51 protein-coding genes and 1 riboswitch (2 of these 52 cut by a window edge) are annotated in these 55804 nt (G+C 70.0%); of the genes, 31 read left to right on the top strand and 20 right to left on the bottom strand.

Annotated features, from left to right (window positions below; all coding sequences use genetic code 11):
- Both ACG04R_RS11630 and ACG04R_RS11635 read left to right on the top strand, forming a co-directional pair.
- A protein-coding gene (locus ACG04R_RS11630) for a DUF3460 family protein (protein WP_394409951.1) crosses the window boundary here: on the top strand, positions 1–42 show its 3' end. Its footprint begins 159 nt before the window's first position; only the last 42 of its 201 coding nucleotides appear in the window; its start codon lies beyond the left edge, outside the window; its stop codon occupies positions 40–42.
- 43 nt (positions 43–85) lie between these two features.
- Positions 86–928 (top strand): segregation and condensation protein A, encoded by an 843-nt coding sequence (locus ACG04R_RS11635; protein WP_394409954.1) that lies wholly within the window; start codon positions 86–88, stop codon positions 926–928.
- A gap of 4 nt (positions 929–932) precedes the next feature.
- On the opposite strand, the gene ACG04R_RS11640 is transcribed toward ACG04R_RS11635, so the two are convergent.
- Together ACG04R_RS11640 and ACG04R_RS11645 are read right to left on the bottom strand one after the other, a co-directional pair.
- Entirely contained in the window at positions 933–1838 is a 906-nt protein-coding gene (locus ACG04R_RS11640; RefSeq protein WP_394409957.1) for a DUF808 domain-containing protein, read from the bottom strand.
- 49 nt (positions 1839–1887) lie between these two features.
- Positions 1888–2343: a MaoC family dehydratase gene (locus tag ACG04R_RS11645; RefSeq protein WP_394409960.1), complete on the bottom strand. Its 456-nt coding sequence runs from the start codon at positions 2341–2343 to the stop codon at positions 1888–1890.
- A 91-nt stretch (positions 2344–2434) separates the two neighbouring features.
- Between ACG04R_RS11645 and ACG04R_RS11650 the strand changes: the two genes are divergently transcribed.
- From ACG04R_RS11650 to ACG04R_RS11690, 9 genes are all read left to right on the top strand, one after another.
- Entirely contained in the window at positions 2435–3094 is a 660-nt protein-coding gene (locus tag ACG04R_RS11650) for a response regulator (RefSeq protein WP_394409963.1), read from the top strand.
- Complete coding sequence (locus ACG04R_RS11655; protein WP_394409966.1) at positions 3091–4479, top strand: sensor histidine kinase; 1389 nt, start codon at positions 3091–3093, stop codon at positions 4477–4479. Before ACG04R_RS11650 ends, ACG04R_RS11655 begins: the two co-directional genes overlap by 4 nt.
- 54 nt (positions 4480–4533) lie before the next feature.
- On the top strand, positions 4534–5094 hold the full coding sequence (locus tag ACG04R_RS11660; protein WP_394409969.1) for an outer membrane beta-barrel protein: 561 nt from the start codon (positions 4534–4536) through the stop codon (positions 5092–5094).
- 54 nt (positions 5095–5148) lie between these two features.
- Entirely contained in the window at positions 5149–5802 is a 654-nt protein-coding gene (gene kefF, locus ACG04R_RS11665) for a glutathione-regulated potassium-efflux system oxidoreductase KefF (RefSeq protein ID WP_394409972.1), read from the top strand.
- Positions 5799–7652, top strand: a complete 1854-nt coding sequence (kefC, locus tag ACG04R_RS11670; RefSeq protein ID WP_394409975.1) for a glutathione-regulated potassium-efflux system protein KefC — start codon at positions 5799–5801, stop codon at positions 7650–7652. The genes kefF and kefC overlap by 4 nt, the downstream gene beginning before the upstream one ends.
- A complete protein-coding gene (locus tag ACG04R_RS11675; RefSeq protein ID WP_394409978.1) occupies positions 7649–8476 on the top strand; it encodes an SIR2 family NAD-dependent protein deacylase in 828 nt (275 codons plus the stop codon). The genes kefC and ACG04R_RS11675 overlap by 4 nt, the downstream gene beginning before the upstream one ends.
- A gap of 22 nt (positions 8477–8498) precedes the next feature.
- Positions 8499–8930, top strand: coding sequence for a DUF1841 family protein (locus ACG04R_RS11680; protein WP_394409981.1), 432 nt, complete (start codon positions 8499–8501; stop codon positions 8928–8930).
- Between the two features lie 202 nt (positions 8931–9132).
- Positions 9133–12084: a di-heme oxidoredictase family protein gene (locus ACG04R_RS11685; RefSeq protein ID WP_394409984.1), complete on the top strand. Its 2952-nt coding sequence runs from the start codon at positions 9133–9135 to the stop codon at positions 12082–12084.
- A 5-nt stretch (positions 12085–12089) separates the two neighbouring features.
- On the top strand, positions 12090–13028 hold the full coding sequence (locus tag ACG04R_RS11690; RefSeq protein ID WP_394409988.1) for a glycosyl hydrolase: 939 nt from the start codon (positions 12090–12092) through the stop codon (positions 13026–13028).
- Between the two features lie 66 nt (positions 13029–13094).
- Here the strand turns inward: ACG04R_RS11690 and ACG04R_RS11695 are convergent, their stop codons facing one another.
- The 3 genes from ACG04R_RS11695 to flgA all read right to left on the bottom strand — a co-directional run bounded on the left by ACG04R_RS11695 (position 13095) and on the right by flgA (position 14675).
- The gene (locus ACG04R_RS11695) at positions 13095–13484 is read right to left on the bottom strand and encodes a hypothetical protein (RefSeq protein WP_394409991.1); all 390 of its coding nucleotides are present in this window, start codon (positions 13482–13484) and stop codon (positions 13095–13097) included.
- A 5-nt stretch (positions 13485–13489) separates the two neighbouring features.
- On the bottom strand, positions 13490–13825 hold the full coding sequence (gene flgM / locus ACG04R_RS11700; protein ID WP_394409994.1) for a flagellar biosynthesis anti-sigma factor FlgM: 336 nt from the start codon (positions 13823–13825) through the stop codon (positions 13490–13492).
- 151 nt (positions 13826–13976) lie between these two features.
- Entirely contained in the window at positions 13977–14675 is a 699-nt protein-coding gene (gene flgA, locus ACG04R_RS11705; RefSeq protein ID WP_394409997.1) for a flagellar basal body P-ring formation chaperone FlgA, read from the bottom strand.
- A gap of 145 nt (positions 14676–14820) precedes the next feature.
- Here flgA and flgB point away from each other — a divergent pair, with 145 nt between their 5' ends.
- The 8 genes from flgB (at position 14821) to ACG04R_RS11745 (ending at position 20814) form a co-directional block, all read left to right on the top strand.
- Complete coding sequence (flgB, locus tag ACG04R_RS11710; protein ID WP_394410000.1) at positions 14821–15234, top strand: flagellar basal body rod protein FlgB; 414 nt, start codon at positions 14821–14823, stop codon at positions 15232–15234.
- A gap of 20 nt (positions 15235–15254) precedes the next feature.
- Positions 15255–15668 carry a flagellar basal body rod protein FlgC gene (gene flgC / locus ACG04R_RS11715; RefSeq protein ID WP_394410003.1) on the top strand — a complete coding sequence of 138 codons (414 nt, stop codon included), beginning with the start codon at positions 15255–15257 and terminating at the stop codon, positions 15666–15668.
- Between the two features lie 23 nt (positions 15669–15691).
- A complete protein-coding gene (locus ACG04R_RS11720) occupies positions 15692–16369 on the top strand; it encodes a flagellar hook assembly protein FlgD (protein ID WP_394410005.1) in 678 nt (225 codons plus the stop codon).
- Between the two features lie 31 nt (positions 16370–16400).
- Positions 16401–17717, top strand: coding sequence for a flagellar hook protein FlgE (gene flgE / locus ACG04R_RS11725; protein ID WP_394410008.1), 1317 nt, complete (start codon positions 16401–16403; stop codon positions 17715–17717).
- Positions 17718–17742: 25 nt separating this feature from the next.
- The gene (gene flgF / locus ACG04R_RS11730; protein WP_394410011.1) at positions 17743–18474 is read left to right on the top strand and encodes a flagellar basal-body rod protein FlgF; all 732 of its coding nucleotides are present in this window, start codon (positions 17743–17745) and stop codon (positions 18472–18474) included.
- Between the two features lie 12 nt (positions 18475–18486).
- Positions 18487–19269, top strand: coding sequence for a flagellar basal-body rod protein FlgG (flgG, locus tag ACG04R_RS11735; protein ID WP_394410013.1), 783 nt, complete (start codon positions 18487–18489; stop codon positions 19267–19269).
- Between the two features lie 52 nt (positions 19270–19321).
- Positions 19322–19990, top strand: a complete 669-nt coding sequence (locus ACG04R_RS11740; RefSeq protein ID WP_394410015.1) for a flagellar basal body L-ring protein FlgH — start codon at positions 19322–19324, stop codon at positions 19988–19990.
- Between the two features lie 98 nt (positions 19991–20088).
- Entirely contained in the window at positions 20089–20814 is a 726-nt protein-coding gene (locus tag ACG04R_RS11745; protein ID WP_394410017.1) for a substrate-binding periplasmic protein, read from the top strand.
- Positions 20815–20817: 3 nt separating this feature from the next.
- On the opposite strand, the gene ACG04R_RS11750 is transcribed toward ACG04R_RS11745, so the two are convergent.
- Genes ACG04R_RS11750 through ACG04R_RS11780 form a run of 7 tightly spaced genes read right to left on the bottom strand, consistent with a single transcriptional unit; the run spans position 20818 to position 28184 of the window.
- Positions 20818–22077, bottom strand: a complete 1260-nt coding sequence (locus ACG04R_RS11750) for an amidohydrolase (RefSeq protein WP_394410019.1) — start codon at positions 22075–22077, stop codon at positions 20818–20820.
- A gap of 45 nt (positions 22078–22122) precedes the next feature.
- Complete coding sequence (locus ACG04R_RS11755; protein WP_394410021.1) at positions 22123–23475, bottom strand: hypothetical protein; 1353 nt, start codon at positions 23473–23475, stop codon at positions 22123–22125.
- Positions 23472–24872 (bottom strand): hypothetical protein, encoded by a 1401-nt coding sequence (locus tag ACG04R_RS11760; RefSeq protein WP_394410024.1) that lies wholly within the window; start codon positions 24870–24872, stop codon positions 23472–23474. The genes ACG04R_RS11755 and ACG04R_RS11760 overlap by 4 nt, the downstream gene beginning before the upstream one ends.
- Entirely contained in the window at positions 24869–25723 is an 855-nt protein-coding gene (locus tag ACG04R_RS11765) for an ABC transporter ATP-binding protein (RefSeq protein ID WP_394410027.1), read from the bottom strand. Before ACG04R_RS11765 ends, ACG04R_RS11760 begins: the two co-directional genes overlap by 4 nt.
- On the bottom strand, positions 25723–26127 hold the full coding sequence (locus ACG04R_RS11770) for a GntR family transcriptional regulator (RefSeq protein WP_394410030.1): 405 nt from the start codon (positions 26125–26127) through the stop codon (positions 25723–25725). The genes ACG04R_RS11765 and ACG04R_RS11770 overlap by 1 nt, the downstream gene beginning before the upstream one ends.
- Before the next feature lie 51 nt (positions 26128–26178).
- On the bottom strand, positions 26179–27102 hold the full coding sequence (locus tag ACG04R_RS11775) for a glucosamine inositolphosphorylceramide transferase family protein (RefSeq protein ID WP_394410033.1): 924 nt from the start codon (positions 27100–27102) through the stop codon (positions 26179–26181).
- Complete coding sequence (locus tag ACG04R_RS11780) at positions 27102–28184, bottom strand: glycosyltransferase (RefSeq protein ID WP_394410036.1); 1083 nt, start codon at positions 28182–28184, stop codon at positions 27102–27104. The genes ACG04R_RS11775 and ACG04R_RS11780 overlap by 1 nt, the downstream gene beginning before the upstream one ends.
- A 430-nt stretch (positions 28185–28614) precedes the next feature.
- Between ACG04R_RS11780 and ACG04R_RS11785 the strand changes: the two genes are divergently transcribed.
- From ACG04R_RS11785 to ACG04R_RS11815, 7 genes are all read left to right on the top strand, one after another.
- Positions 28615–29721 (top strand): flagellar basal body P-ring protein FlgI, encoded by a 1107-nt coding sequence (locus ACG04R_RS11785; protein ID WP_394410039.1) that lies wholly within the window; start codon positions 28615–28617, stop codon positions 29719–29721.
- Positions 29721–30602: a flagellar assembly peptidoglycan hydrolase FlgJ gene (flgJ, locus tag ACG04R_RS11790; protein WP_394410042.1), complete on the top strand. Its 882-nt coding sequence runs from the start codon at positions 29721–29723 to the stop codon at positions 30600–30602. The genes ACG04R_RS11785 and flgJ overlap by 1 nt, the downstream gene beginning before the upstream one ends.
- A 19-nt stretch (positions 30603–30621) precedes the next feature.
- On the top strand, positions 30622–32604 hold the full coding sequence (gene flgK, locus ACG04R_RS11795; RefSeq protein WP_394410045.1) for a flagellar hook-associated protein FlgK: 1983 nt from the start codon (positions 30622–30624) through the stop codon (positions 32602–32604).
- Positions 32605–32619: 15 nt separating this feature from the next.
- The gene (gene flgL, locus ACG04R_RS11800; protein ID WP_394410048.1) at positions 32620–33924 is read left to right on the top strand and encodes a flagellar hook-associated protein FlgL; all 1305 of its coding nucleotides are present in this window, start codon (positions 32620–32622) and stop codon (positions 33922–33924) included.
- A gap of 137 nt (positions 33925–34061) precedes the next feature.
- Positions 34062–35243 carry an EAL and HDOD domain-containing protein gene (locus ACG04R_RS11805; RefSeq protein ID WP_394410051.1) on the top strand — a complete coding sequence of 394 codons (1182 nt, stop codon included), beginning with the start codon at positions 34062–34064 and terminating at the stop codon, positions 35241–35243.
- Between the two features lie 44 nt (positions 35244–35287).
- Positions 35288–37738, top strand: coding sequence for a PAS domain-containing sensor histidine kinase (locus tag ACG04R_RS11810; protein WP_394410054.1), 2451 nt, complete (start codon positions 35288–35290; stop codon positions 37736–37738).
- Between the two features lie 20 nt (positions 37739–37758).
- A complete protein-coding gene (locus tag ACG04R_RS11815) occupies positions 37759–38379 on the top strand; it encodes a response regulator (protein WP_394410057.1) in 621 nt (206 codons plus the stop codon).
- Positions 38380–38420: 41 nt separating this feature from the next.
- Here ACG04R_RS11815 and ACG04R_RS11820 read toward each other — a convergent pair whose 3' ends face one another.
- A complete protein-coding gene (locus ACG04R_RS11820) occupies positions 38421–39794 on the bottom strand; it encodes a hypothetical protein (protein ID WP_394410060.1) in 1374 nt (457 codons plus the stop codon).
- Positions 39795–40002: 208 nt separating this feature from the next.
- Positions 40003–40098, bottom strand: a riboswitch (cyclic di-GMP riboswitch).
- Between the two features lie 52 nt (positions 40099–40150).
- Complete coding sequence (locus tag ACG04R_RS11825; RefSeq protein WP_394410063.1) at positions 40151–41485, bottom strand: sensor histidine kinase; 1335 nt, start codon at positions 41483–41485, stop codon at positions 40151–40153.
- A gap of 142 nt (positions 41486–41627) precedes the next feature.
- Here ACG04R_RS11825 and ACG04R_RS11830 point away from each other — a divergent pair, with 142 nt between their 5' ends.
- From ACG04R_RS11830 to ACG04R_RS11845, 4 genes are all read left to right on the top strand, one after another.
- The gene (locus tag ACG04R_RS11830) at positions 41628–41996 is read left to right on the top strand and encodes an Hpt domain-containing protein (RefSeq protein WP_394410066.1); all 369 of its coding nucleotides are present in this window, start codon (positions 41628–41630) and stop codon (positions 41994–41996) included.
- An 11-nt stretch (positions 41997–42007) separates the two neighbouring features.
- The gene (locus tag ACG04R_RS11835) at positions 42008–44230 is read left to right on the top strand and encodes a putative bifunctional diguanylate cyclase/phosphodiesterase (protein ID WP_394410070.1); all 2223 of its coding nucleotides are present in this window, start codon (positions 42008–42010) and stop codon (positions 44228–44230) included.
- Between the two features lie 83 nt (positions 44231–44313).
- Positions 44314–46167: a GGDEF domain-containing protein gene (locus ACG04R_RS11840; protein WP_394410073.1), complete on the top strand. Its 1854-nt coding sequence runs from the start codon at positions 44314–44316 to the stop codon at positions 46165–46167.
- An 89-nt stretch (positions 46168–46256) separates the two neighbouring features.
- Positions 46257–46946 carry a substrate-binding periplasmic protein gene (locus tag ACG04R_RS11845; protein ID WP_394410076.1) on the top strand — a complete coding sequence of 230 codons (690 nt, stop codon included), beginning with the start codon at positions 46257–46259 and terminating at the stop codon, positions 46944–46946.
- On the opposite strand, the gene ACG04R_RS11850 is transcribed toward ACG04R_RS11845, so the two are convergent.
- From ACG04R_RS11850 to flhB, 6 genes are all read right to left on the bottom strand, one after another.
- The gene (locus ACG04R_RS11850) at positions 46936–48285 is read right to left on the bottom strand and encodes a methyl-accepting chemotaxis protein (RefSeq protein ID WP_394410079.1); all 1350 of its coding nucleotides are present in this window, start codon (positions 48283–48285) and stop codon (positions 46936–46938) included. The genes ACG04R_RS11845 and ACG04R_RS11850 overlap by 11 nt on opposite strands.
- A 50-nt stretch (positions 48286–48335) precedes the next feature.
- Entirely contained in the window at positions 48336–49049 is a 714-nt protein-coding gene (locus ACG04R_RS11855) for an RNA polymerase sigma factor FliA (RefSeq protein ID WP_394410082.1), read from the bottom strand.
- Between the two features lie 96 nt (positions 49050–49145).
- A complete protein-coding gene (locus tag ACG04R_RS11860; RefSeq protein ID WP_394410085.1) occupies positions 49146–49925 on the bottom strand; it encodes a flagellar biosynthesis protein in 780 nt (259 codons plus the stop codon).
- An 11-nt stretch (positions 49926–49936) separates the two neighbouring features.
- On the bottom strand, positions 49937–51583 hold the full coding sequence (gene flhF, locus ACG04R_RS11865) for a flagellar biosynthesis GTPase FlhF (RefSeq protein ID WP_394410088.1): 1647 nt from the start codon (positions 51581–51583) through the stop codon (positions 49937–49939).
- Positions 51580–53670 carry a flagellar biosynthesis protein FlhA gene (gene flhA / locus ACG04R_RS11870; RefSeq protein ID WP_394410091.1) on the bottom strand — a complete coding sequence of 697 codons (2091 nt, stop codon included), beginning with the start codon at positions 53668–53670 and terminating at the stop codon, positions 51580–51582. The genes flhF and flhA overlap by 4 nt, the downstream gene beginning before the upstream one ends.
- Before the next feature lie 206 nt (positions 53671–53876).
- Complete coding sequence (gene flhB, locus ACG04R_RS11875) at positions 53877–55046, bottom strand: flagellar biosynthesis protein FlhB (RefSeq protein WP_394410094.1); 1170 nt, start codon at positions 55044–55046, stop codon at positions 53877–53879.
- 183 nt (positions 55047–55229) lie between these two features.
- Between flhB and ACG04R_RS11880 the strand changes: the two genes are divergently transcribed.
- Positions 55230–55804, top strand: the 5' portion of a protein-coding gene (locus ACG04R_RS11880; protein ID WP_394410097.1) for a substrate-binding periplasmic protein. It continues 169 nt past the right edge of the window; 575 of the gene's 744 nt are visible here — the first part of the coding sequence; its start codon is at positions 55230–55232; its stop codon lies beyond the right edge, outside the window.

Consider the following 55804-nt stretch of genomic DNA (forward strand, 5'->3'; position numbering starts at 1 on the left):
CGAGTGGCTCAGCAGCCCTACGTCTACCAGACGAAGGCCTGACGTTCGTCCCTTGAGTGCCCGCAGGGCACCACACGACCTGCCGATGTCGACGGTCACCACGGACGAAAACACCGAGATTTCATCGGATCTACCGGAAGCCGTAGATACCGTGGCTGTCGCTCGCCTGTACGGCGAGCCGCTGTTCCAGATGCCGCTGGACCTCTACATCCCGCCGGATGCACTGGAAGTCTTCCTGGAAGCGTTCCAGGGCCCGCTGGACCTGCTGCTGTACCTGATCCGCAAGCAGAACTTCAACATCCTCGACATCCCGCTGGCCGACGTCACGCGCCAGTACCTGAGCTACGTCGACCAGATCCGCCGGCACAACCTCGAGCTGGCCAGCGAGTACCTGCTGATGGCGGCGATGCTCATCGAGATCAAGTCGCGCATGCTGCTGCCGCCCAAGAAAAGCGAGGACGGCAAGGAAGTGGAAGACCCGCGCGCCGAGCTCGTGCGGCGCCTCCTGGAGTACGAGCAGATGAAGCTGGCCGCCGCGCGGCTGGACCGCCTGCCCGTGCTGGGCCGCGACTTCCTGCGTGCCCAGGTCCACATCGAGCAGTCGCTGACGCCGACCTTCCCGGACGTCAATGCCAACGACCTGCGCGAGGCCTGGCTGGACATCCTCAAGCGCGCCAAGCTCAACCAGCATCACAAGATCAGCCGCGAGCAACTGTCGGTGCGCGAGCACATGAGCATCGTGCTGCGCCGGCTGCAGGGACAGCGCTTCGTCGAGTTCGAGAACCTCTTCGACGTGACACGCGGCCAGGCCGTGCTGGTCGTCACCTTCATCGCGATGCTGGAGCTGGCGCGAGAGCGCCTGCTGGAGATCACGCAGGCCGAGGCGTTCGCACCGATCTACGTGCGGCTGGCGTACAAGCCCACCTGACTGCTTACTTGCCACGCAGCCTCTGCACGGCCGTCACACCGGCCAGCACCAGCGCACCGGCCACCACGCCCGCCAGCGCGTTGGCACCGTTCTCCAATACCGCTGCGACGAGCCAGGCCTGGCCCTCGGCCAGATGCGCGATGGCATGGTGCAACGGCGCGATGCCGTGCACGAGGATGCCGCCGCCGACGAGGAACATCGCCGCCGTGCCCAGCACGGTCAGCAGTTTCATCAGCCGCGGCGCAGCCGCCAGCAGGAAGCGACCGACCGCCTGTTTCGCCGCGCCCGACTTGCGCGACAGCCACAGCCCCACGTCGTCCATCTTCACGATGCCGGCCACGAAGCCGTAGACGCCCAGCGTCATCGCGATCGACACGGCCACCAGCACGGCCAGTTGGTTCAGCAGCGAGGTGCCCGCCACCGTGCCCAGCGCGATGACGATGATCTCGGCGGACAGGATGAAGTCGGTGCGGATCGCGCCCTTCACCTTGTCCTTTTCGTAAGCTGCCATGTCCACCGCCGGGTCGGCGATGGCCTTGATCAGCTCTTCGTGGTGGACCTCGTCCTCCTCGGCGCTGTGCAGGAACTTGTGCGCCAACTTCTCGAAGCCCTCGAAACACAGGTAGGCGCCGCCCACCATCAGCAGCGGCGTGATCGCCCAGGGCAGCAACGCGGCGATAGCCAGCGCGCCGGGCACGAGGATGGCCTTGTTGATCAGCGATCCCTTCGCAACGGCCCAGACGACCGGCAACTCGCGGTCGGCATTCACGCCGGTGACCTGCTGCGCGTTCAGCGCCAGGTCGTCGCCCAGCACGCCGGCGGTCTTCTTCGCAGCGACCTTGGTCATGGTCGCCACGTCGTCAAGCACGGTGGTGATGTCGTCGAGAAGAACTAGCAGGCTGGAGGCCATGGCGGCAGGAGCAGCGGTCGTTGAAAGGCCGCGATGCTAGCCGGCTATTTCAGCGGTAATGACGCGCCAGGCTCTGCGCCATGCAGACCGGCTTGGTCATACCTTCGGCCTCCACGGCCACCTCCACCGTCAGCTGCACCGCGCCGCCGGCCACGTCGTCCATGGCCAGCAGCGTGAACGCCGCGCGCAGCCGGCTGCCCACCGGCACCGGCGCCGTGAAGCGCACCTTGTTGAGGCCGTAGTTGACGACCATGCGCGTCTCGCGCACCGCGAAGCCGGTCTCGAAGAAGTACGGGATCAGCGACAGCGTCAGGAAGCCGTGCGCGATCGGCCCGCCGAAAGGCCCGGCCTTGGCGCGCTCGGGGTCGACGTGAATCCACTGCCGGTCCTCGGTGGCCTCGGCGAAGGCGTTCACGCGGGACTGGTCGACGCTGATCCAGTCGCTGTGGCCCAGCGGTTGGCCGATCAGGGGCTCAAGGTCGGCGAGGGAGTCGAAATGGCGCATGCGGCGTGACGAAACGAAGGACGGTGCGGCTACGTTACCCTCGCGCGCCCTGCCCGGCCGTTCCCCAGGCGACACCGCCCCTCACCACCCCATGCACATTCTTTTGATTGAGGACGATCTCGACCTGGGCCGCGCGCTGCAGGCGGCGCTGCGCACCGAGGGCCACAGCAGCACGTGGCTGCGCCGCGTCCACGATGCACCGCCGCAGCTGGACCCCGCCGCCCAGGACGCCGTGCTGCTGGACCAGACGCTGCCTGACGGGGACGGCCGCCAGCTGTTGACGCGCTGGCGCCGCCAGGGCAGCACGGTGCCGGTCATCGTCATCACCGCGCGCTCGGCGCTGGAGGATCGTCTGGCCGGCTTCGACGGTGGCGCAGACGACTACGTCATCAAGCCCTTCGAGATGCCCGAACTGATCGCGCGGCTGCGCTCGGTGCTCCGGCGCAGCGCCCAGCAGGCCAGCGACCAGTGGGTGCTGGGACGCCTGACCATGGAGCCGCGCCGCCAGCGCGCCTTGCTGGACGGCACGGAGCTGGCGCTTTCGCCGCGCGAATACCAGCTGCTGCTGGAACTGGCGCGCGAGCGGGGTGGCGTGGTGCCCAAGCACCAACTCGCCCAGCGCCTCGCGCCGCTGGGCGAGCCGCTGGAGTTCGGCACGCTGGAAGTGCACCTGGCCAACCTGCGCCGCAAGATCGGCGCAGACCGCATCGGCACGCTGCGCGGCGTGGGCTACTGGCTGGAATGCGCATGAGCGGCACGCCGGGATGGCTGCGGCCCACGCTGACACGCCGGCTGATCGGTGCGCTTCTGCTGGCCTTCACCCTGTGCGCCGTGCTGCTGTTGGTGGAAGACCAGCTCGACATCCAGGACACGCTGGCCACCGATCCAGGCATTCGCCAGTACGGCCGCGAGCTCGCGGCGGGGCTGGAGGAGATCGGCGACGACACGCTGGCCGCCCGCGTGCTTGACGGCCACCTGCGCCACGTCAACCGCCTGCGCGAGTCGCAGCGCATGACGCAGGGCCCGCTGCTGGCACGCCTCATCGGGCCCGACGGCCGCCCGGCCTACGCGTCCGCGACGGCGTTCGACCTCGACAAACCCGGCGTCGGCGAACACCAGATCGCGGGCAGGACCTACTGGACCTACCGGCAAGACGGCCCGCACTGGTCGCTGAGGCTGGCCGAGCCGGCACTGTCGCGGGCCAGCCTGTTGAGTTTCGCGAGCTGGGAGCTGGGCAAGCAACTGCTGCTGGGATTCCCGCTGATGCTGTTGCCACTGTGGATCGCCGTGTACACGGGCCTAGCGCCGCTGCGCCACTTCGCACGGCGGCTGCACGGGCTGGACCTGAGGCAGGACCTCGCGCCCCTGGGCGTCGACCTGCGCTACGGCGAGCTGCGCCCGCTGGGGCAGGCCTTCGATGCGCTGCTCCAGCGCCTGCGCCTGCGCCGGGAGCGCGAACGCGCATTCGTTCACGAGGCCGCTCACGAGCTGCGCACGCCGCTGGCCGTCGTCGCCACGCAGGCCCATGCCCTCGTGCAAGCGAACGACCCTGCCTCCCGGGACGCGGCGGCCGCCGCGCTGCAGCGGGCCATCGCGCGCAGCGCCCACCTGTCGCGGCAATTGCTGGACCTGGCCAGCCTCGACAACGAACAGCCCACCGCGCCAATCACCCTCGACCTCGCCCACTTCTGCGCAGCCCGGCTGGCCGAGCAGGCCCCGCTCGCGCGCGATCGCGGCATCGCGCTGGCGCTGCATGCGCCGGAGCGGATGCCCGTTCGCATCGACGCCACGGCGCTGCACTCGATCCTGCAGAACCTGCTAGACAACGCGCTGCGCTACGTGGGTCGGGGCGGGCGCATCGAGGTGTGCCTTCAAGACTCGCCCGACGGGCCGCGGCTCGCCGTGGCCGACGACGGCCCGGGCATTGCCCCGGCGGACCGATCGCTGGTGTTCGAGCGCTTCTGGCGTGGCACAGGGCACGACATGCCGGGCAGCGGCCTGGGCCTGGCCATCGTGGCGCGGGCAGCCGAGCGGCTCGGCGGCGACGTCTCACTCGGCGACGGCCTGGCGCGGCCCGGCGGCCATGGCGTGCGCTTCGAGCTGCGGCTGCCGGCCTCTGTCTTGGGTGTTCCTTAAGGCGAGGCTTTCAACAATGACCCGGTCACTTGCTTCACCCGACCGGGAGCCGTTTTGAAAGCCTTGTTCCTCGCAACCACCACACTTCTCCTCGCAGCTTCCGCGCACGCCGCCGACCCGTACGTCGGCATCAACCTTGCCACGCCGGGCGAGGCGAACTTCAGCATCAACGGCCGCAACGTCGGCAACGACAACCACCCGCGCGCGGTCAAGCTCTACGCCGGGCTGCAGTTCACGCCCGATTGGGCTGCCGAACTGGGCTACGGTGCCTTCGGCAGCTGGCACGCCACCGACCCGGTGCCTGGCTCGTCTGCGCAGGCCAGGCTCGCATCCAGCGTCGTCTACCTGGCGGCGCGGGGCAGCACGCCGCTCGGCGAGTCTTTCGCACTCTTCGGCAGGCTCGGCGTCGCCGTGAACCGGTTGAAGGCCAGCGACTCGCTGGGCCATTCCGATCGCGAGTCCTTCGTGCGCCCGCTGTTCGGCGGCGGCCTGGAATGGAAGCTCGCGCCCCAGCTGTCGGCCACTGTCGAATACAACCACTACGGCTCGCGCAGTGGCGATGGCGGCCGCTTCACGCAGCAGAAGGCCGAGGTGGGGCTGGCCTTCAAGTTCTGAGAACCGCCACCGGCGGTGGGGCAGGGCCATGCCGGCAAGGTACCCTCTCGGGCCATGTCCCAAGCCGCCGTCCGCGACATCCTCGTCCTCGCCGCCCACCCCGACCTGGGCCGCTCCTTCGCCACGCGCACGCTCATCGACACACTGCGCGCATCGCCCGTAGCAGGCCGCGTGGAGTTGCGCGACCTCTACCGCCTCTACCCCGACTTCCACATCCACATCGACGCCGAGCAGCGTGCGCTGCAGGCGGCCCAGCTGGTCGTCATGCTGCACCCCATCTACTGGTACAGCATGCCGGCGCTGCAGAAGCTGTGGCTGGACGAAGTGGCCCACCTCGGGTGGGCCTATGGCCCCGGCGGCACGGCGCTGCACGGCAAGGACTTCTGGCTGGTCGCCTCCACGGGCGGCAGCGCCGAGGCCTATGCGCCAGGGGGGCACAACCACCACCCCATCGACGACTTCCTGCTGCCCTACCGGCAGTCGGCCCGCACCTGCGGCATGAACTGGCTGCCGCCGCAGATCCTGCACGCCGCCCACCGCGCGACGCCGGCCGAGGTCCAGGCCCATGCCGAACTCTTCGTGAAACGGCTGGCGCATTACCCCGAGTGGTGCCACCACCTCGTCGAGCCCGCCGTGGGCGACGAGGAGGCCGTGGCGCTGGATGAGCGGCCGGCGATGTTCTCCGCGCTGGACGGGAGCGCCGCATGAGCCATGGCCACTGGTTGCAGCTCCCGCTGGTCTTCCTTGCCGCGGCGGTCGTCGCCGTGCCGCTGGCGCGCTGGGCACGGCTGGGTTCCATCCTGGGCTACCTCGTCGCCGGCCTAGCCGTAGGCCCGGCGGCGCTGAACCTGGTGCCCGACTCCACCGCCATTCCCGAGGTCGCCGAGCTGGGCGTCGTGCTGATGCTGTTCCTCGTCGGCCTGGAGCTGGAGCCCAAGCGGCTGTGGGCCATGCGCCGGCCCATCTTCGGCTGGGGCAGCGTGCAGCTGCTGGGCTGCGCGGCCGTGCTGACGGCCGTCGGCATCGCGCTGGGTACGCCGTGGCGGCTGTCGGTCGTCGTCAGCCTGGGCCTGGCGATGTCGTCCACGGCCGTCGCGCTGGCCGTGCTGGCCGAGCGCAACCTGGGCCGCACGACGGCGGGAGAGAGCATCCTGTCGGTCGCGCTGCTGCAGGACATCGCGGCCATCCCCGTGCTGGCGCTGGTGCCGGTGCTGGCGCTGAGCGGCGCGCACGACGACGGCGACGGCAAGACCTGGCTGGCGGCGGCCAAGGCCGTGGGCGCCATCGTCACCATCGTGTTCGGCGGCCGGCTGCTGCTGCGCCCGGCGCTGCGCTGGATCGCGCAGAGCAAGACGCCCGAGATCTTCACCGCCGCCGCGCTGCTGCTGGTGCTGGGCACGGCCGCGCTGATGCAGGCGGTGGGCCTGTCGATGGCGCTGGGCGCCTTCCTCGCCGGCGTGCTGCTGGCCGAAAGCGAGTACCGCCGCGAACTGGAGACCGACCTGGAGCCGTTCAAGGGCCTGCTGCTGGGCCTGTTCTTCATCGCCGTCGGCATGGGGCTGGACCTGAAGGCCGTGGCCAGCCAGCCGGGCCTGGTGCTGGCCGTGCTGGCGACGCTGCTGGTCTGCAAGATCTTCGTGCTGGTGCTGATGGCCAAGGCGATGAAGATCCCGCTCGTCGAGCGGCCCGCCTTCATCATCCTGCTGGCCCAGGGCGGCGAGTTCGGCTTCGTCGTGTTCCAGCTCGCACAAGGCGAAGGCATGATCACCGCGGCGCAGAACTCCGCGCTGGTGGCGGCCGTGGCCTTGTCGCTGGCGCTGACGCCGCTGCTGCTGACCGGCGGCGACCGCCTCATGTCGCAGAAGCTGGCCCGCATCGGCGCGAAGAAGAAGCGCGACGAAGCACCACCGCCGCCCGCGCCCATCATCATTGCCGGCAGCGGCCGCTACGGCCAGGTCGTGGGCCGCATGCTGCGCGCCAACGGCATCGAGGCCACCGTGCTGGACCAGGACGCCGAAGCCATCGAAGGCCTGCGCAAGTTCGGCTGGACGGTGCACTACGGCGACGCGACGCGGCTGGACCTGCTCAAGAGCGCCGGCGCCGAGACCGCCCGCGTGCTGGTCATCGCCATCGACGACATCGACCAGAGCGTCGAGATCGCGCAGCTGGCGCACGCGCATTTCCCGCGGCTCACCGTCGTCGCCCGCGCGCGCAACGTGCAGCACTACTACCAGCTTCACGCGGCCGGCGTGCGCCACATCGAGCGCGAGACCTTCGACTCGGCGCTGATGAGCGCCCGCAGCGTGCTGGAGCTGACCGGCATGGAACCCCACGCCGCGCGCCGCCAGGCGATGCGCTTCCGGCGCCACAACATCGACGTGCTGAACCAGATGGTGCCGCTGCAGGGCGATGAGAACGCGCTGATCGCCGCCGCCAAGCTCGGTCGCCAGCAGTTCGAGCAGCAGATGGCCGCCGAGCGCGAGGCCGATGAGGCGCACCGTCGCGCCCAGCGCGGCGGCTGGGACAGCCATCAGGCCAGCACCGGGCCGGACGCATGAACGACGCGGCCCTGATTGAGGCCGCCGGGCTGATCGCGCAGGCCGATGCCCTCATCGTCGCCGCCGGCGCCGGCATGGGCGTGGACTCCGGCCTGCCGGACTTCCGCGGCCGCGATGGCTTCTGGCGCGCCTACCCGGCGCTGGGCCGCGCCGGGCTGGACTTCACGAGCGTCGCGTCGCCACGCACCTTCGAGCGCGACCCACACCTCGCCTGGGGCTTCTACGGCCACCGGCTGGCACTGTACCGCCGCACCGTGCCACATGCCGGCTTTGCGCTGCTGAAGCAATGGGGCGAGCGAGCACCGCAGGGCCTCGCCGTGTTCACGAGCAACGTCGACGGCCAGTTCCAGCGCGCGGGCTTCGGCGACGCGCTGCTGCACGAGTGCCACGGCTCGCTGAACTGGCTGCAGTGCCTGGACGGCTGCGGACAGGCGCCGTGGCCGGCCGACGGCCTCGAGCCTGACATCGACGAAGCCAAGTGCCGCTGGCGCGGCGCGCTACCTGCCTGCCCCGGCTGCGGCGGGCTGGCGCGGCCCAACCTGCTGATGTTCGGTGACTGGGGCTGGGTGTCGGACCGCCACGACGCGCAGTCGCACCGGCTGCAGCGCTGGCTGGCGCAAGTCGAGCGCTGCGTCGTCATCGAGATCGGTGCCGGTACCGCCGTGCCGTCGGTGCGCCACTTCGGTCAGCTGATGGTCGCGGCGCACGGCGGGCGCATCGTGCGCATCAATGTGCGTGAGCCCGACGTGGCACCGGCGTTCGGCGTCGGCCTGGCCTGCGGCGCGCTGGAGGCGCTGCAAGCCCTCGATAGCCGCCTGGGATGAGGTGGGCGGCGACAATCGCGCCATGTTCGCCCCGTCCCAGCTCGAAGTCCGGCGCTTCTTCTGCGCCACCTACCGCAAATGGCGCGATGGCGCGCCGCTGATCCCGATGGAGGCCCTGGCGGCGGACTGGATCGCGGAGCACCCGGAGTACCACGCCGACCTGGCCGACGAGGCCGGCGCTCTGGAGAAGGTCTACACGGTCGAGGAAGGCCGCACCAACCCCTTCCTGCACCTGTCCATGCACCTGACGATCACGGAGCAGCACGCCATCGACCAGCCCTCCGGCATCCGCCAGGCCGTCGACCTCCTGTCCGCCAAGCGCAACTCGCGCCACGAGGCGCATCACGTCGCGATGGACGCTTTGGGCGAAATGATCTGGGCCTCGCAGCGCAGCGGCCTGCCCCCGGACGGCCATGCCTACCTGGACAAGGTGCGCCAGGCCGCCACGCGCTGAGCAGCGTTACAGCGATCCGACAGTTGCCAGAGTTGCAGATCTGTAACTCAGACACAACGTAACGTTCACGGCGCACAAGGCGGGCACACCCGGCCTGCCGACACCATCCCTAAGCTGCCAACGCTCTCCGGTGCCACAAGCACCGGAGACGTTTTGCTGTGCCGTACCCAGGAGGGCGTGGTGACCGACCCCTGAGCGGAACATGAACAAGACTCCTGACATGCCCGGCGCGCGCGGGCGACTGGCGGCACCCACCCTGGCGATCGCCCTGCTGGCCGCGGCCATCAGCACCGCGTGCGGCGGCGGGTCGGGAGGCGTCTCCACGCCCACAGACGCCACGCCAGCGTCTCCGGCTGCACCCGCATCCACACCGGCGTCGTCCCCGGTGGCCACCGAGCCCGTGCTGGAGCTGCCGCCGGCGAGCACGCCGGTCGATCTGCCGGGCGGCTCGACGACGGCCACGCCGCACCTGCCGCCCTCACTGCAGCTGCCCGCGGGCACCGACATCAGCAAGCCCGGCATCACCGTGAAGGTGGCGGCGGCGACTTCTTCCGCCGTCGAGGGCGCCAACACGGCCAGCCTGGCCATCGACGGCAACGCCACCACGCGCTGGTCCAGCGCGCAGGACGACGCGGCCTGGGTCCAGTTCGACTTCGGCGCCAAGACCGCGCTGGGCTACCTGAGCCTCACGTGGGAGAACGCCTACGGCAAGGAGTACGCGCTGCAGGGCTCCGACGACGGCCAGACCTGGTACCAGATCCGCTACGTGACCGGCGGCAAGGGCGGCACCGAGGAGTTCTACAACCTCAACGCCAACGTGCGCTATGTGCGGCTGCAAGGCGTTGCGCGGGCCACGCAGTACGGCTACTCGCTGTTCGAGGTGACGTTCAAGTCCCCCGGCAGCGACAACTCGCTGCCGACGCTGAGCACCACGGCGCTGGCGTTCCCGGCCGATGGCTCCGCGCTGGCGCCGGCGGCCGCCGTGCAGCCGCCGCTGGAGACGGTGCAGTTCTCGCTGCCGGACGGCACGCTGGTGACGCGCTTCGGCATGATGGGCCGCTCCCGCCACGGCCGCGAGCGCGGCGAGGACTGGAACGAGATCGGCTTCGGCGTCAACGACACGGTGGACACCGCGGGGAACCCGCGCGACAAGGGCCCGGGCGCCTACCTGAACTTCGTCGCCAACTACTTCAAGAACCGCACCTGGGGCGTCGAGTTCATCGACAACAGCCGCGTGGCCGGCGTCACCAAGCCGACGATCATCGTCAACCAGTACTACCAGCAGGCCCAGAAGGGCGGCGGGCAGTCGTTCTTCCGCCGCTTCGACGATCCGAAGGTGACGGGTTATGGGTGGATGTCGCCGGGCAAGCTGCTGGACGACACGACCTACACCGCCGGCTTCAACGACGTGGCCGCCTGCCCGGTGGTGCCCAAGCCGCCGCAGGATGCGCTGACGAACCCGACCAGCGGCTACGGCGGCGTCAAGGGCGCCAACGATGGTTGCAGCGTCGTGCTGGACAACATGCCGGGCTACAGCGCGCTGTCGGCGAACGCCGATGGCGTGATGGTGCCCAACGGCACCACCGTGCCGTCGCGCGCGCTCAAGCTCGGCGATGCGATCGAGTTCACGGGCTCGTTCTTCTCCACCCGCGCGGCGATGGACGCCATCGGCGACAGCGGCGCCGTGCGTTACTACACCAACGAGGTGACCTACGTCGTCGGCACCGGCCTGCGCCCCTGGTATGGCGTGCAGCCTCGCCTGATGAACGCGCCGCTGCCCGAGGAGACGCTGCAGGGCGGCACCGGCTCGGTGTCCTACGACTACGCCGACAACGGCGCCTTCATCTTCCAGCAGCCGAACAGCCAGATCGGCATGCAGAACATGCAGCGCTTCGTCGAGGGCCGGCGCTGGGTCCACACGAACCTGTGGACCGGCGACCACAACGAGCCCGGCAACGACAGGAACACGGCCGCCGTGCAGTTGCAGGGGGCACGCTTCAACCAGTCGAGCTGCTTCGCATGCCACATCGGCAACGGCCGCAGCCTGGCCCCGAGCGCCATCAACCAGCGCCTGGACACCATGGGCGTGCGCACCGCCGCGCTGGATGCCAACGGCCGGCAGGTTCCCCACCCGGTCTACGGCGTGGCCGCGCAGATGAATGCCCGTTCGACGAGCACCGGCGCGCTGCAGGACTGGGGCACCAGCGTCCGCGTGGCCGGCTTCGACGTGCGCACGGTGAAGCTGGCGGACGGCACCACCGTCGAGCTCAGCAAGCCGCGCGTCGCCTTCGACGGCCCGATGCCGGCGGCCTACTCGCTGCGCAGCGCGCAACCGATGATCGGCGTGGGGCTGCTGGAGGCCGTGCCGGACGCCGACATCCTGGCCCGCGTGCGCACCACGCCCGATGCCGATGGCGTGAAGGGCGTCGCGAACTTCGCCTTCGACCCGGAAACCGGCGCCGTGCGCCTGGGCCGCTACGGCTGGAAGGCCTCCAAGGTCAGCCTGCGCCACCAGGCCGCCGCGGCGGCGCTGCAGGACATGTCCGTCACCAGCCCGGTCTACCCGAACCGCGACTGCCTGTCCGGCAAGTGCACGCCGGCCAAGACGGAGAAAGGCCTGACCGAGGACGAGCTGACGCTGATCAGCCGCTACCTCGCGCTGCTCGCGGTGCCGGCCCAGCGCAGCGTCGCCAGCGGCTTTCCCAAGGGCGTGACGCCGCTGCCGGACCTGGACGTCAACCCAGCCCAGGTGGCCGCCGGCGCCCAGGTCTTCCAGGCCAACCGCTGCACCGCCTGTCACGTGGCCTCCATGAAGACCGGCAACGGCTCCGAGTTCGCCGAGCTGCGCAACCAGCTCATCAAGCCCTACACCGACCTGCTGCTGCACGACATGGGCAGCGACCTGGCCGATGGCTTCGCCGAAGGCCAGGCCAGCGGGAGCATGTGGCGCACCTCGGCGCTGTGGGGCATCGGGTACACGCAGCGCGTGGCCGGCAGCGCGGGCCCGGTGGGCTACCTGCACGACGGCCGGGCCCGCACGCTGACCGAGGCCATCCTCTGGCACGGCGGCGAGGCCACCACCAGCCGGCAGCGCTTCGAGGCGCTGTCCAAGGCCGACCGCGAGGCCCTGCTGGCCTTCCTCAAGTCGCTGTGAACGCGATGACCGACGCCTCCGATCACCTGCGCCGCCGCCAGCTCCTGGCCGGCGCCCTCTCCACGCTCGCCGCCGCAGGCCTGTCCGCCTGCGGTGGTGGCGGCGGTGGCGACACCGCCTCGGCGCCCGCCACGCCGTCGACGCCTTCAACACCCGCCACGCCAGTGAAGAGCGCCAAGCGCGGCATCGCCTACGACCTGGCCACCGCGGAAGACCTGCAGGCGCTCGCGCCAGGTGTCAGCTGGTGGTACGACTGGGGCCAGAAGCCCAACACCGGCGTGCCCACGGACTACGCCCGGCGCTACGGCATGGATTTCGTGCCGATGCTCTGGCGTGACTTCGCAGCAACCGACATCGAGGCCTTCCTCGCCGCCAACCCCGGCCTCCAGCACCTGTTGCTGCTGAACGAGCCCAACCTGGTGGACCAGGCCAACCTGACCCCGCAGGCGGCCGCCCAGCTGTGGCCGCAGTACGAGGCGGTGGCCAGGAAGACCGGCGTGAAGCTGGTCGGCCCGGCCATCACCTGGGGCACGATGGCAGGTTTTTCGGACCCGGTGATCTGGCTCGACGCGTTCATCGCCGCCTATGCGGCGGCCAATGCGGGCCGTGCGCCGCATATCGACGCCCTCGCCTTCCACTGGTACGACTACGGCCTCAAGGACCAGCTCGACCGCCTGACGAAGTACGGCAAGCCCTTCTGGGTGACCGAGATGGCGAACTGGCACACCGGCGACGGCGCCGCGCAGATCGACTCGGTGGACAAGCAGAAGGGCCAGATGGCGGACATGGTGAAGGTCTGCGAGGACCGCGCCGACGTGTTCCGCTACGCCTGGTTCACCGGCCGCTGGAACAACGACACGCATTTCACGAGCCTGCTGGGCGCCAACGGCCAGTTGACCGACCTGGGGCGCTACTACCTGAGCCTGCCCTTCCAGGCCGCATGAGCGCCAAGCCGTCAGGCGGGCAACAAAAAGCCACCTCGCGAGGTGGCTTTTTCGGAGCGATCTGACTCAGGCCGTGTAGCTGCCGCCGCCAAGGCTGCGGCGCTCGGCCTTGCCGCCGGCGCCGTAAAGGCCGGTCGGTTCGCTGGGGATCAGCACGTCCAGCGCGCGGTCCAGCGAGGCATTGCCGCGGGCCAGCGCCTCGCGCTGCGCGGCCAGCAGGCCGCCGGCGCGCACGAGGCGGTTGCGCAGCGCAGCCGGCACGCCGCCGGTGCGGGCGGCTTCGCTGAAGCTCTGCACGGCGCGGGCCAGGTGCTGGTGCAGCTCGGCCGAGTGCTGTTCGATGGCAGCGGCGTCCCGACGGGCCAGGGCGTCGCCCAGCTGGTTCAGCGCAGCCTCGACGGCCAGCAGCGGCGCTTCGAGCTCGGCGCTGAGAGGGGTGGACGGGACGGTGGTCATGGGAATCAGTGTTTGTTGCCGCGGGCGCTCACCAATTCTTGCGCATTCGCGACCAACTTGTCAGCGATGGCATTGGCATTGACCGTGAACTTGCCCTCGGAGATGGCCTTGGAGATGCGGTCGACCTTGGCGGCGTCGAAGCTGCCGTCGTCCGTACCGGTAGCGGCAGCGATCTGGGCGGCGTTGGAAATGGCGACCTGGGCGCTGGCCGCCGGGGCGGACGCGGTCGAGCGGGCGACTTCGCTTGCGGAGGTGGCATCGGCCTTGCGCGCCACGGGGCGCTGCTCGGCCTTGGCCGTACTGGCACTGCCGTCAGGGCTGGGGCTGTTACCGATCTTCATGAGCTTCTCCAGGGTGCGGGGGCGGACCCCGCCGGGGGCATTACAGGGGAGTTTCCCCTTGTATCGGCTCCAGGCCTAGAAACTTGAACGGGAACTGGCGGGTTTTTCCGGCCAATTCCGGCTTTCGGGCACGCGAACTGTGGCGCATTGCTCACAACAGCAGCTCCACGCGCCGCTCGCCCACGGCCCGGCCGCTGGCGACCCGGCCGCTCTCGAAACGCACCCTGACCTCCTGGCCTTCGATGCCCGCGCTCATGGCCTGGGCCTCGGAGGACACCGCAAAACCCTCGCCGACCGCGCTCACCTGCACCGTCTCGCCGGCGGTGAACCACAGGCGGGACTTCAGGGCCGGCGCACGCACGGCCTCGGCCGCACCGACCGGCCGGGCAAGCGTGCGCCCGATCAGCTGGCTGGCGTCGGTGAAGACGGCACCGGGTTCGGCCGCGATGTCGATATCGGCCATCGCCAGCTGCTCTTGAGACAAATTCACGCCGGCGGGCAGCGGACCGCTGGCCACGACGACGCGGCCGTAGACAGACACCCGCACCGGCAGCGTCACGTTCCAGCGCGCCGCGCCGACGGTGCAGCGCAGGCCGATGCGGCTGCGGCCCCAGACGGCGATGCCGGGCGGGAGGTAGGGCTGGATCTGCTGGCAGGGCGCGAGCCTGAGCCGCGCGTCCAGCTGGCCGATCTCGACGGCAACGCGGGTGCCAGGCGGCGCGGTGGCGCGAGCGGCGGTTTCGGCAAGCTGGCGCACGCGCTCGACAAGCGCGGGGTCGAGCGCGGTCTGGGCGCGGGCGCCCACACCGGCCAGGGCCAGGCACATCAGGAACGCGATTCGACGCAGCATGGCCGCCACTTTAGGGAGCGGCCCGGCGCCACGAGGTCGGAATTGAGCGGCGAAGACCCCGCTAATCCCGCTCATGTTTTCGGGCCTGGTTCAGACAATTTGCGCAAGGAGCCCTACCGGCTCGCCCCCTCGCAAGAGGCCAAAGATGTTGAACCGACTCACCGACACGCTGAACTTCCAGACCCAGGCGCTCACGCTGCGGGCGGAGCGCCAGCGCCTGCTCGCCAGCAACATCGCCAACGCCGACACGCCCGGCTACCAGGCCCGCGACATCAACTTCGCCGAGGCGCTGCGCGAAGCCACCGGCGAGGTCGGCACGCCGGGCGCCCTCGCCACCACCCAGAGCGGCCACATCGCACCGCTGGCCGGCGCTCGCGGCGAGAGCGGCAAGGAATACGCGCTGCAGTCCCAGACCAGCCTGGACAGCAACGGCGTGGACATGGACCGCGAGCGCGCGAGCTTCGCCGACAACTCGGTGAAGTACGAGGCCACGCTGCGCTTCATCAACAGTTCGGTGCGCAACGCGCTGGACGCGATGAAGTCGCCCAACCAGGCCTGACGAGGCAGGAGGACTGAGCCATGTCGATGTTCCAGATCTTCAGCGTCTCCGGCAGCGCGGTCAGCGCGCAGAGCCAGCGCCTGAACGTGGTGGCCAGCAACCTGGCCAACGCCGACACGGTGGCCGGCCCCGACGGCCAGGCCTACAAGGCGCGCCAGGTGGTGTTCCAGACCACGCTGATGGGCGCGGGCGACGACAGCGGCAACGCCGGCGTGCGCGTGACCAACATCACCGAGGACCAGACACCCGGCCGCCGCGTGCACGACCCCAATCATCCGCAGGCCGACGCCGACGGCTACGTGACCTATTCCAACGTGAACCCGGTGGAAGAGATGGTCAACATGATCTCGGCGTCGCGCTCCTACCAGAACAACATCGAAGTCATGGGCACGGCCAAGAGCCTGCTGCTCAAGACCCTGCAACTCGGCCAGTGATGGTCGCCCGTTGAAAGCACGCCATGGACTTCTCCGTACTCAACGGCACCAGCTCCAGCAGCTCGACCAGCTCGACCACCTCCAGCACGAGCAGCAGCTCCTCGACGTCGTCGACCAACGCCGCCGACACGCAGGACCGTTTCCTGAAGCTGCTCGTCGCGCAGATGAACAACCAGGACCCGCTCAACCCGATGGACAACGCCCAGGTGACGAGCCAGATGGCGCAGATCCAGCAGGTGACGAGCCTGTCCACGCTGAACACCAGCATCACCAGCCTGGGCAGCCAGCTGGGCCAGATGCAGGCCCTGCAGTCGGTCTCGCTGGTGGGCCGCGAGGTCAGCGTGCCCAGCAACAGCCTGCAGGTGACCAACGGCGTCGCCGAAGGCAGCTTTGACCTGGCCGGTGCCGCCAGCGCGGTCAAGCTGGAGATCCTCGGCCCGGCCGGCAACGTCATCGACACGCAGCAGCTCGGCGCCCAGGCCCAGGGCCGCCAGACCTTCAGCTGGAACGCCGGCACGCTGGCGTCCGAAGGCAGCGAGGTCAAGTACCGCATCACGGCCACCAATGGCACCGCTCCCGTCACGTCGACCACCTACGCCAACGACAAGGTCACCGCGGTCTACAGCGAGAACGGCAGCCTGAAGCTGGACCTCGCCCGCCTGGGCTCCGTCGACTACACGGCCGTCCAGGCCGTCAACTGATCCATCCCCGCACGACCGCAAGGACTTCCCCATGGCATTCCAGCAAGGCCTCTCCGGGCTCGCCGCAGCGTCCAAGAATCTCGACGTCATCGGCAACAACATCGCCAACTCCGGCACCTACGGGGCCAAGGCGTCGCGGGCCGAATTTGCGGACGTCTACGCCGCCGCGCTGAACGGCGCCGGCTCGAACGAGATCGGCATCGGCACCTCGCTGCAGTCGGTGGCCCAGCAGTTCACGCAGGGCAACATCACGACGACCGAGAACCCGATGGACCTCGCCATCAACGGCGGCGGCTTCTTCCAGGTCAGCGACGGCATCAACCCCACGCTCTACAGCCGCAACGGCCAGTTCAAGGTCAGCAAGGACGGCTTCATCGTCAACAACGACGGCCTCAAGCTGATGGGCTACCCCGCCAACGGCGCCGGCGTCATCCAGCCGGGCACGGCCACGCCGCTGCAGCTGCCCACCGGCGGCATCCCGCCCGCGGTGACGTCCAAGGTGCAGATGGAGTTCAACCTCGACTCGCGCCTGAAGGTCACCGCCCCCGGCAGCGGCACCGGCACCGGCATCGACCTGACGGACAGCACGACGTACAACAACGCCACGTCCATGACCGTCTACGACGCCAAGGGCCAGGACGTGGCCGTGACCTTCTACTTCCAGAAGGCCGCGACCGCCGCCGACGGCAGCGACACCTGGAACGTCTACGCCACCGCCAACGGCACGCCCTTCGATACCGATTCCTCCGGCGCCGCCATCGCGCTGGACGCCAACGGCAACCCGACGACGCCCTACACGACGATCACCTTCCCGCCCACCGGCGGCTCGCCCACCGTGCCCACCGCGGCCATCAACATGAGCGTCCCCGCCGGGACCAGCACGCGCGGCAACTCGACGCTGGCCATCGCCAACATCCAGCTGGACTTGACCGGCGCGACCGAGAACGGCAGCAGCTTCGCCGTGACCAACCTGACCCAGGACGGCTACGCGCCGGGCCAGCTGACCGGCATCACGGTGGCCAACAACGGCATCGTCCAGGCCCGCTACTCCAACGGCCAGAGCAAGCCGGCCGGCCAGGTCGAGCTGGCGAACTTCCGCAACCCGCAAGGCCTGCAGCCCACGGGCCACAACGTCTGGGTCCGCACGGTCGCGTCCGGCGACGCGGTCGTCGGCGTGCCGGGTGACGGCAACATGGGCGCGCTGCAGTCCGGTGCGCTGGAGGAAAGCAACGTCGACCTGACCGCGGAACTGGTCAATATGGTGACGGCCCAACGCGCCTACCAGGCCAACGCGCAGACGATCAAGACGCAGGACCAGGTCCTGCAGACCATCGTCAATCTGCGCTGACCCCGACGACGGCTGAGGACGCGCCATGGACCGCATGATCTACCTCTCGATGGCCGGCGCCAAGGCGGCCATGCAGCGGCAGGACGTGCTCTCGCACAACCTCGCCAACGTCACGACCAATGGCTTTCGCGCCGAGCTGCAGGCCTTCCGGGCCGTGCCGGTGCGCGGCGACGGCGCGTCCACCCGCGCCTACGCGCTGGAAACCACCATCGGTTACAACGACGCTCCCGGCACGCTCACGCCCACCGGCCGCAACCTCGACGTCGCCATGCAGGGCAGCGCCTGGCTGGCCGTGCAGAGCAACGACGGCACCGAGGCTTACACCCGCGCCGGCTCGCTGGACGTCAACGCCGAGGGCATCCTCGTCATGCGCAACGGCATGCCCGTGCTGGGCGATGGCGGCCCGATCAACATCCCGCAGAACAGCGAGGTGTCCATCGGCAGCGATGGCACCGTCAGCGCCAAGCAGCCCAACCAGAAGCCGACGACGGTCGGCCGGCTCAAGCTGGTCACGCCCGAGACGTCCCGCCAGCTCACACGCGGCGACGACGGCCTGTTCCGTGCCGCCGACGGCGACCTGCCGGCCGACCAGACCGCCCGGCTGCAGGACGGTGCGCTGGAAGGCTCCAACGTCAGCCCCGTCGAGACCATGGTCGCCATGATCGCCGCCGGCCGCCAGTTCGAGCAGCAGATGAAGCTGCTGCAGATTGCCCAGACCCAGGGACAGCAGTCCGCCAAGCTGCTGAGCTCGACTTAAGGACACAACGCCATGATGCGCTCGCTCTGGATCGCCAAGACCGGCATGGAAGCCCAGCAGACCCAGCTGGACAACATCTCGAACAACCTCGCCAACGTCGGCACCAACGGCTACAAGCGTTCGCACGCGGTCTTCGAGGACCTGATCTACCAGAACATGCGGCAGGCCGGCGCCAACAGCACGGAGCAGACCACGCTGCCCACCGGCCTGCAGGTCGGCCTGGGTGTGCGCCCCGTCGCCACCGCCCGCATCTACACGCAGGGCAACCTGCAGCAGACCAGCAACAACCTGGACCTGGCGATCAAGGGCGACGGCTTCTTCCAGATCCAGATGCCCGACGGCACGACGGCGTACACCCGCGACGGCTCGTTCCAGCTCAATGCCAACGGCCAGATGGTGACGAACAACGGCTACACGGTGCTGCCCGGCATCACCATCCCGACCAACGCACAGACGCTGACCATCGGCAACGACGGCACCGTCAGCGTCACGCTGCCCGGCCAGACCGCCGCGCAGACCGTCGGCCAGATCCAGATGGCCAATTTCGTCAATCCGGCCGGCCTGGACCCCAAGGGCCAGAACCTCTTCACCGAGACCGCCGCCAGCGGCACGCCCAACACCGGCGCCCCGAGCAACAACGGCATGGGCTCGATCCAGCAGGGCTTCGTCGAGACGTCGAACGTCAACGTCGTCGAGGAACTGGTGCAGATGATCCAGACCCAGCGCGCCTACGAGCTGAACTCGAAGGCCGTCCAGACCTCGGACCAGATGCTGCAGAAGCTCGCCCAGATCTAGCCTCCGCTCAAGGCACGGCCCGCCGCGCGGCCTGAACCCAGGAGAAGTGCTCATGAAACTCATCGCCGCCCTCTCGCTCGCCGCCCTGCTCGCCGGCTGCGCCACGCCCTACCCCGAGCCCCACGTCGAGATGGCGCCGCTGCCGGTCGTCAACCTGCCGCCCGTGCAGCCCATGGCGGCAACCAACGGCTCCATCTACCAGGGCGCCAGCTACCGGCCGCTGTTCGAGGACCACCGCGCCCGCCTTGTCGGCGACACGCTGACGATCAACATCACCGAGAAGGTCTCGGCCACCCAGACCAGCACCAGCGAGCTGAGCAAGAGCGGCAGCCTGTCCGCCGGCGTCACCGCGCTGCCGCTGATCTCCAGCAACTCCTTCGGCAGGGCCAGCGCCGCCGCGACGTCCGCCAACGACAACAAGGGCAAGGGCAGCAACCAGAACACCAACGAGTTCACCGGCGCCATCACCGCCGTCGTCACCAGCGTGCTGCCCAACGGCCACCTGATGATCAGCGGCGAGAAGCAGATCGGCGTCAACCACAACGTCGACGTGCTGCGCTTCTCCGGCCAGGTGGACCCGCGCATGATCGGCCAGGGCAACGCCGTGCTGTCGACGGCCGTCGCCAACGTGCGCATCGAGCAGCGCGGCCGTGGCGCCACCGCCGATGCCCACGCGGTGGGCTGGCTGTCGCGCTTCTTCCTGAATCTGGCACCGAGCTGACCCCCTGACTGCGGCGGGTCGACCCGCACCTCGCACCGGCGTCCGCGCCCTACCATCAACCACAGGGGGCAGTCGGCACGGAACTGAGGGTTGCAGCCATGGCGGGTTGGCGACGTCGGAAAGCCGGTGCAGCGCTGTTGGCGCTGCTGGCGCCCGGGCTCGGGTGGGCCGCGCCGCTGCGCTTCGCCACCGACATCAACGACCAGACGGGCCTCGCGCCCATCGGCCGCGCACTGCTGCGCCGCGCTTTCGAGCGCCTCGGGCTGGAGCTGCAGTTCGAGCCGCTGCCGTTGCGCCGCTCGCTGACGATGACGCTGCAGGGCCTGCTGGACGGCGAGTCACTGCGCATCCGCGAGCTGGCATTGAAAAACCCCGAACTGCTGCTGGTGCCCGTGCCGCTGGCCACCGTGCAGGTACTGGGCTATGTACGCCAGGCCGGCCCGCGGCCACGAGACGAGGCCGCGCTGATGACCCTGCGCGTAGGCTACCCGCGCGGCGTCGTGCTGCTTGAAACCTGGCTGGCAGACGCACCACGCAGGGTGGAGGCCAGCACGCGCAACGACCTGTTGCGGCTGCTGCGCGCCGAGGTCATCGACGTCGCGCTGCTGACCTCCGCCGCCGGCATGCCCGAGCTGGAGCCGAACGACATGACCGGCCTGGCACGGCTGCCGGCCCCCCTGCACCAGACGCCTCTGTACGCGCTGCTGCACCAGCGCCACCGCGAGCTGCTGCCGCGCCTGACGGCGGTGCTGCGCGAGATGGAAGACAGCGGCGAATCCGCCCGGCTGCGCAGCGCCGCCTGGGGCGCGCTGCTCATGCCGTGACCGTCAGGCCCTGACGGTCGACGCCAGGTAGTCCACCGCCAGATGGGCCAGCGCCCGCACGCCCACCTCCAGCCCGCGCTCGTCGACGACGAAGCGCGGCGAGTGGTTGGAGTAGGCCTTGCTGGGCTCGATGTCCGGCGGCGTCACGCCGACGAAGAAGAACAGGCCCGGGATGAGCCGCTGGAAGAATGAGAAGTCTTCGGCGCCCGTCGCCTTGGGCACCACTTCAATGCCCATCGGCCGCGGGCCGGTGCTGGCCACACGCGTCAGCGTGGGCACCATCTGCTCGGTCAGCACCGGATCGTTGCGCGTGACCGGGTAGTTCTTCGTGATGCAGACCTTGCAGGTCGCGCGCGATGCGGTGGAGATACCCTCGGCCAACGTCGTGATGCGCTCGTGGATGGCGTCGCGCATGCCCTCGTCGAAGCTGCGGATCGTGCCGCGCATCTCGACCGAGTCCGGGATGATGTTCTCGCGCACGCCGCCCTTGATGGCGCCGATGGTGACGACGGCCGGCTCGCGGTTCAGGTCCAGCGTGCGGCTGACGATGGTCTGCAGGCCCAGCACGATCTGCGCAGACGTAACGATGGGGTCCACGCCCAGCCACGGCGCGGCGCCGTGCGTCTGCTTGCCGTGCACGGTGATCTTGAGCTTGTCGGAACTCGCCATCGTCGGCCCCGGCCGGTAGCCGATGACGCCGGCCGGCTGACGCGACGTGACGTGCAGGCCGAAGATGGCCTGCGGCGTCGGGTTCTCCAGCACGCCCTCCTTGATCATCAGCGCCGCCCCTCCCTCCTCGCCCTCGGGCGGCATCTCCTCGGCGGGCTGGAAGATGAACTTCACCGTGCCGGGGATCTGGTCCCGCAGCCCGGCCAGGATGCTGGCCACGCCCATCAGGATGGCAACGTGGCAGTCGTGCCCGCAGGCGTGCATGACGCCCACCTCCTCGCCGTTCCACACCGCGCGCGCCTTGGAGGCGAACGGCAGCTCGACCTCCTCGGTGACGGGCAGGCCATCCATGTCGGCGCGCAGCGCGACGACACCGCCTGGCTTGCCACCCTTGAGCAACCCGACGACGCCGGTATGCGCCACGCCGGTCTTCACATCGTCGAAGCCCAGCGAGCGCAGGTGCTCGGCGACGATGGAGGCGGTGCGGAACTCGCGGTTGCCCAGCTCGGGATGGGCGTGCAGGTCGCGGCGCCAGGCAATGATCTGGGGCTCCAGCGCGGCGCTGGCCGCGTCGATGTCCTGCTGCAATGACATGGGCGAAACCTCGACTGCGAGATGGCGCCAAGTATGCACGCGAGGTCAGGCCATGAGGTTCAGATCACGCCGGCTCCAGGCCTGGATGGCCGCCCGAATCAGCGGTAGGACAAGGGCCAGTTGCAGCAGCAGCCAAACGGCACCGCGCTGCGGCACCACGCCCAGCCATGGCAGCCCGACAAGCAGGGCGGCAGCCGCGAGGCCGAAGGCGACGATCAGCACCCAGCCGACGCCCCCTCGCTCATAGCGGCCGCGCAACCAGGTGCCGAAGCTCATCGCCAGCAAAAAATCACCCATCGCCGGCAGCCAGGCGTCGCCATGCGGGGAACGTGACACCAACCCGTTGACCCCCATCGCCAAGCCCACCCCGACGCTGAACACGACGGCCCCCGCCAGCATGGAACCCAGCACCAGGCTGCGCGCCCAGCGCTGCGCCGTGAGACTCCGCGGCGCGAGCCGCCGGCGCCAATGCAGGCGCGGCGCAATGAGCCCGCCGAAGGCGAACGCAGCCAGGCACATCATCCACAGCCCATAGGCCGGCGCGGCGTACTCGTGGGTGTACGGCTGGCCCCAGGCCAGCAGGCGCAGCCATTGCGCCTGGGCGAGGAACTGCGGCATGAAGACGACGAGTACCACCCAGGCCTGACTCTTGCGCGTCTCGCCGCTCATCGTCTTCCAAGGTTGCTGGTAGTGAACCGCCCGCCAGCCACCCATCGCGCTGGCGCGTCGCCACCACAGCCGCAGGTCCGGGTGCGGCAACGGCGGTGCGCGGCCTGCCAACGCGTGACGCGACAGCATGCAGCGCCACGACATGCCGGCAGCCAGAGCGATGACGAGCAAGGCCAGCCCGCCGTCGACGCAGAGCAACGCGATGGCACCAGGCAGTGCCAGCAGCGCGAGCAGTGACGCGAACCCGGGCAGCAGCAGCCAGCGCGGCGCCCGCCCCTGCCAGGCGCTGGCGATACAGAAGCTGGCGCTGAAGGCGGCGGCGAGCACTGCCAGCACGCCAACCAGCGGCCGCAGGTTGCCCGCCTGCCAGCTCACCACGGCTGCCACCAGCAAAGGGCCCGCAAGACCGAGTGCGGCCGTGACCGCCAAGGTCCGCAACAGCTCGGCGCGAACCCGTTCGCGCGAGCGCCGGGGTGCCAGGCGAGCCTCCCAGTGGCTGAGCCTGTCGTTCGTTGCCACGGCCAGCCCGAAGGCCACCAGCGCCAGCAGCGTGGCCTGCACGTGAAGCAGCCCGACCAGGGCGCCGGCCCCGCGCAATTGGTGCTCGAGATGCACGACGGCCAGCAGTGCGCCGATGGCGCTCGTCATGCCGGACAGCAGCCGTGCGGCCAACGGCAGGTCGACGCCGGGTGGCGCCACGTCCGGCGATGCCGACAGCGCGGCTCTCATGGGTTACCCGCCATGGTGTTCACGTCCTGCCGCGACCAGGCTCGCACCGCCGCCCAGGCCATGGGCACCGACAAGCCCAGCTCCAGCGCGAGCCAGGCCCCGCCTCTCACCAGCGGCAGGCCCCGCGCCTCCAGCAGGGCAGCAACGGCGACCACCACCGAGCCCAGCACAAGCGCACAGAACACCGTCCACACATGCCGGTTGCACAGGCCGCGCATCCAGGCGACGAAGGTGCTGACGAAGACGGCGTCGCCCATCACGCTCGGCCAGGTCGTGAGCTGTGCGTCGCGCGCGCCGGCCGGTGCACCGGCCAAGCACAGCAGCTCCCACAGGCTCAGCCAGCCGACGAAGGCGGTGACGGACGCCGCCAGCATCCGCAACGCCCAGCCGGTGGGGCGCCATCCCGGCGCGAGCCGGCGGCGCCAATGCAGGCCGGGTTGCAGCTGCGCCAGGCCGGCATACATCGCCAGCACCGCCATCCAGCCGCCGTAGCCCAGCACCTCCTGGCCCTGCACGGCGTGGCCCCAGCCGCTCAGCAGTCCCAGTCGGGGTTGGCCGATGAACTGCGGCGTCATCACGCAAAGCAGCACCATGATCATTTCCCCGCCTTTGGTCAGGCCGACGCCACGGCGCAGCAGCCAGCGGCGCCGATCGTCCGCGGGCAGATCGGAAAAGCGCAGGCGCTGCCAGCCAGAAGGCATGCGCAGCCGGGCGGATGCACCGACCGGCTGCCAGCGCGGCACGCCATGCCAGCTCAGCCGCCCCTGCGACATGCGCATCTGCAGCGCCAGGCGCCACCAGCCCCAGGCCACGGCGGCCAGCGTCAGCGCGGCCACGGCGGGCCAGGCTGACAGCACACCCCAGACGACACGGACATTCGCCACCGCCAGGCCCAGCAGCAGCCAGCCCAGCATCACCCAGCGCGGCGCGCGGCCACGCCAGGCCATGCCGCACCAGGCACCCAGCAGTTGCGCGGCGCCCAGCAGGCCCAGGCAGGCCAGCAGTCCCGCAACCAGCCCGGCCACGCCACCCGGGTGCACCGACTGCCACACCGCCACCAGCACCAGCGGCCCGGCCAGGCCGAGCGCACCCGTGAGCCGCAACTGCCGCCACATCCGCACGCAGGCGAGCTGCCCGGCCCGGGACGGCGCGACCCGCTGCACCCATTGGGTCAGACGCGTGCCGCCGCCCGCCGTCGCCGAGGCCGCGCTGATGGCGAGCATGGCCGCCTGGGCGCCATGCGCGACCCACAACACCAGCGCGTCGGCACCCGCGCCCACGGACCATGACAACAACAGCGCGAATGCCGAGCACAGCAGCGGGCCGATCAGAGCGATGTCCGCGATGCCGTCCTCGAAGTCGAGGCCGCGCCACCTCGGCAGGCTTGAAGCGGTCATGTGTTCAACACCTCCAGCAGATCCTCCATGCCCAGCACCGCGGCCGTGCCCGCCTGCGGCCAGGCGCGGGCATCCACCAGCAGCCGCCCTCCCCCGGCGGGGGACCAGTGGACCTGCCCGGCCTGCAGCGCCGCTGGCGGCTGCGGGCAGGGAATGCAGCGCAGGTGCTCGACGGCTTCGTCCCACTCGATGAACAGTTGCAGCCGGCCCTCGCGCAGGAACATCACGTGGCTGACCACGCGCTCCAGGTCGCTCAGCAGGTGGCTGGACACCAGTACCGTGCGCGGCGTGGGCTTGTGGCGCAGCGCGAACAGCGCACGCATGAAGTCGCGGCGCGAGATCGGATCGAGGCTGGCCACCGGCTCGTCCAGCAACAGCAGGTCGGGGTCATGGGCAAGCGCCAGCACGACGGCGAGCTTCTGCTGGTCGCCCAGCGACAGCGATGAGGCCCGCTGGCCCAGGCTCAGGTCCAGCCGCGCCGCCAGCGCGGCAGCGTCGCGCAGGTTGACGCCGGGGTAGACGGCGGCCATCTCGTCCAGGTGTTCAAGGCCCGTCAGGCGCGGGAACAGGTCCGGCGTCTGGGCCGCGTAGCCCAGGCGCTCGCGAACGGCATCGGGCAGGTCGAGGCTGGGCTCACCGAGCAACCGGGACTCGCCGGAACTGGGCGTCGTCAACCCCAGCAGGCAGCGCATCAACGTGCTCTTGCCCGCGCCGTTGCGCCCGACCAGACCGACCACCGCCCCCTCCGGAATGGCGAAGTCGACACGGTCCAGCAAGCGCGGCCGCGCTGCGCTCCAGTGCCGCTCGTCCAAGTCCAGACAAAGCTGGCGGGCTTCCAGTGCAGGGCTCATCATTCCTCCTTGGGAGTCTTTTGCAGAACACGCGAGAAGGCGGCCAGCGCCGCGTCGGCTGCGATGCCCAGCTGCGCCGCCTGGCGCGCCGCGGTTTCCAGCGCCGGCGCCAGCAGCGTCAGCCGATCCTCGTCAGCGGAGGCGGGCTGCACGCGTGCGGCCACCACCATGCCCACGCCACGGCGCCGTTCCAGCAGCCCTTCGGCTTCGAGCAGGCTGTAGGCCTTGCTGACGGTCATCGGGTTGATCGCGTGCCGCTCGGCCACGACGCGCACGCTGGGTAGTTCGTCGCCTGGCCCCAGTTGGCCGCCGGCCACCAGCCGCTGCACCTGCTCCACCACCTGGCGGTAGATGGGCGTGGACAGCTGCGGCTGGATGTCGAACAAGGCCTGGGGGCTGGGCATGCGTATTAGTGTATTACTTACACAATACACACCACAAGCCCTACCCTGCCGTCAGCCCTTCACAAGTCGCCTCAGCCGGCGCTTGAAGTCCAGCCACTGCTTGCCGCGCGAGCGGTCGATGCGCTTCACGTCGATCAGCGCGAAGGCCTCGCCGCAGCCGTTCAGCGTGTGCAGGCCGGCGGTGTGGGTGGGGCTGGCGAGGTCGCCGGTCAGCCGTTCGGCGGCGGCCTCGATCTCGACGCGCTCCGGCGTCAGCACCGGGAAGCGCAGCAGTCGCGTGGCGCCGCCATAGCCGGTGGAGCTGTCCTGCACCGGCAGCGTCAGCACGCCGTCGCGGCCGACGAAGGGGCGGCCAGCCGGCCGGGCACCGTCGCGGCTGACGCGCACCGGGTTGCCGGCCAGCGGCGTCCATGGCCCGGCCAGCCGGGGCGCGTGGGCCACGTGCAGTTCGCGCTGGTCGCGCGCGTTGGGGCCGACCAGCGTGTAGAACATCCACCAGCGCCCGCCATGCTCGGCGAGCGACGCGTCGGCAACGGGCAGGTCGGCCAGCAGCGCGCATTCGCGCTCCCAGTGGTCCAGCGATGCGTCGGTCGCGCGGTAGAGGGCCGCCTCGCCGGCCTGGAAGCTCTCCGGCACCATCCAAGTCTCGCCGCCGTGCTCGAAGACCTGCGGGTAGGACAGGTGGAAGGGCCTGTCCAGCACCGTCGTCCGGCCGCGCCAGCTCAGGTCGGCCCGCGAGAACTCATGGCGCTCGATGTTGGCGCGCTTGATGCGGTAGTCGAAGGCCTCGACGAAGACATGCAGCGCATCGCCGCGCACGAGGCCGAACGGATCGGCGAGGTAGCGCCAGCGGCCAGCCTCGGGCAGCCAGGTGATGCGCTCGCGCGCCGCACTCAGCGTGCGGGCATCAAGGTCTTGAACGGGAACAGGGACGATGCCGACCTGCCAGAAGTCGGTGCGGGGCCGCTTGAACATCAGGCGATGATCGCCTCTTCCTCGTCCTCGAAGCTCGGGGCCAGCGCGGCCCGGTGGTTGATCACGTCGCGGTAGAAGCCCAGTGTGCGCGCCACGGCGTTGCCGCGGTCGTAGGCGGCCGTCGCGTAGCTCACGGCACGGCCGTCAGCCGGCAGCGCGCGCAGGCGGGCCAGTTCCTCGGCGATGGCGCGGCCGAGCCGGTCGGCGTCGCCCACCGACACCAGGCGGGCCGGCTGGCCGGCCAGCATTTCCTGCGGGCCTTGGGTGGCCGTCGACAACACCGGACGGCCGGCGCGCATGGCCTCCAGGATGGCCAGCGGGAAGGCTTCCTCGCGGGAGGGCGACACGAACAGGTCAAAGGCCTTCAGCGCCTGGTCGACGTCGGTGCGATAGCCCAGCAGGCGGATGCGCGCATCGCCGGCGGCCAGCGCCTTGAGCTGGGCCTCGTCCGGGCCTTCGCCCAGGATGGCCAGCACGGCGTCGGCCGGTGCGTGGGCGCGGAAACCACGGATCAGCAGGTCCATGCCCTTGCTGACGTGCAGGCGGCCGACGCTGCCGACCAGCAGTTGGCCGGGCGCCAGGCCCAGCTCGGCGCGCAGGTCGGTGGTGCGGGCGGCGGCGGCGGCGTCGCGCTCCGGCGCCCAGTTGTAGATCACGCTGGCCAGCGCCTCGCCCTTGGGCAGGGCTTCGTGCTGGGCGCGGTTCACGCAGACGAGACCGTCCAGCCGCGCATGGTGATGGGCCTTGTAGCCCACGTGCAGCGTACCGACACGCGTGGCGCTGCTGGCGCGCGCGGCGGCCTTGCAGGCGGGGCCCAGGTGGCCGTGGCAGATGTCGGCGCCCAGCCGGCGGGCCAGCGCGGCAACGCGCCAGCCGCGCAGCAGCGGCAGCTTGAGGCCGTGGAAGGTCACGCCTTCCGCCAGCGCGCCGGCGACGGCCGAACCGGCGGAGCCGATGACATGGACACGGTGGCCAAGCGCCGCCTGGGCGTTAGCGAGGTCGATGCAGTGCCGCTCACCGCCCGCGATACGGGACGAAAACACGACGTGAACCAGGGTCAACGGCTCGAAGGGCGGAGGCATGGCAGATCTTGCAAACGGATGCAGCTCGGGGCGGTACCAAAAACTTTACCCAGCTACACATTCAGAAACCTGTCGCATCCCCCCGGATCAGGGGCCTACACCGCGCGAATTTCGCTCAAAAAGCGCTCAATTTCGCGCAATCCGCGGGGAAACCCGCGCCCGAGCCAGCAACTCGAACAACCTCGCAGAGGTTCGCTCGCACCTGAATGGTGCAGCTCCAAGCGCTGCCATTGACCTCTTTACAGAATGTCACAAGGGCGGCTCGCCAACCTGAGAGCCAGCTTGCGCGACGGCGCCCGGGGGCTGGCGGCCCAGGCGTGAAAGAAAGGCGCGCCGCAACCGAAGGCAGCCACTCCCGGGCCAGAAAAGCGGGGCGGTCCACGTCCTTTTCTGCGGCTTCGCGGACTCAAGCGTCAGCAGAATTTGCCGAGTGAAGTACCTGCAAGCCCTCCTCCTCAGTCTGGCCGTCGTGCTGGCGCCCATCGCGCCCGCCCAGGCCGCCCGCATCAAGGAAGTCGCGTCCGTCGCCGGCGTGCGCTCCAACCCGTTGACGGGCTACGGCCTCGTCGTGGGCCTGGACGGCACGGGCGACCAGACGACGCAGGCGCCGTTCACGGGCCAGAGCCTGACAGCGATGCTGCAGCAGTTCGGCGTGCTGCTGCCCCAGGGCGTGACCATGCAGCCACGCAACATCGCGGCCGTCATGGTGACGGCCTCGCTCCCCGCCTTCGCGCAGCCGGGCCAGGAGCTGGACATCAACGTCTCGTCCATCGGCAACGCCAAGAGCCTGCGCGGCGGCACGCTGATCGCGACGCCGCTGCGCGGCGCGGACGGCCAGATCTACGCCATCGCCCAAGGCAACCTGATCGTCGGCGGCGCGGGGGCTTCCGCCGGTGGCTCCAAGGTGCAGATCAACCACCTGAGTGCCGGCCGCATCCCGTCCGGTGCACTGGTGGAACGCTCCGTGCCGACGCCCATCGCCCAGGGCGACACCCTGCAGCTGGACCTGAACAGCAGCGATTTCGCGACCGCGCGCGCCGTGGCCCAGGCCATCAACAAGGCCAAGGGCGCCGGTACCGCGCAGGCCCTGGACGGCCGCGTCGTGCGCGTGCGCGCACCCAACACGCCGGACGATCGCGTCGCTTTCCTGGCCGATGTCGAGAATCTCGCCGTCGACGTGGCCCCTGCGGCCGCCCGCGTCGTCATCAACGCACGCACCGGCTCCATCGTCATGAACCAGGCCGTCACGCTGTCGCCCTGCGCCGTCGCGCACGGCAGCCTGTCGGTGACGATCAACTCCACGCCGATCATCAGCCAGCCCAGCGCGTTGTCGGGCGGCCAGACGACGGTGGCCGAGAAGGCCGACATCTCCATCCGCCAGGACCCCGGCAGTCTCATCCAGCTGCCGGCCGGTGCACGGCTGTCGGACGTCGTCAAGGCGTTGAATTCGCTTGGCGCCACGCCCCAGGACTTGCTCGCCATCCTGCAGGCCATGAAGAGCGCGGGCGCCCTGAACGCAGAGCTCGAGGTGATCTGATGGCCTCGTCATCCTTCCAGTCCATCTCCGGCCAGAGTCTGGGGAGCCTCGACAGCCTGAACGGGCTGAAAGCCCAGGCCACGCGCGATCCGAAGGGGACGATCCGCGAAACCGCCAAGCAGTTCGAGACGCTCTTCATGCAGGAAGTCATGAAGAGCATGCGCGCTTCCACGCTGTCCAGCGGCATGCTGGACAACAACGCGACGCAGCTCGGCACGGAGATGCTGGACCAGCAGTTCGCCGGCAAGATGAGCGGCCTACCGGGCGGGCTGTCGGACGCCATCCAGAAGCAGCTGTCGCGCCAGATGGGCGTGGCGGACCTGTCGCCCGAGAACATCAGGAAGAACAGCCAGACGACGCTGGCCCAGGCGCTGCCGGCGCTGGCCACCAAGGGCATTCCCAGCCACGTGCAGAGCTTCATCCAGAAGCACGACGCCTCGGCCCGTGCTGCGTCGGCCGCCACCGGCATCCCGGCCAGCTTCATGGTCGCGCAGGCCGCGCACGAGAGCGGCTGGGGCAAGCGCGAGATCACCGGCGCCGACGGCACCAAGAGCTACAACGTCTTCGGCATCAAGGCCACGCCGGGCTGGACGGGCAAGACGGTGGACGTGCAGACCACCGAGGTCATCAATGGCCAGGCGCACAAGGTGACTGCCAAGTTCCGCGCCTACGGCAGCTACGACGAGGCGTTCAAGGACTACGCCAGGCTCATCAGCAGCAACGACCGCTACGCCAAGGTCGTCGCCCAGGCCCAGAACGGCAACGCCGCCGGCTTCGCCCGCGGCCTGCAGCAGGCCGGCTACGCCACCGACCCGGCCTACGCCGAGAAGCTGGCCAAGACCATCCAGACCACCCAACGTGTGCAGAGCACACTGGCCTGAGCACGAGAGGACCTAGATCATGGCAGGCCTGCTCACCCTCGGCGCCCGCGCGATGTTCGCCAACCAGGCGGCATTGCAGACCATCGGCCAGAACATCGCCAACGCGAACACGCCAGGCTACTCGCGCCAGTCCGTCGTGCTGACGACGTCGCCGGGCCAGTTCACCGGCGCCGGCTTCTTCGGCAAGGGCGTGGACGTGCAGACCGTCGTGCGCTCGCACAACGAGTTCCTGACCAAGGAGGCCGTCAGCGCCAAGTCCACCGCGTCGGCCGACTCCACCCGTGCCGAGCAGCTCAGCCGCATGGAGAAGATCTTCGCGACCGGCACCGACGGCCTGGGCTACGCGGCCAGCCAGTTCCTGAACTCGATGGTCGACGTGACCAGCCGCCCCAGCGACCCGTCGGCCCGCCAGGTGGCCCTGGGCCGCGCCAGCGAGCTGGCGACGCGCTTCGCCAACGCCGGCCAGCAGGTCACCGACCTGCAGTCCGGCATCGTCAGCGACCTCAAGGCGTCGGCCACTGTCGTCAACCAGCTCTCCCAGCAGATCGCCAACGTCAACGATCAGATCTCCAAGACGAAGGGCAGTGGCCACGATCCCAACGACCTGCTGGACCAGCGCGACAAGCTGATCTCCCAGCTCGGCGAATACGTCTCCGTGACGACGCTGCCTGCCGACGACGGCTCCATGGGCGTCTTCATCGGCGGCGGTCAGCGCCTCGTGCTGGGCAACCAGGCCACGACGCTGCAGGTCACGGCCGACCCCTACGACTCCCAGCGCGCCGTACTGTCGATGCAGGAAGGCGGCGTCAGCCGCGCGCTGGATGAGAGCGTGCTGACCGGCGGCTCCATGAGCGCGCTGCTGAGCTTCCAGAACAGCGACCTGCAGGACGCCAAGAACATGCTGGGCCAACTGGCCGCGGCCATCGGCACCCGCGTCAACCAGCAGAACGCGCTGGGCCTGGACCTGTCCAACCCGCCGGGCACCGGCAGCAACATCTTCAACGTTGCGTCGCCACGCGTGATGCCCGCCGCCAGCAACGCGCGCGACGCCAGCGGCGCCTTCGTCAGCGGCGTGCAGGCGAGCATCGTCAACGCGAGCCAGCTGCAGGCCAGCAGCTACAAGCTCAGCTCCAGCGCATCGGGCAGCTACCAGCTCACGCGGCTGTCCGACGGGCTGGTACGCAACGTGGCCGACGGCGACACCATCGACGGCTTCAAGCTCAGCTTCACGCCGGCCGCGCCCGCCGCCGGCGAGAGCTTCCTCATCGAACCCGTCGGTGCCGCTGCGACCGAGATGCGCCGCGTGCTCGACAGCCCCAACGGCATCGCCGCCGCATCGCCGCTGACGGCTGCCACGGCCGTCGACAACAACGGCACGCTGACCGTCGACAGCATCTACGCCGTCAACGGCAACCTCGACACGACCAAGGCGCCCATCACCGTCCAGTTCGGCGACCCCGACCCGACCAACAGCGCCAACGTGCAGTACACGCTGACGCTCGCCGACGGCAGCGTGCTCAACGGCGTGTGGAGCTCGGGCCAGCCCATCGGCAACCAGCCGGCGTCCGGCATCGACCTCGGGTTCGAGCTGCGCACCAACGGCGTGCCGCGCAAGGGCGACAAGATCACGCTGGACAAGACCACCTACACGGCGACCAACAACGGCAACGCCAAGGCCTTCCTGAACATCCAGACCGAGACCTTCATCGGCCGTCAGCTGCAGCCCGACGGCAGCATCACGGCCGGCTCCACGATCAACGACGCCTATGCCGCGTCGATGAGCGACGTCGGTGCCCGCGTGCAGAGCGCCACCTACCTGTCCGGCGTGTCCACCACCGCCGCCACCACCGCCGAGGCCAGCCGCTCCGGCGAGTCCGGCGTCAACCTCGACGAGGAGGCCTCGCGGCTGATGCAGTTCCAGCAGGGCTACCAGGCTGCCGCCAAGGTGCTGCAGACGGCCCAGACCCTGTTCAACGAGCTGATGCGCATCGCCTCCAGCTAGGCCAAGAGGTAACCCATGAGACTGTCCACCGCGAACCTCTACGACGCGTCCATCGCCAACCTGCAGCGCCGCCAGACCGCGCTGCAGAACCAGCAGGAGCAGCTCACGTCCGGCAAACGCGTCCTGCAGGCCAGCGACGACCCGACGGGTGCCGCGCGCGCCGAACGGGCGCTGGCCACCATCGGCCGCGTCGACGCCAACCAGCGCGCGCTGGAAGCCAGCCGCAACAGCATGACGCTGGCCGAGTCGGCGCTGGGCGATGCCAACGACCTGCTGCAGCAGGCCCGCGAGACCGTGGCCGCTGCCGGCAACGGCAGCTACTCCGACGCCGAGCGCAAGGGCCTGGCCAACAAGCTGCAGGGCATCCGCGACCAGTTGCTGACCATCGCCAACCGCACCGACGGCGCCGGCGGCTACATCTTCTCGGGCCAGGGCTCGTCCAGCCCGCCCTTCCTGGACCAGGCCGGCGGCGTCACCTACGTCGGCGTGTCCGGCCAGATCCAGACCGGCAACCTCGACAACTTCCAGCTCACCGTCGACGGCCGCAGCGCGTGGGAGCAGTCGTCCAGCGGCAACGGCAGCTTCGAGACCGCACCCCGCGCCATCGTCGCCGACCCCACCACCGGTGCGCCCAGCGTGCAGCTCATCGACCCCGGTGCCACCGCGGCCAATGGCGGCGTGCCGGTTGCGCTCGTCAACGCCAACACCGGCAAGCCTGCGGCGGGCTGGATCGACAGCGGCCGGGTCACCGACCCCAGCCAGCTGACCGGCCACAACTACCGCCTCGACGTCGCCGGCACCGCGCCCAGCCAGACCTACACGCTGACCGACCAGGACCTCGGCAGCGTCGTCTCCAGCGGCAGCTTCAAGCCCGGCCAGGCCATCACGGCCGACGGCATGGCGCTGACGGTGGCGGGCACGCCGGTCGACGGCGACGCCTTCGCCGTGGCCGGCTCCAAGAAAGGCCTCAAGCTCTTCGATGCGCTCGACAAGGCCATCGTCGAACTCAACACGCCCCAGCGCACGCCCACGCAGATCAGCCAGGGCAACGCCGCGTCGCTGCGCGACATCGACGCCGTCATGGGCAACCTGCAGAGCGTGCGCAGCCAGGTCGGCGAGACGCTCAACGGCCTGGACGGCACCGAGACCCGCCTGGCCGCGCTGAAGCAGTACAGCACCCAGGAACAGAGCGCCGCCCAGGATCTGGACATGACGCAGGGCATCTCCGACTTCCAGAACCAGCAGACCGGCTACGACACCGCGCTCAAGACCTATGCACTGGTGCAGAAGATGTCGCTGTTCCAGTACATCACTGGCTAGGGCCTGTTCACGCCACGGAAGCAGGCCGCGTGGGCCCGCCGCCGGCAGGCGGCGCGTGAAGCTGTCACGATTTGCCGGCGTGGGCCGCGGGCCGCCGTGGCAGACTGCCGCATTCCCGCCAGCCCCTGCGCCGCGCCATGTCCGACAACACCCCCGCCGCCCTCGATCACGCCATCCTGCCCGGCGTCGCCCTCGGCTACTCGCCCGTCATCGACCGCCAGCACGCCATCGCCGGCACGCGGCTGGCCCTGGTGCCGCTGCGCCCCGACGCCAAGGTCGACCAGGCCGAGCTGCTCGCCGCGCTGTCCGCCACCTTCCCGCAGGGCGGCGCCATCGTCAGCCCGCAGGGCGAGGCGCTGCTCGGCGCCCTGCTGGCCCAGCCACCGGTCGAGCCCACGACCATCGAGGTGCCGGCCTTCATCGCCGCCGACGCCGCCCACGCCGACACCATCGCCGCGCTGAAGGGCGCCGGCCACCGCGGCCTGCTCAAGGGCCTGCCCAGCGCGCCGCTGCCCGCCGGCGTCGCCGCCGTCTTCAAACAGGTCGCGCTGGAGCCCGGCCAGAGCGCGCCGGCCGGAACCGAGCTGATCTGCACCGGCATCCGCGGCGCCGCGGCCATCGACGATGCGTTCAAGGCCGGCGCACACGCCGTCATCGGCTGGCCCATGGACGGCCCTTACGAACCCGTCCCCGGCGCCAAGACCGAAATCGCCGCCGACCTGCAGGTCATCATGGAGCTGATGTCGCGCGTCGACGAAGGCGAGGACGTCGAGCGCCTGGAGCAGACGCTCAAGCGCGACCCCAGCCTCGCCTTCAAGCTGCTGCGCTACATGAACTCCGCCGCCTTCGGCCTGCCGGTCGAGGTATCCAGCTTCCGCCACGCCATCATGCTGCTGGGCTACGCCCGGCTGAAGCGCTGGCTGGCCCTGCTGCTGACGACAGCCAGCAGCGACCACAGCATGCGCCCCATCATGTTCGGCGCCGTGCGCCGCGGCCTGCTGATGGAGGAACTCGCCGCCGGCATGGACGACCGCGAGCAGCGCGACGAGATGTTCATCTGCGGGCTCTTCTCGCTGCTGGACCACATGCTGAAGGCGCCGTTCGAGAAGCTGCTGCAGAGCATCCCGGTGCCCGAACGCGTGCGCCAGGCGCTGGTCGACGAGACCGGCCCGTTCCTGCCCTATCTGCAACTGGTGCAGGCCATCGAGGCCGAGAGCGTGTTCGACTACCGCGACCGCGCCGACGCGCTGATGCTGGGCGCCGGCGAGATCAATGCCTGCGTGCTGCGCGCGCTGCACAAGGCGGCTCAGCTGGAATGAGCTCCGCCGGGCCGACCGAAGCCACTCCCTTACGCGGCTGAAGGATGTTCAGCCCGCCCGCTTCCGCTGCGCTGCTGGACCTCGTCGGCGACCCGGTGCTGACGCTGCGGGCCGACCTGTCCGCGCTGCGTGCCAATCCGGCCGCACGCGAATGGCTGGGCGGTGACGCCGCCGAGGGCTGGCGGCTGCTGCGCCAGGCAGCGGGCGCCCGGCTGGAGGCCTGGCTGCACGATGCCACCCAGGCCATCGACACCGGCCGCGCCGCGCCGCCGGCCCCGCCGCTCAAGCTTGCCGACGGCCAGCGCGCGACGCTGCACCTGCTGCGCGACCGCCCGAACTGGCTGCTGCACGCGCGCCTGAGCGCGGCCGATGCCGGCGAACCTCCGCTGGTGGAATGGCTGGCCCTGTCGCCCCAGCCCGCCGCGCTGGCCGACGCCGGTAGCGGCGCGCTGCTGCGCCGCAATAGCGCCTTCGACGCGCTGTGCCCCGGCGCGCCCCGCCACCTCAACGACCTGCCCGACCTGCTGCAGGCGCTGCTGGGCTGGCACCATGGCGCGCCGCTGCCGGCGCTGACGGCGCAGCGCCAGCCGGACCCACCGCTGGTCACCGAAGCCGAATTCGTCGACCCGCAAGGGCGCCACCGCTGGCTGCGGGCGCGGCTGCGGCTGTGGCGCCAGGCGGGTCGCGCGCTGCTGCTGGCGCAGCTGGAGGACCACAGCACCGAGCACGAACGCGACCTCGCCCATCAGCAGCTGGACGCGCTGATGGACACCGCGGCCGTGGGCCTGGCCACCTTCCAGCCCGAGGCTGGCTGGGTCAAGGCCCACCGCAAGGGCTCGCCGTTCAAGGTCGGCGCCAAGCAGTCGGTCGCGTCGCTGCAGGGCATCAACCGCGAGATCGTCGAGCCGGCGTCGCTGCCCGAGTTCGAGCGGCTGCAGCGCGCGCTGAAGAAGGGCGACGCCGTCGAGGTGCGCTACGCCGTGCGCCACCCGGAGCTGGGCCGCCGCTGGCTGCTGACCCGCGTGGCCCCGGGCCTGCTGGCCGGCGGGCGGCGCTCCACGTCGGTGGTCACGCTGGACGTGACGGCCCAGGCCCAGGCCGAGAACGCGCTGCTGCTGCGCGCCGAGAGCGAGCGCGCGGTGCTGGACTCCGTGCTGGTGGGCATCGTCACGGTCGGCCCCGACGGCATCGAGTGGATGAACCGCTCGGCGCGGCGCATGTTCGGCTGCGAGCTGGAGGATGTGCTGGGCCAGCCCATGGGCGTGCTGGCGCCGGAGGACGACGACCACGCCTTCCACGCCGAGCCGGGCAGCGACGTCTTCGAATGCAAGCTGCGCGGCCGCGACGGGCGCGAGTTCTGGGTCATCGGCAACGCGGTGCAGACGCCGCGCGAAACCGGCCCGGATGGCGTCACCCAGCAGACCACCTACGCGCTGCTGGACATCGACCGCCGCCGCCAGGCCGAGGCGCAGAGCCGGCTGGCGCAGGCCTCGCTGGCCCGCATCATCGAAGGCGCGCCGCTGGCCATCACGCTGCACGAGGCGCAGAGCTTGCGCATCGTCAAGCTCAACCACGCCGCCGCGACACTGGCCGGCCGCCCCGAGACGGCACTGCTGGGCGGCACGCCGTCGCTGCTCTTTGGCGACGACCAGGGCTCGCAGGTCGTTGCCGACATGCGCGAGGCGCTTGAGTCCCAGACCGTCGTACAGCGCGAATACCACGTGCCGACGGGCAACACGACGCGCATCTGGGACGCCCGCCTGCTGCACCTGGCCGGCAGCGGTGACACGCCCGAGCTGCTACTGCTGGTCGCCAGCGACGTGACCGAGCAGCGCGCCGCCGAGCAGGCCCGGCTGCAGGCCGCCATCTCGCAACGCGAGCTGCTGGTGCGCGAGGTGCATCACCGCATCAAGAACAACCTGCAGGGCGTGGCCGGCCTGCTGCAGCAGATCGCCCAGCGCCGGCCCGAGGTGGCGCCGGTGCTGAAGGAGGCCGTCGGCCAGGTGCAGGCCATCGCGCAGGTCTACGGCCTGCAGGTAGGCGCCACCGGCCCGCTGGTGCTCAAGCGTGTGTTCGACGCCATCGTCGGCTCCGTGCAGCGCATGCAGGGCCGCGTCATCACGACGGCCGCCGAGGGTGGCGCGCTGATGGACGACTGGTGCCTGCCCGAGGCCGAGGCCATCCCGATCGCATTGAGCCTGAACGAGCTGCTGGGCAACGCACTGAAGCATGGCCACGACGCCCAGGTGCGCTGCCAGCTCATCTGCGACACGACCGGCGTCGTCGTCGAGATCGTCAACCCGGGCCGCCTGCCGGAAGGCTTCCTGCTGCAGAACGTGAAGAGCGGCGTGTCGGGCCTGGGCCTGGTGCGCGCGCTGCTGCCGCGGCGCAGCGCCATCCTCAGCCTGGAACAGCAGGGCGGTGACGTCGTTTGCCGGCTGGAATTGATTCCGCCAAGCGTGGTTCACAATCCGGCCATAAAACCAAGTTCTTGATTGGTCGAACGAGGGGCGCGGTGAGCAAGGGCAAGATCCTGGTCGTCGATGACGACCGACTGGTGTTGGCAACGCTGAGCTACGGGCTCACGCAGGCCGGCTTCGAGGTCATCGACGCCGACAACGGCGACGACGCCATCCTGCTCGCCCGCGAGCACCGCCCCGAGCTGGCCCTGCTGGACATCCGCATGGAGGGGCTGACCGGCTTCGACGTGGCCGCCTACCTGCGCGAGTTCCTGCAGACGCCGTTCATGTTCCTGTCGGCCTTTGCCGACGAGGCGACGGTCGCCAAGGTCAAGGAGCTGGGCGCGGTCGCCTACCTCGTCAAGCCGCTGGACATCTCGCAGATCGTGCCCGCCGTGGAGGCCGCATTCGCGCGCTCGGCGGCACCAGCCACTGCGCTCCCGCCCGCCCCGGTTGAGCGGAACGAGGCCTTCGAGCCCCCCTCCGAACTGCCCACGCTCGACGCCACGGCCCTGGCCGTCGGCGTGCTGATGCACCGCTACTCGCTGCCGCGTGACGAGGCGCTGGCCCGCCTGATGAGCCTGGCCTCGGCCGATGGCCACAGCCTGCCCGAGCAGGCGCGGCGCATCGTCGATGCGATCGAGCTGCTGGCCCGGCCCGGGCAGCGGGCCGGCTGAAGGCGCCGGCGCGGCCCGCGCCTGTGCCACCCGCGACGGTCTCAGCCGCCCGCGGGCTTGGAGACCGGTGCAGCCCCTTCCGACTGGCCCGCGATGATGGTGCCTTCCACCGCCACGCCGCGCTGGTCAGGCGATTGATCCAGCAGCGCACGGGCATCCTCCAGCGTGTAGCTGGTGAAGGCCAGTTGAGCCGTGACGCGCAGCTTGCCTTCGGGTGTCAGCTCCGCGCTGTGCCTGGCAATGCCCATGGGACGGCGGAACGCCACGACCTGCTTGCCGGTGGTGAGATCGAACAGCCGGACCTCCTTGGTCGAACCCTGGCGCACCACGGCCACGGGCCCCGCCGGCGTGTTGAACCACTGAGCCTGCCAGAAATAGTGGAAGTTGTTGGGCGAGCCATCGGGGTTCCACAGCGATTCATACGAGGTGGCGTTGTTGCACCGGTTCACCACGGCGTTCTGGCGGCGGCAGTCGCTGTAGCGGGTCACCTGCTTGTCGTCGAGCGACATCGTCAACGGCGTGAGCATGCCGCTGTCCAGATGGAACAGCGCATAGTCGTTCGGCTCCTCGGCGCCCACGACGCGCTTGGCCAGACTGAACAGGCCCGTCACGCTGCCAACCAGGCTGTCCTTGGCCGGCTGGCCGGAGGTGTCCTTCTCCAGCAGCAGCGTGCGCGTGCTCGCCACGTCACCACGCTGCAGCGGCACGGGCGTCCAGCCCGCCGGGATGGCGATGGTGCGCAACGGCTGCCCAGGCCGGAACTCGAAGGCGCTGGCTGCGCGCAGCACCAAGGCGCCCTGGGAGCTGAGCACCAGCCCGTCGCCCGCCAACGTCTGGCCGTCGACCGTCTGCACCATCCACTGGCCCGGCCGGGCGCTGACCTGCCCCACGGTCAGCGGCGCCGCTGTCCCGCGCCCACGCTTGAGCACCTGGCTGCCATCCATGCGCTGCACCAGGTAGGCGAAGTCGCCCGTGAGCGGGTCCACCGCCGCGCGCCCGACCTTGCCTTCCGGGTCCACCATCAGTTGACCGTTGACGACAAAGCCGTCCTTGCGCGGCTCGAACTGCACGGCCTGCGGCGCGGGCAGCGCGGCGATCTGCTGGGCCAGTTCCGCGGTGCCACGCACCGACGGCGGCGCAGCTGCAGGCATGGGCGCCGCCATCGGGGATACGCCGGGAGCCATCAGGGGGGCAGCCAGACCGCCGCCGTTGCCCAGGTTCTGCATGCGTGCCATGGTTTCGCGGATCTTCAGCCGCATGGTGAGTTCCTGTTCCGGACTCATCGTCTGCCCTCGCTGGGCCATGCCGCTGCGCATCTTCTCGATCAGTGCATCCTCGTCCACTGCCTGGGCATGGGTGCCCCCATGAAAGCCGATCACCATGGCGGCGGCAAGGGTGGCAAAAATCTGGCGCATCACTATTTCCTCATCAGGTGCTGGTCTGGAGACCCGTCGGCTGGCGCCCGCACGCACCGACCCATCGATCGCGCGCGCAAGCGCGGCTCGACCAGGGGCAGGACGGAAACAGGGTCAAAGACCGACGGAGGACACCAATGCGAGCGCGGGATCAGCCAGCCTGCAGGCGCAAAGGCGTGCCGGCCGCCCATCGCGCCATGGCGGGCGATGAGGCGGCCCCGCTATCGTGGCCATTCACCGTTGGTGGGCCGTAGACCGGAGGCTTTGCGACCCCGGCTTTCGCTCGGGTGTGCCGTTACGAATTGTTGCCGCACCCACGGGCCACCCGGCGTGCATTTCGCACACCCGGCCTGCAATCAGCCCAGCGTGAAGTAGAAGCGCGAGCCCTCGCCGACCGCGGACTCCGCCCAGATGTCTCCCCCATGCCGGCGCACGATGCGGCGCACCAGGGCCAGGCCCACGCCCGTGCCCTGGAAGTCGCTGGCACTGTGCAGGCGCTGGAAGACGCCGAACAGCCGCTCGGCAAAGCGCATGTCGAAGCCGGCGCCGTTGTCCGACACGACGAAGATCCTGCGCCCACCCTGCTCCGCGCTGCCGAAGCGGATGCGCGTGCAGTCCACCTTGGCGCTGTACTTCCAGGCGTTGCCCAGCAGGTTCTCCAGCACCATGCGCAGCAGCGTCGGGTCACCCTGCACGGTCAGGCCCGGCTCGATGTCCAGCTCCAGCTCACGCAGCGGGGCCGAGCGGCGCAGCTCTTCCATCACGTAACCGGCCTGCTGCGACAGGTTGACCGGCTGGCATGCCAGCGGTCGCGTGGACAGCTGGCTCAGCGACAGCAGCGCGTCGATCATGCTGTTCATGCGCGCGGCGGCGCTCATGACGCGGTCGAGGTGGTCGTTGCCGACGCGATCCAGCCGGCCGCCGTAGTCTTCCTTCAGGATGCGGGCGAAGCCCTCGACGACGCGCAGCGGCGCGCGCAGGTCGTGCGAGACGGTGTAGCTGAAGGACTCATGCTCGGAGGTCAGGTCGGGTTGAACGGGCGCGAGGGCCGGCGCAGGCGCCTGGACGCTGTCAGGCGGCCTCGCGGTGCCGACGTAGCCGGTGAAATGACCTTGCGAGTCGATGCAGGGCAGGCCGCGCAGGCACCAGCGCGCGTCGCCGTCGGCGGCGGCCAGCTGCAGCTCGGAGATGGGCTGGTGGGCATCCAGCCGCTCGCGCAGCTGGGCGGTGGGCTCGGCGGGTGCGAAGCGCTCCCACAGCAGCTGCGTGCTGGCACCGGCGCCGACCCAGCTGGACGCCGGCGCGCCCTGCGGCGCCTGCCAGCGCACGAGGCGGTGCGTGGCGTCGGTGGCCCACTGCCAGTCGCGCTGCAGCTGCGCCTGCATCAGCAACTGCTGGCGCGCGTCGCGCAGCGGCTCGGACAGGCGCTGACGTGTCAGCCGCACGCCGGCATGCCAGCCCAGCGCGGCGGCGACGAGCACCAGGACTCCGGTGAAGAACGCCGTCAGCACCAGAGCAGCGTGGGCGAGCCCCACCTCGCCGCCCAAGACCCGCATCAGGGCCAGCACGGCCAGCATGCCGAGCAGCAGCATCAGCAGCACGGCCCCGGCCAGTCCCAGGACCAGCAGCCGCATCGGCAGTCGCCGCTCCAGGCGGCGCGATGGCGCGCTGTCGTCGCTGAGGCTGTTCATGCAGATCATTGTAGGCAGCGCTTCCGCGTCCCCACGTGCATATGCACGAGGGTGTGCACAGCGCCGAATCTGTGCATTTCTTCGCGTTGGCCCCCCTACCTGCCCAAGCTACATTTGCGGGGATGCCGTGCGCCGCCCATCCATGACCGCTTCCACTCCCGCCGCCCTGCTCGATCCCGAGGCGATCAAGCGCCTGCGCGAGCTCGACCCGAGCGGCAGCAACAAGCTGCTGGAGCGCGTCGTGGCGGCCTTTTCGAGCTCGCTGGACCGCCTGCTGCCCGAGCTGGACCGCGCCCGCGAGGGCGACGCCCTCGACCTGACCATCGTGCGCCACGTCAGCCACACGCTGAAGTCTTCGTCCGCAAGCCTGGGTGCCATGGTGCTGTCGGCACGTTGCGCGGACATCGAAACGCAGGCCCGCGAGGGTCGCCGCGAGGGTCTCCCCGAACAGTTGGACGCTATGCTCAACGACATCCAACAGGTGCGCGCGGCCCTGGCCGCGCTGCTTTGACACCCAGCCTCATGCTGCCCACCGGTCAAGCCCTCGACGATCTGCCGCCGCGCCCCCGCGTGCTGCTGGTCGACGACGACGAGGTCAACCTGCTGCTGACCGCCGCGGCGCTGCGCGAGCGCGGCTTCGAGGTGACCGAGGCGGCCAGTGGCAGCGAAGCCCTGGCCCAGCTGTCCGTGCGCGCGCCCGATGTCGTCGTGCTGGACGCGCTGATGCCCGAGCTGGATGGCTTCGAGACCTGCTCGCTGCTGCGTGCCACGCCCGGCTTCGAGTCCCTGCCGGTACTGATGCTGACCGGCCTGGACGACGAGGCCTCCATCAACCGCGCCTACCAGGCTGGTGCCACTGACTTCTTCGTCAAGTCGCCGCAGTGGAGCCTGCTGGACGGCCGGCTGCGCTACCTGCTGCGCAGCTCGCGCACGCGCCACGAGCTGGAGCGCAGCAAGGCCAAGCTGGCCCGCGCCCAGGACCTGGCGCGCATGGGCAGCTTCGAGTGGCGGCGCGACGTGGCCGGCAGCTTCACGATTTCGGCCGAGGGCCTGCGCGTCTTCGGCCGCGGCCCGCAGGACCGGCTGGACTTCATCAGCGTCATGCGCATGGTGCCGGCCGACGACCGCCACGTCTTCCTGCGCCTGCTGCGCGACGTCGTCGCCCACACCTCCGTCCTCATCACCGACCTGCCGCTGACGCTGCCCGACGGCCGCCAGCGCGTCGTCCACATCGAGGCCGAGCCCGAGTTCAACGAGCAGGGCGGCGTCAGCGGCTACACCGGCATCCTGCAGGACGTGACCGACCGCCGCCAGGCCGAGGACCGCATCCGCCAGCTGGCGCACTTCGACGCCCTCACCGGCCTGCCCAACCGCCGCCAGCTGATCTGGCGCGTCGAGCGCGCCATCGAGAGCGCACGCCGCGGCGGCCACGAGGTCGGCCTGCTGCTGATCGACCTGGACCGCTTCAAGGTCATCAACGACACGCTGGGCCATGCGGCCGGCGATGAGTTGCTGATCGAGGTCGGCCGGCGCCTGCGCAGCTGCGTGCGTCATTCCGACCAGATCATGGAAGGCGTGCTCGAAGGCCTGGGCAACCGCAGCCACCGCGGCCTGGAGGCCGTGGGCCGGCTGGGCGGCGACGAGTTCGTCGCGCTGCTGCCCGAGGTGGCGGACGAACGCGACGCCGAGCGCGTAGCCGACCGCGTGCTGGACGCGCTGCGCGAACCCATCTTCGTCGGCGGCCAGGAGTGCTTCGTCACGGCCAGCGTCGGCATCGCCATCTATCCGCGCGACGGCCAGAGCATGGCCGACCTGCTGCGCAACTCCGACGTCGCGATGTACGCCGTCAAGAGCCAGGGCCGCAACGCCTCGGCCATCTACTCGCCGCAGCTGGCCGGCCACGGCAAGCAGAAGCTGGAACTGGAGAGCGCGCTGCACAAGGCGCTGGAGCGCAACGAGATCGTGCTGCACTACCAGCCCAAGATCGACGTGCGCGCCGCCCGCATGGTGGGCGCCGAGGCACTGATGCGCTGGCAGCGCGGCAACGTGCTGGTGCCGCCGGCCGACTTCATCCCGCTGGCCGAGGAAACCGGCCTCATCGTGCCGCTGTCCGAGTGGGCCCTGAAGGAAGCCGCCCGCCAGGCCAAGCTGTGGTCGCTGCAGTTCGGCTTCGCCGACTCCATCGCCGTGAACCTGCCCAGCCGCCTGTTCGAACGCACCGATCTCGTCGAGCACATCCACCAGTGCGTCAGCGCCTACGGCGTGCCGCACCGGTCCATCCAGCTCGAGATCACCGAAAACAACCTGATGAAGGACCTGCAGAACGTCATCCCGTCTCTGCATCGCCTCAACGAAGTCGGCGTCGAGATCTCCATCGACGACTTCGGCACCGGCTACTCGTCCCTCGCCTACCTGACCACGCTGCCCATCTCCGAGGTCAAGATCGACCGCACCTTCGTGCGCGACCTGGGCATCACGCCACAGAGCTCCGCCGTCGTCACGGCCATCATCGCGCTGGCGCGGGCGCTGGGCCTGCGCGTCATCGCCGAGGGCGTGGAGACGCTGCGCCAGATGGAGGTGCTGCACCGGCTGGGCTGCTCGCTGATGCAGGGGTTCCTGTTCAGCAAGGCGCTCCCGCCGGACGAGCTGGAGCGCTGGATCGCCCAGACCGTGCTGCCGCGCAAGGCCCCCTGGATCACGCAGGCCGACGGCGGCAACGACGCGGCCCGCGGCAGCCAGCGCTGAACATGAAGCCCCCACGCCCGCCCCGCGCCCTGTCCCCCAAGCGGGGGCGTCGGCGCCTCGGGGTGGCCGAACCGCACTGACCCATGCGTTCCACCCTGCCCCCGGCACAGCTCGCCAAGGCTGCGCTCCAGCGCCTGGCCCAGGCGCGGCTCGAACCCACGCCCGAGAACTACAGCCGCGCCTACGCCATCGAGGCGGGCACCGAGGCCACGCCGTCGGCCGCCAACGGCGCCGCCTCGGAGCGGCTGCAGCAGCTGATGTCCAAGCTCATCAGCCTGGCCCTGCCCTCCGGCGCCACGCGCCAGGAGCTGCAGACCACGCTGCGCGAGCAGCGGCTGGATGAACTTCAGCGCCAGGTCGACAAACTGCTGGACGTGGCCGGCCCGGCCGCCCAGGCCGAGGCGCTGGCCCAGGCCATCGAGCGCCTCGTACGCGGCCTGGAGCGCGGCGGCCGGCACTGGACGCTGGCGCGCAAGAAGGACGGCATCAACCGCGTGCTGGAGCTGGGCCGCAACGATGCGTCCAAGCTCGTCAAGCGGCTGTCGCAGCTGATCGCCAGTTGGGACAAGGACGGTGACGGCAGCGAGGTCGAGACCGACGACGAAGGCGGCACGCCCAGCCAGTTGTTCGCCGACAGTGCGTTCGCCGACACCGGCTTCCGCGACAGCAGCGGCTTCGGCGAGCTGAGCCGCACCGGGGTGCGCGACAGCCTGCCGGTACCGACGGTCGACCTCGGCCCCTGGCAGGATCTCAGCGGGGAACTCAACGGCACCGTGCGCCATGCGCTGCGCTCGCCGCAGACCGAGGCGACGCCGGCCGACGCGCTCATCCGCGAGCTCGATGCCGCCCAGGCCGAGCTCAAGGCCCAAGGTGCCAGCCCCGAGCGCGCGGCGCAGATGTCGGCGCTGTGCCTGCGCGCCCGCCACCTGCTGGACCACCGCCGCCATCTCTTCGACGAACTCGGCGGCCTGTGCCGCGAGCTGAGCAGCAGCCTCGTCGACCTGGCCGAGGACGACTCCTGGGCACGCGGCCAGGCCGAGGCGATGAACCAGACGCTGTCGCAAGGCCTGTCAGGCCGCGGCGTGCGCACCGTGGCCGAACTGCTGAGCGGCACGCGCGAGCGCCAGCGCGCGCTGCGCGACGAGCGCTCCAAGGCACGCGACGCGCTCAAGGGGCTGATCCAGCGCATGCTCAGCGAACTGGGCGAGCTGGGCCAGCACACCGACCGCTTCCAGAACAGCGTGGGCCGCTACGCCGACGCCATCGAACAGGCCGACTCGCTGGAGAGCCTGGCCGGCACCGTGCGCGAGATGGTCGAGGAGAGCCGCAGCGTGCAAGGCCTCGTCGCACAGACGCAGCAGCGGCTGACACTGGAGCACGACCGCGCCGCCGCGCTGACACAGCGCGTCGACGAACTGGAGGGCGAGCTGCGCCGGCTGTCCAACGAGGTGCACACCGACCAGCTGACCCAGGTGGCCAACCGCCGCGGCCTGATCCAGGCCTTCGGCATCGAGCAGGCCAAGTCCGAGCGCGAGTCGACCCGCGTCGCGTTGGCGCTGCTGGACATCGACAACTTCAAGAAGCTCAACGACAGCCTGGGCCACCACGCCGGCGACATCGCACTGAAATCGCTGGCCGAGCGCACGCAGGCCTCGCTGCGTCCCGGCGACATGGTGGCGCGCTATGGCGGCGAGGAGTTCGTACTGATGCTGCCCAACACGCCGCTGGACGAAGCCCAGCAGGTGCTGGTGCGGCTGCAGCGCTCGCTGTCGTCGGCGCTGTTCAACCACGAGGGCAAGGACGTCTTCGTGACCTTCTCGGCCGGCGTGACGCTGTACCGCCCCGGCGAAACGCTGGAAGCCGCGCTGGACCGTGCCGATGTGGCGCTTTACGAGGCCAAGCACACAGGCAAGAACCGCGCGTGCATCGCCGAGTGACGCCGCCTTGATGTAGCGCAGGCGAGCGCCCCTGCGCTGCTTGCCTGGCGGCGCTCGGCTGCTAGGCTCGGCGCTGAGCCCTGACGCCCATGTACCGCCCGCGCTTCGCCCTGCTCCGCCGCCTGGCCTGCCTGGCGTTGTGCACCGCGGCCGTGGCACAGGCCCAGACGTCGGTGCCGTTGTGCCTGACCGACTTCCCACCTTATGTCAGCGCCGAGCTGCCCGACGGCGGCAGCATGACCGCGCTGGCGCGCCGCGCCTTCGCGGCCGGTGGCCTCGGCGTGCAGACGCTGCACGTCCCCTGGGTGCGCGCGCTGGCGCTGGCCAGGAATGGCGACTGCGTGCTGATGACGGTGTGGCGCAATGCGGAGCGGGACGCCCTCTTCCGCTACTCGCTGCCGGTGGCGCGGATGCAGCTGGGCTTCTTCGTGCGCGCGGACCGCAAGGCGCCGCTGCCGGCCGACGCGACCATCGCCTACCAGCGGGGCTCCTACCTGCCTCCCGAGCTGGTCGGCAGCGACTACAAGCTGCACGAGCTGGTGGACCCGCGCCCCGGCGTCGAGATGCTCAACCGCGGCCGCGTGGACGCCGTGTTCTCCGAGCGCGCGAGCTTCGAATACCAGCTCGCCAAGCTGCCGCAGACAGGCAGCACCATCCGCTGGCAGGCGCCACCGCTGGAGGTCAAGACGACCTTCATGGCGATCAGCCGGGACCACCCGAAGGCCGAGGCCTGGCTGGAGTTGCTGAACCGCGAGATCCGCCAGTCCGTCAGAAATTGAACGCGAGGCGCAAGCCGCCCCAGTGCCGACCGTTGACGGTGATGGGCACGGCCGCCTCCTTCAGCAGCACGAAGCGGCCGCCACCCATGTCGCGGCGGTAGGTCTGCAGCAGGAAGGGCCGCGTGTTGCGCGCCGAGGCCAGGCCCGTGCGGTCGTTGAAGATGCGGCGGTAGCGGCTGTTGGCCGTGTTCCAGACCGTGTCGCCCGGCCGCTGCGGCTGGCAGTACTTGCGGTTGTGCGTGGCGATGTAACCGTTGCGGTCGGCAGAGATGCAGAAGACGATCTTGTCGCTGAAGGCCAGCATCTTCTCCTGCACGTCGGGCAGCAACCGGTCCGTCAGCTGGCAGAAGCGTGTCGTGTGCTGCTGCGGGTTGGTGCCATCGATGGGCCGGTAGCCCTCGTCGAAGAGGTCGGCTTCGCTGATCTGGCCTCCGCGCAGCGCGCCCTCCAGCAGCTCGCTGATCTCGGCCGCAGCCGACTGCGCGGCGCGGATGAAGGGCATGTCGTCGACCTCGATGCCGCTCTCGGCGATCTGCTCGACCAGCTCCTCAGACATGCGCAGAAAACGGTCGCTGCCGTCGAACGCGACCTTGAGGCCGTGCGTGGCTTCCGAGACCTCGCGCTCCAGTTCGTGCGCGCGCTCGTTGAGCAGGCCCATCTGTCGCCCGCTCTCGGCGGCCGACGACGAGATTCGCTGCACGTCCTGCTCGACCTCGTGGAAGGCCGCGTGGATCTGGCTGGGTTTGCCGGGCACCTCGACCAGCTCGGAGCTGAAACGGTCGATGCGCTCCTGCAGGCTGGTGACGGCACCGATGATGGCCTTGGACGAGGCCTCAACCTGGCTGGCCAGCGCCTTGACGGCCTCGGCGACGACGGCGAAGCCACGACCGGCGTCGCCCGCATGCTTGGCCTCGACGGCGGCGTTGAAGGCCACCAGTCGCGTCTGCAGCGAGATCTTCGTGATCTCGGCAGCTGCGTCGGAGACCTGGGCCAGCGTGGACGCGATGCCGGCCACCTCGCCTCCGACCACACCCAGCGCACCGCGGGCACGCTGCACGGCGCCGGCGCTCTCTGCCGTGGCAGCGGCGATGGCCGCCTGGGCCTGGCCGATCTCGTTGAGCTGACGAGCCAGCGCCTGCATGGCCTCGCCCTGCGCCTGAACGACACGCTGCGTGTCCTCCAGCGCGCCGCGCACTTCGGCGGCGTCCCGGCCGACGGTGGAGAGGGAGCGCGACAGGCGCTTGACGACGTTCATTGCCCCGCCGTCCTCGCGACGCACCGGCAACTCCTCGTTCGCAACCGCAACGGGTGAGCCGGTGGCCTTGAACCATTTCATCATCGCGCCTGTCCCCTGTTCTTCTGCGATGGGACCGCGATCAACGACGATCCCTACCAGTCTCTCAGCTTAACGCGCAACCTTGCGATGGACTGACTGTGCAGCTGGCAGACGCGCGACTCCGTGACCTTGAGCACGGCCGCGATCTCCTTGAGGTTCATGTCGTGCTCGTAGTACATGCTCATCACGAACTGCTCGCGCTCGGGCAGGTTCTTGATGGCGGCCACCAGCGCCTCGCGCATGCGGTGGTCCTGCAGCATCGCGACGGGGTTGCTGCTCTCGTCGGCGACGTGGCGGTCGAGGTAGTCGTCATCGCCATCGTCGCCGCTCATGTCTTCCAGGTAGACCAGCTGCGTGCCGCGCACCTTGGACAGCAGCTCCTGGTACTCGGCCAGCGCCAGGCCCATCTCGGCAGCGATCTCGGCCTCACTGGGCGCGCGGCCCAGGCGTTGCTCGACCTTGTGGACGGCCGCCTCGATCTCGCGTTGCTGGCGGCGCGTACCGCGGCTCATCCAATCGCCGCCACGCAACTCGTCGAGCATCGCGCCGCGGATGCGCTGGGTGGCGAAGGTCTCGAACTGCACCCCCTGCTCGGCATCGAAGCGCGACAACGCGTCCGTCAGGCCGATCAAGCCGACCTGGATGAGGTCGTCCACCTCCACGTTGGCCGGCAGCTTGGCAATCATCTGGTGCGCCAGGCGTCGAACCAGCGGGCTGTACTGCTTGATCAGCGTGCTGTTGTCGAGGCGGCCTTTGGGCGTGTACATCATCAGCTCCGCACGGCCGCCCGAAGGGGCTGAAGCGCCCCCGCGGGGGGCAGTGAACGAAGTGAACTGAGGGGCATCTGTCATCTCCGGCGAGAGTCAGTGTGCGGCAGCGATTCGGGAAGACGCCGTGCGCGCCGGGCGCAGCGGAGTCGCGTCGGAGGCGGCGTCCAGCGCGGCACCGGGGGGCGCGGCGAGCAGCAGTTCGCGGGCCAGGTGGCGCAGCTCGGACGTCAGCGGCATGTTCTGGGAATTCCTCGGGTCCAGGCAGGCCCAGTCACGCAGCACCGCGCCGAGGAAGCCGTCGGCGCAGGAGTGGAGCTGTTGCGCGATGCGGGTGGCCACGCGCAACTGAGGGTGGCTGGCCATCAACAGACTGTAGACCATCAGCCCGGCCCGTTGTGTGAGCCATTTCATGCCCGCGTAGGCTTCGGTGACGCTGGCGGGTTCGGTATCGGCCAGCAGCAGCGGGCGCACCTCGCGGTTCGCGACGACACGGGCCAGTTCGGCGGCTGGTGCGTGCAGCAGGATCACGTCGGCCTCGGGCGCCGCCGCGGCGACTGCGTCCAGGAAGGCGGCGCAGGAGCCGTTGGCATTGATATGACGCAGCGGCAGGCCGCGCGCAGCGAGATAGGTCACCTTGGGCGACAGCCGCTCGATGCAGTTGGACAGGTCCACGTGGGCCAGTTCCGACGGCTGCGGCGAATGCTCGCCGGCGTCGACGACCAGCGTCTGCAGATTCAGTTCGGCGAAGGCGGCACACAGGCCTTCCAGCAGCACGCCGGCGCCCATGACGCGCGGGTTGCTGACGACCGGCACGAAGCGGGTCTTGGAGGCAGCGAAGAGGCGGCGCAGGCCGTGGGCTTGGTCTTGAAGCATCACACCTCTTCTCAGTGGATGGCGCGCAGACCGGCGTCGGTGAGAGGGGCACCGGCGAAGATCAGGTTCACGTCGGTGTTGTCCATGCGCCAGGCGCCGGCGGCGGGGCTCTTGAGCGCGCGCTGCACGAGGGCCGTGCTGGGCAGGCGGTGCCAGTCTTCCGGCACGCGCTGGCCGTTGGCGACGCCCAGCACCTTGAGCTTGTGACGGATCAACGTGTCCAGCGCCGGGGCCAGCTTCACGGCCTCGTCGATCTTGCTGAGCACCACGCCTTCGCAGGCCGCGCCCTTCCAGGCGCCGACGACGTCCTCGATGGTCTCGCCCTGCTGGGCCGCGTTGATGACCAGCAGCTTCTTGATGCTGGGGTGGGCCAGCATCTCCAGCAGCTCCTGGGTGCGGCTGTCGCGCTGGGCCATGCCGGCGGTGTCGATGAGGACCAGCTTCTTGCTGGACAGCAGGTCCAGCAGGTCGTCCAGCGAGGCGCGGTCGTGGGCGGTGTGGACGGGCACGCCGAGGATGCGGCCGTAGGCGCGCAGCTGCTCGTGGGCACCGATGCGGTAGGCATCCAGCGTGATCAGGCCCAGCTGGCCGGCGCCGTACTTGGTCGCGAAATGGGCGGCCAGCTTGGCGGTCGTCGTCGTCTTGCCGACGCCGGTCGAGCCGATCAGCGCGAACACGCCGCCGCGGTCCTCGATGGTCGGCGCGGCCTCGTCGGTCTGCAGGTTGCGCGACAGCACATGGGCAGCCCAGGCGGTCTCGTCAGCCGGATCGGTCGGCGAGCCGGCCTTGAAGTCGGACGGGCAGCTCTCGGCCAGCTTGCGCACCAGAGCGGGAGAGAAGCCCAGCTCCAGCAGCTTCTGCGTCAGGCGCGCCTGCACGGGCTGGCGCTGCAGCTTCTCCATGAAGGCCAGCGACGAGAAGCGTTCCTCGATGAGGCCGCGCATCTGGCGCAGCTCGGAGGCCATGTCCATCTGGCTGCGCTGCGTGGCGGTCGGCTGGCCCGGCAGCGGCACGGGTTCGGCGACGCTGATGTCGCCCAGCTGGGGCACGACGCGCTGCTGCGGCGCGGCGGCGGTGGGGATGCGGATCTCGTCGCGCAGCACCGGCGGCATCGGGCGGGCCGGCGGCTGCACCGGAGCCGGTGCGGCGGCGCGCTTGGGCGCCAGCGCGGCCAGGGCCTCGGCAGCGCGGCGCTCGCGCTGGGCGCGCACGGCGTCCAGCGACACGGCGGGCGGTTGCTGTGGAGCCGGCGCGGGGCGTGCGGCGATCGGATCGGGCTGGCCGGCCATCTCGGCCTGGCGGCGACGCAGCACGCGCTCGCGGACGTAGTCCTGGAAGCTCAGCGTGCTCATCGCCAGTTGTTCGACATCGCCCTGCACTTCCGGCGCGCCGAAGCTGGGTTCGCGGCGGGCACGCTCGGCAAACGGTGCCCGGCCCTGCGGCTGGGCGGGCGCCTGCACGGACGGACGCGCCACGGTGCGCGGTGCGGTCTGGGCGATCTGCTCGATCTGGCCCATGCCTTCCGGCGCCATCGCCAGCACTTCAACGCCTTCGGGCACGTTCTTGTTCGACAGCACGACCGCGTCCGGGCCGAAGGCCTGCTTGACGAGGGCCAGCGCTTCTCGCGATGTCCTCGCGGTGAATTTGCGAACGTTCATGCTGTACCTCCAATGATGGAGCCGATGCGGATGGTGTGGGTTTCAGGGATCTCGCTGTGTCCGAGGACCTTGAGACGGGGCGCGGCGCGCTTGAGCAGGCGGGCCATGGGCGCGCGGATCAGGTCGGGGACGAGCAGCGCCGCCGGCACGCCGCGGTCTTCCTGCTTCTGGGCCGTCTCGGCGGCGCTGCGGGCCAGCGTGTCGGCGACACCCGGGTCCAGCGCGGCACCGTGCGGCGAATTGAGGGCCTGCGTGACGAGGCGCTCCAGCTCGGGCTCCAGCGCGATGACGTCCAGCTCCTTAGTGGAGCCGTAGATCTGCTGCACGATGGCCGGTGCGATGTGGGTGCGGATGCGGCGGGCCAGCTCCATCGGGTCGGTCACCGCGGCGGCGTTCTCGGCCAGGCATTCCACGATGGACCGCATGTCACGCACGTGCACGCCCTCGTCCAGCAGCAGCTGGAGGACTCGTTGCAGGGTGGCGATGCTGACCATCTTGGGAATCACGTCTTCGATCAATTGGGGCGCCTGCTTGGTGAGGTGTTCCACCAGGGCCTGCGTCTCCACGCGGCCCAACAACTTGGCCGCGTGCACTTGCATCAAGTGTGAAAGGTGGGTGGCCACGACGGTCGAGCAATCAACGACCGTAAACCCGCTCATTTGGGCCATCTCCTTCTGGCGCTCCTCGATCCACACCGCCGGCAGGCCGAAGGCGGGATCGGTGGTCTGCGTGCCGATCAGCTTCTGCGTGGCGTGGCCGGGGTTGATGGCCAGCCACATGCCCGGGTAGGCCTCGGCCTCGCCGACGACCGCGCCGCGCAGCGAGATGCGGTACTGGCTCGGGCGCAGCTCCAGGTTGTCGCGGATGTGCACGGGCGGCGGCAGGAAGCCGACCTCCTGCGCGAACTTGCGGCGCACGCCTTTGATGCGGCTCAGCAGGTCGCCCTCGCGGGACTTGTCGACCAGCGTGATGAGGCGGTAGCCCACCTCCAGGCCCAGCGTGTCCACCGGCACCAGGTCTTCCCAGGTCGCCTCGCCAGAGCCCTCGCTGGGCGGCATGATGGGCTTGACGGCCTTGGCGGCTTCCGCGGCCTGCTCCTTGCTGCGCAGCCACCAGGCCAGGTAGCCCAAGCCCGACGCGATCAGCAGAAAGACGATGTGCGGCATGCCGGGGATCAGGCCCAGCGCGCCGATGACGCCAGCCGTGATGGCGATGCTCTTGGCCGAGCCGAACACCTGCTTGCCGATCTGGCTGCCGATGTCCTTGTCCGTGCCGACGCGCGACACCACCATGGCGGCGGCGACCGAGATCAGCAGCGCCGGCACCTGGGCCACCAGCGCGTCGCCGACGGCCAGCAGGATGTAGCTATCGGCCGCCTGGCCTGCCGAGAGGCCGTGCTGGGCCACGCCGATGATGAAGCCGCCGACGATGTTGATCGCCAGGATCAGCATGCCGGCCACGGCGTCGCCGCGCACGAACTTGCTGGCACCGTCCATGGAGCCGAAGAAGTCCGCTTCATCGCCCAGCTCGGCGCGGCGGCGCTTGGCCTCTGCCTCGTTGATGAGGCCGGCGTTCAGGTCGGCGTCCACGGCCATCTGCTTGCCGGGCATCGCATCCAACGTGAAACGCGCACCGACTTCGGCGATGCGCTCGGCACCCTTCGTCACCACGATGAAGTTGATGACCACCAGGATCGCGAACACGATCAGGCCGACCGCGAAGTTGCCGCCGATCAGGAAGTGGCCGAACGACTCGATGACCTTGCCGGCCGCGCCCGCGCCGGTGTGGCCCTCCAGCAGCACGACGCGCGTGGACGCGACGTTCAGCGACAGCCGCATCAGCGTCGTCAGCAGCAGCACGGTCGGAAAGGCTGCGAAGTCCAGCGGCTTGACCATATGGGCCGCCACCATCATCACCATCACGGCCATCGCGATGTTGAAGGTGAACAGCAGGTCCAGCACGAACGGCGGCAGCGGCAGCACCATCATCGACAGCACCAGAAGCACCGCGATCGGCGCGCCCAAAGCGGCGATGACACCGGCGCGCGGGCCGATCAGGGATTGCAGCTTCTGGATCAGCGGGTTCATGGATCGACGTGGACCAGCAGGGCGGAGGCGGTGGACGGGTGGTTCATGACCTGGCGCACGGCGCGCAACCGCACGCGGCCCAGATCACCTGAGACGAGATTGTTCTGGGCGGGGTCGAAAACTTGAGCCGGAAATGAGGGGGGATTCCGGGTCAATCGCCGCGCTGGCCGGCACGCAAGTGCCGTCGCGGCAAGCGCCGCGGCGCGCTAGAAATCCTCGTCAGGATCAGGCGCCCAGCCCGCCTTGTTGTGCGGGTCGAGTTCGGGCGGCACGTGCGGATGCGGCACGTCCGGCCGCGCCACGTTGCGCGAGGCCAGCGCGGCGCGCAGCTGGTAGACGTAGGCCAGCACCTGGGCCACGGCGCCGAACAGCGCGGCGGGGATCTCGTGGTCGACCTTGGCGTGGGCGTAGAGCGCACGGGCCAGCACCGGCTGCTGCAGCACGGGGACCTTGCTCTCCTTGGCGAGGTCGCGGATCTTCATGGCCAGCAGGTCGGCGCCCTTGGCGACGACCTTGGGCGCGGCCATCTTGCCTTCCTCGTACTTGAGGGCGACGGCGTAGTGGGTCGGGTTCATGACCACCAGGTCGGCCTTGGGCACGGCAGCCAGCATGCGGCGCTTGGCCATCTCGCGCATCTTGGCGCGCATCTTGGCCTTGACCTCGAGGTTGCCTTCAACCTCCTTCATTTCCTGCTTGGCCTCTTCGCGGCTCATCTTCATGCGACGCAGCCAGAGCTGGCGCTGCAGGGGCACGTCGATGGCGGCAAACACGGCCAGCGCCACACCCAGCAGCACCAGGCCGGCCATCAGCTGCTGGCCGGCATAGGCCAGCGCCGACGGCAGCGGCACGGACATGATGCTCACGTAGGCCGACAGGCGGTCCTTCAGCACCATCGCGCCGACGATGCCCAGCACCAGTGCCAGCAGCACCGCCTTCAGCGCCGTGCCCAGGCCCTGGCCGCTGAACAGCCGCGCGATGCCGGGGAAGGGATTCAGGTGAGAGAACTTGGGCGCCAGCGGCTTCATCGTCCAGTTCCAGCCACCGCTGGCGATGTTGCTGGCGATGCCCACCAGCACCAGCACCGCGGCGATCGGCCCCATGACGGCCGCAAAGGCCAGTGTCATATCGGCGAGGCGCTCGCCCATGAAGCCCGGACGGGCCAGCAGGCTGGCGTCGAAGTGCAGGCCCGTCGCCAGCATCTGGCGCAGCCGCTCGATGATCTGTGGCCCACCCGTGGCCAGGACGGCGCCACCAGCCGTCATCATCGCGAAGTGCGGCAGGTCGCGCGAGCGCGGCAGCTGGCCCTCGGCCCGAGATCGCTGGATCTTCTTGGGTGAGGCGGGTAGGTTGCGGTCCTGAGCGTCTTGGTCGGCCATGGCGTGGATCGCCCCATTCGAGGCGCTGACCGAATTGTTCGAGGCCGACCGCCAAACTTGAGCGAGAAAAGCGGGGGGCTTGGGCGGCTATTCCCCGCCATGACGACGTGCTGCCGGCGGGCCGTGACGGAATGCCAGCAATGGGGCGCGTCCCCCGGGGTGCGGCTGGTTTACCCTTTGTCCATGCGCCTCCCCGCCCTCGCCTGGATGCTGGCCTGCAGCGCCACCGCCGCCGCGGCACAGACGCCGCTGATCATCGAGTACCGCGACAAGCCGCCCTACAGCTACACCGAGGGCGGCAAGCCGGCCGGCTTCCTGATGGAGCGCACCTTCCGGCTGCTCGTGCGTGCCGGCATCGACGCCCGCTATGCCGAGGTTCCCATACGCCGCACGTTGCAGCACTTGCAGGCCAACCAGTCGGCCCTGTGCTCGCCGGGCCTCTACAAGAACCCCGAGCGCGAGGCGTTCGCGCGCTTCTCGCTGCCCATCCACCGCGACAAGCCCCAAGTCGTGCTGGCCCACGACAACGTGGCCGCACGCATCCGCGCCATGCCCAGGGTGGCCCAGTTGTTTGCCGACGCATCGCTGCAGCCAGGGCAGCTGGAAGGCGTGTCCTACGGCCAGCAGCTCGACCGGTACCTGGCCAACGCCGCCCTCACGCCCGTGCGCGCCCAGCTGACGCCGCTGCAGCTGGCCCGCATGGTGGCAGCGCGCCGCGTGGACTACATGCTCATCGACGAGGAAGACCTGGGCTGGCT

This window comes from Pelomonas candidula (assembly GCF_043555985.1).
Lineage (GTDB): Bacteria > Pseudomonadota > Gammaproteobacteria > Burkholderiales > Burkholderiaceae_C > Pelomonas > Pelomonas candidula.

Excerpts from the sequence above, each read along its gene's own strand:
- flhA (WP_394410091.1), bottom strand. The coding sequence starts at position 53,670 with ATGAACCCGCTGATCCAGAAGCTGCAATCCCTGATCGGCCCGCGCGCC.
- flhB (WP_394410094.1), bottom strand. The coding sequence starts at position 55,046 with ATGGCCGACCAAGACGCTCAGGACCGCAACCTACCCGCCTCACCCAAG.
- ACG04R_RS11855 (WP_394410082.1), bottom strand. The coding sequence starts at position 49,049 with ATGTACACGCCCAAAGGCCGCCTCGACAACAGCACGCTGATCAAGCAG.
- flgJ (WP_394410042.1), top strand. The coding sequence starts at position 29,721 with ATGGCCTCGTCATCCTTCCAGTCCATCTCCGGCCAGAGTCTGGGGAGC.
- flgB (WP_394410000.1), top strand. The coding sequence starts at position 14,821 with ATGTTGAACCGACTCACCGACACGCTGAACTTCCAGACCCAGGCGCTC.
- ACG04R_RS11745 (WP_394410017.1), top strand. The coding sequence starts at position 20,089 with ATGGCGGGTTGGCGACGTCGGAAAGCCGGTGCAGCGCTGTTGGCGCTG.
- ACG04R_RS11635 (WP_394409954.1), top strand. The coding sequence starts at position 86 with ATGTCGACGGTCACCACGGACGAAAACACCGAGATTTCATCGGATCTA.
- flgA (WP_394409997.1), bottom strand. The coding sequence starts at position 14,675 with ATGCTGCGTCGAATCGCGTTCCTGATGTGCCTGGCCCTGGCCGGTGTG.
- flgC (WP_394410003.1), top strand. The coding sequence starts at position 15,255 with ATGTCGATGTTCCAGATCTTCAGCGTCTCCGGCAGCGCGGTCAGCGCG.
- kefF (WP_394409972.1), top strand. The coding sequence starts at position 5,149 with ATGTCCCAAGCCGCCGTCCGCGACATCCTCGTCCTCGCCGCCCACCCC.
- ACG04R_RS11835 (WP_394410070.1), top strand. The coding sequence starts at position 42,008 with ATGCTGCCCACCGGTCAAGCCCTCGACGATCTGCCGCCGCGCCCCCGC.
- ACG04R_RS11820 (WP_394410060.1), bottom strand. The coding sequence starts at position 39,794 with ATGCGCCAGATTTTTGCCACCCTTGCCGCCGCCATGGTGATCGGCTTT.
- ACG04R_RS11830 (WP_394410066.1), top strand. The coding sequence starts at position 41,628 with ATGACCGCTTCCACTCCCGCCGCCCTGCTCGATCCCGAGGCGATCAAG.
- ACG04R_RS11775 (WP_394410033.1), bottom strand. The coding sequence starts at position 27,102 with ATGTTCAAGCGGCCCCGCACCGACTTCTGGCAGGTCGGCATCGTCCCT.
- flgM (WP_394409994.1), bottom strand. The coding sequence starts at position 13,825 with ATGAAGATCGGTAACAGCCCCAGCCCTGACGGCAGTGCCAGTACGGCC.
- ACG04R_RS11805 (WP_394410051.1), top strand. The coding sequence starts at position 34,062 with ATGTCCGACAACACCCCCGCCGCCCTCGATCACGCCATCCTGCCCGGC.
- ACG04R_RS11740 (WP_394410015.1), top strand. The coding sequence starts at position 19,322 with ATGAAACTCATCGCCGCCCTCTCGCTCGCCGCCCTGCTCGCCGGCTGC.
- ACG04R_RS11695 (WP_394409991.1), bottom strand. The coding sequence starts at position 13,484 with ATGACCACCGTCCCGTCCACCCCTCTCAGCGCCGAGCTCGAAGCGCCG.
- ACG04R_RS11750 (WP_394410019.1), bottom strand. The coding sequence starts at position 22,077 with ATGTCATTGCAGCAGGACATCGACGCGGCCAGCGCCGCGCTGGAGCCC.
- ACG04R_RS11810 (WP_394410054.1), top strand. The coding sequence starts at position 35,288 with ATGTTCAGCCCGCCCGCTTCCGCTGCGCTGCTGGACCTCGTCGGCGAC.
- flgK (WP_394410045.1), top strand. The coding sequence starts at position 30,622 with ATGGCAGGCCTGCTCACCCTCGGCGCCCGCGCGATGTTCGCCAACCAG.
- ACG04R_RS11765 (WP_394410027.1), bottom strand. The coding sequence starts at position 25,723 with ATGAGCCCTGCACTGGAAGCCCGCCAGCTTTGTCTGGACTTGGACGAG.
- ACG04R_RS11860 (WP_394410085.1), bottom strand. The coding sequence starts at position 49,925 with ATGCTTCAAGACCAAGCCCACGGCCTGCGCCGCCTCTTCGCTGCCTCC.
- ACG04R_RS11655 (WP_394409966.1), top strand. The coding sequence starts at position 3,091 with ATGAGCGGCACGCCGGGATGGCTGCGGCCCACGCTGACACGCCGGCTG.
- ACG04R_RS11850 (WP_394410079.1), bottom strand. The coding sequence starts at position 48,285 with ATGATGAAATGGTTCAAGGCCACCGGCTCACCCGTTGCGGTTGCGAAC.
- ACG04R_RS11720 (WP_394410005.1), top strand. The coding sequence starts at position 15,692 with ATGGACTTCTCCGTACTCAACGGCACCAGCTCCAGCAGCTCGACCAGC.
- flhF (WP_394410088.1), bottom strand. The coding sequence starts at position 51,583 with ATGAACGTTCGCAAATTCACCGCGAGGACATCGCGAGAAGCGCTGGCC.
- ACG04R_RS11770 (WP_394410030.1), bottom strand. The coding sequence starts at position 26,127 with ATGCCCAGCCCCCAGGCCTTGTTCGACATCCAGCCGCAGCTGTCCACG.
- ACG04R_RS11690 (WP_394409988.1), top strand. The coding sequence starts at position 12,090 with ATGACCGACGCCTCCGATCACCTGCGCCGCCGCCAGCTCCTGGCCGGC.
- ACG04R_RS11760 (WP_394410024.1), bottom strand. The coding sequence starts at position 24,872 with ATGACCGCTTCAAGCCTGCCGAGGTGGCGCGGCCTCGACTTCGAGGAC.
- ACG04R_RS11845 (WP_394410076.1), top strand. The coding sequence starts at position 46,257 with ATGTACCGCCCGCGCTTCGCCCTGCTCCGCCGCCTGGCCTGCCTGGCG.
- flgF (WP_394410011.1), top strand. The coding sequence starts at position 17,743 with ATGGACCGCATGATCTACCTCTCGATGGCCGGCGCCAAGGCGGCCATG.
- ACG04R_RS11640 (WP_394409957.1), bottom strand. The coding sequence starts at position 1,838 with ATGGCCTCCAGCCTGCTAGTTCTTCTCGACGACATCACCACCGTGCTT.
- ACG04R_RS11645 (WP_394409960.1), bottom strand. The coding sequence starts at position 2,343 with ATGCGCCATTTCGACTCCCTCGCCGACCTTGAGCCCCTGATCGGCCAA.
- ACG04R_RS11825 (WP_394410063.1), bottom strand. The coding sequence starts at position 41,485 with ATGAACAGCCTCAGCGACGACAGCGCGCCATCGCGCCGCCTGGAGCGG.
- ACG04R_RS11650 (WP_394409963.1), top strand. The coding sequence starts at position 2,435 with ATGCACATTCTTTTGATTGAGGACGATCTCGACCTGGGCCGCGCGCTG.
- ACG04R_RS11680 (WP_394409981.1), top strand. The coding sequence starts at position 8,499 with ATGTTCGCCCCGTCCCAGCTCGAAGTCCGGCGCTTCTTCTGCGCCACC.
- flgE (WP_394410008.1), top strand. The coding sequence starts at position 16,401 with ATGGCATTCCAGCAAGGCCTCTCCGGGCTCGCCGCAGCGTCCAAGAAT.
- ACG04R_RS11685 (WP_394409984.1), top strand. The coding sequence starts at position 9,133 with ATGAACAAGACTCCTGACATGCCCGGCGCGCGCGGGCGACTGGCGGCA.
- ACG04R_RS11755 (WP_394410021.1), bottom strand. The coding sequence starts at position 23,475 with ATGAGAGCCGCGCTGTCGGCATCGCCGGACGTGGCGCCACCCGGCGTC.
- flgL (WP_394410048.1), top strand. The coding sequence starts at position 32,620 with ATGAGACTGTCCACCGCGAACCTCTACGACGCGTCCATCGCCAACCTG.
- kefC (WP_394409975.1), top strand. The coding sequence starts at position 5,799 with ATGAGCCATGGCCACTGGTTGCAGCTCCCGCTGGTCTTCCTTGCCGCG.
- ACG04R_RS11780 (WP_394410036.1), bottom strand. The coding sequence starts at position 28,184 with ATGCCTCCGCCCTTCGAGCCGTTGACCCTGGTTCACGTCGTGTTTTCG.
- ACG04R_RS11675 (WP_394409978.1), top strand. The coding sequence starts at position 7,649 with ATGAACGACGCGGCCCTGATTGAGGCCGCCGGGCTGATCGCGCAGGCC.
- flgG (WP_394410013.1), top strand. The coding sequence starts at position 18,487 with ATGATGCGCTCGCTCTGGATCGCCAAGACCGGCATGGAAGCCCAGCAG.
- ACG04R_RS11840 (WP_394410073.1), top strand. The coding sequence starts at position 44,314 with ATGCGTTCCACCCTGCCCCCGGCACAGCTCGCCAAGGCTGCGCTCCAG.